General features: G+C 70.6%; 52 protein-coding genes (2 of these 52 only partly in view). 26 read left to right on the forward strand and 26 right to left on the reverse strand.

Annotated elements, in window-relative coordinates; genetic code table 11:
• The 4 genes from AC1RN5_RS01685 to AC1RN5_RS01700 form a co-directional block, all read left to right on the forward strand.
• Positions 1–1,882, forward strand: the 3' portion of a protein-coding gene (locus AC1RN5_RS01685; RefSeq protein ID WP_493039548.1) for an SEL1-like repeat protein. The gene continues 1,166 nt to the left of window position 1, outside the view; only the last 1,882 of its 3,048 coding nucleotides appear in the window; the start codon falls outside the window, past its left edge; the stop codon is at positions 1,880–1,882.
• A 77-nt stretch (positions 1,883–1,959) separates the two neighbouring features.
• Entirely contained in the window at positions 1,960–2,880 is a 921-nt protein-coding gene (locus AC1RN5_RS01690; RefSeq protein WP_493039549.1) for a sulfite exporter TauE/SafE family protein, read from the forward strand.
• Positions 2,880–3,662, forward strand: a complete 783-nt coding sequence (locus AC1RN5_RS01695; protein WP_493039550.1) for a TIGR02186 family protein — start codon at positions 2,880–2,882, stop codon at positions 3,660–3,662. The genes AC1RN5_RS01690 and AC1RN5_RS01695 overlap by 1 nt, the downstream gene beginning before the upstream one ends.
• Positions 3,663–3,668: 6 nt before the next feature.
• Positions 3,669–4,118 (forward strand): DUF3429 domain-containing protein, encoded by a 450-nt coding sequence (locus tag AC1RN5_RS01700; protein ID WP_493039551.1) that lies wholly within the window; start codon positions 3,669–3,671, stop codon positions 4,116–4,118.
• A gap of 4 nt (positions 4,119–4,122) precedes the next feature.
• Here AC1RN5_RS01700 and pdeM read toward each other — a convergent pair whose 3' ends face one another.
• The 7 genes from pdeM to AC1RN5_RS01735 all read right to left on the reverse strand — a co-directional run bounded on the left by pdeM (position 4,123) and on the right by AC1RN5_RS01735 (position 13,619).
• On the reverse strand, positions 4,123–4,854 hold the full coding sequence (gene pdeM / locus AC1RN5_RS01705) for a ligase-associated DNA damage response endonuclease PdeM (RefSeq protein WP_493039552.1): 732 nt from the start codon (positions 4,852–4,854) through the stop codon (positions 4,123–4,125).
• Positions 4,851–7,325: a ligase-associated DNA damage response DEXH box helicase gene (locus AC1RN5_RS01710; protein ID WP_493039553.1), complete on the reverse strand. Its 2,475-nt coding sequence runs from the start codon at positions 7,323–7,325 to the stop codon at positions 4,851–4,853. Before AC1RN5_RS01710 ends, pdeM begins: the two co-directional genes overlap by 4 nt.
• Positions 7,326–7,377: 52 nt before the next feature.
• The gene (locus AC1RN5_RS01715) at positions 7,378–8,148 is read right to left on the reverse strand and encodes a DUF3313 family protein (protein WP_493039554.1); all 771 of its coding nucleotides are present in this window, start codon (positions 8,146–8,148) and stop codon (positions 7,378–7,380) included.
• A gap of 94 nt (positions 8,149–8,242) precedes the next feature.
• The gene (locus AC1RN5_RS01720; RefSeq protein ID WP_493039555.1) at positions 8,243–9,178 is read right to left on the reverse strand and encodes a phytanoyl-CoA dioxygenase family protein; all 936 of its coding nucleotides are present in this window, start codon (positions 9,176–9,178) and stop codon (positions 8,243–8,245) included.
• On the reverse strand, positions 9,175–9,450 hold the full coding sequence (locus AC1RN5_RS01725) for a hypothetical protein (protein ID WP_493039556.1): 276 nt from the start codon (positions 9,448–9,450) through the stop codon (positions 9,175–9,177). The genes AC1RN5_RS01720 and AC1RN5_RS01725 overlap by 4 nt, the downstream gene beginning before the upstream one ends.
• Before the next feature lie 70 nt (positions 9,451–9,520).
• Complete coding sequence (locus AC1RN5_RS01730; protein ID WP_493039557.1) at positions 9,521–11,647, reverse strand: calcium-binding protein; 2,127 nt, start codon at positions 11,645–11,647, stop codon at positions 9,521–9,523.
• A gap of 208 nt (positions 11,648–11,855) precedes the next feature.
• Complete coding sequence (locus AC1RN5_RS01735; RefSeq protein WP_493041463.1) at positions 11,856–13,619, reverse strand: ATP-binding protein; 1,764 nt, start codon at positions 13,617–13,619, stop codon at positions 11,856–11,858.
• 395 nt (positions 13,620–14,014) lie between these two features.
• On the opposite strand from AC1RN5_RS01735, the gene AC1RN5_RS01740 reads away from it, so the two are divergent.
• The 3 genes from AC1RN5_RS01740 to AC1RN5_RS01750 all read left to right on the forward strand — a co-directional run bounded on the left by AC1RN5_RS01740 (position 14,015) and on the right by AC1RN5_RS01750 (position 19,724).
• Positions 14,015–16,468 (forward strand): DUF3857 domain-containing protein, encoded by a 2,454-nt coding sequence (locus tag AC1RN5_RS01740; protein ID WP_493039558.1) that lies wholly within the window; start codon positions 14,015–14,017, stop codon positions 16,466–16,468.
• Positions 16,469–16,548: 80 nt separating this feature from the next.
• Positions 16,549–19,344, forward strand: coding sequence for an ATP-dependent DNA helicase (locus AC1RN5_RS01745; protein ID WP_493039559.1), 2,796 nt, complete (start codon positions 16,549–16,551; stop codon positions 19,342–19,344).
• On the forward strand, positions 19,341–19,724 hold the full coding sequence (locus tag AC1RN5_RS01750) for a RidA family protein (RefSeq protein ID WP_493039560.1): 384 nt from the start codon (positions 19,341–19,343) through the stop codon (positions 19,722–19,724). Before AC1RN5_RS01745 ends, AC1RN5_RS01750 begins: the two co-directional genes overlap by 4 nt.
• A gap of 7 nt (positions 19,725–19,731) precedes the next feature.
• Here AC1RN5_RS01750 and AC1RN5_RS01755 read toward each other — a convergent pair whose 3' ends face one another.
• Positions 19,732–20,685 (reverse strand): Coq4 family protein, encoded by a 954-nt coding sequence (locus tag AC1RN5_RS01755; protein ID WP_493039561.1) that lies wholly within the window; start codon positions 20,683–20,685, stop codon positions 19,732–19,734.
• Positions 20,686–20,813: 128 nt separating this feature from the next.
• Here AC1RN5_RS01755 and AC1RN5_RS01760 point away from each other — a divergent pair, with 128 nt between their 5' ends.
• Positions 20,814–22,409, forward strand: a complete 1,596-nt coding sequence (locus tag AC1RN5_RS01760) for a pectate lyase (protein WP_493039562.1) — start codon at positions 20,814–20,816, stop codon at positions 22,407–22,409.
• On the opposite strand, the gene AC1RN5_RS01765 is transcribed toward AC1RN5_RS01760, so the two are convergent.
• Complete coding sequence (locus AC1RN5_RS01765) at positions 22,406–22,735, reverse strand: SMR family transporter (protein ID WP_421932905.1); 330 nt, start codon at positions 22,733–22,735, stop codon at positions 22,406–22,408. The two genes, AC1RN5_RS01760 and AC1RN5_RS01765, sit on opposite strands and share 4 nt — an antisense overlap.
• 141 nt (positions 22,736–22,876) lie before the next feature.
• Between AC1RN5_RS01765 and AC1RN5_RS01770 the strand changes: the two genes are divergently transcribed.
• Entirely contained in the window at positions 22,877–24,901 is a 2,025-nt protein-coding gene (locus AC1RN5_RS01770) for an elongation factor G (protein WP_493039563.1), read from the forward strand.
• On the opposite strand, the gene AC1RN5_RS01775 is transcribed toward AC1RN5_RS01770, so the two are convergent.
• The 5 genes from AC1RN5_RS01775 to AC1RN5_RS01795 are packed head-to-tail and all read right to left on the reverse strand — an operon-like array spanning position 24,882 to position 30,802.
• Positions 24,882–26,738, reverse strand: a complete 1,857-nt coding sequence (locus AC1RN5_RS01775; protein WP_493039564.1) for a serine hydrolase — start codon at positions 26,736–26,738, stop codon at positions 24,882–24,884. The two genes, AC1RN5_RS01770 and AC1RN5_RS01775, sit on opposite strands and share 20 nt — an antisense overlap.
• Positions 26,739–26,776: 38 nt before the next feature.
• On the reverse strand, positions 26,777–27,874 hold the full coding sequence (locus AC1RN5_RS01780) for a helix-turn-helix domain-containing protein (protein ID WP_493039565.1): 1,098 nt from the start codon (positions 27,872–27,874) through the stop codon (positions 26,777–26,779).
• Positions 27,875–27,909: 35 nt separating this feature from the next.
• A complete protein-coding gene (locus tag AC1RN5_RS01785) occupies positions 27,910–28,842 on the reverse strand; it encodes a prephenate/arogenate dehydrogenase family protein (protein ID WP_493039566.1) in 933 nt (310 codons plus the stop codon).
• Positions 28,842–29,963, reverse strand: a complete 1,122-nt coding sequence (hisC, locus tag AC1RN5_RS01790; protein WP_493039567.1) for a histidinol-phosphate transaminase — start codon at positions 29,961–29,963, stop codon at positions 28,842–28,844. Before hisC ends, AC1RN5_RS01785 begins: the two co-directional genes overlap by 1 nt.
• Before the next feature lie 32 nt (positions 29,964–29,995).
• Entirely contained in the window at positions 29,996–30,802 is an 807-nt protein-coding gene (locus tag AC1RN5_RS01795; RefSeq protein WP_493039568.1) for a chorismate mutase, read from the reverse strand.
• Positions 30,803–30,940: 138 nt separating this feature from the next.
• Here AC1RN5_RS01795 and AC1RN5_RS01800 point away from each other — a divergent pair, with 138 nt between their 5' ends.
• A complete protein-coding gene (locus AC1RN5_RS01800; RefSeq protein ID WP_493039569.1) occupies positions 30,941–31,582 on the forward strand; it encodes an HAD hydrolase-like protein in 642 nt (213 codons plus the stop codon).
• Here AC1RN5_RS01800 and AC1RN5_RS01805 read toward each other — a convergent pair.
• Together AC1RN5_RS01805 and AC1RN5_RS01810 are read right to left on the reverse strand one after the other, a co-directional pair.
• Entirely contained in the window at positions 31,579–33,240 is a 1,662-nt protein-coding gene (locus tag AC1RN5_RS01805; RefSeq protein WP_493039570.1) for a gamma-glutamyltransferase family protein, read from the reverse strand. The two genes, AC1RN5_RS01800 and AC1RN5_RS01805, sit on opposite strands and share 4 nt — an antisense overlap.
• Complete coding sequence (locus AC1RN5_RS01810; protein ID WP_493039571.1) at positions 33,240–34,268, reverse strand: DUF2125 domain-containing protein; 1,029 nt, start codon at positions 34,266–34,268, stop codon at positions 33,240–33,242. The genes AC1RN5_RS01805 and AC1RN5_RS01810 overlap by 1 nt, the downstream gene beginning before the upstream one ends.
• 34 nt (positions 34,269–34,302) lie before the next feature.
• Here AC1RN5_RS01810 and AC1RN5_RS01815 point away from each other — a divergent pair, with 34 nt between their 5' ends.
• Positions 34,303–34,842 carry a gamma-glutamylcyclotransferase gene (locus AC1RN5_RS01815; protein WP_493039572.1) on the forward strand — a complete coding sequence of 180 codons (540 nt, stop codon included), beginning with the start codon at positions 34,303–34,305 and terminating at the stop codon, positions 34,840–34,842.
• Here AC1RN5_RS01815 and AC1RN5_RS01820 read toward each other — a convergent pair.
• From AC1RN5_RS01820 to ftsE, 4 genes are read right to left on the reverse strand one after another with little or no spacing between them, the layout of a single operon-like run.
• Positions 34,790–35,542: a lysophospholipid acyltransferase family protein gene (locus AC1RN5_RS01820; protein ID WP_493039573.1), complete on the reverse strand. Its 753-nt coding sequence runs from the start codon at positions 35,540–35,542 to the stop codon at positions 34,790–34,792. The two genes, AC1RN5_RS01815 and AC1RN5_RS01820, sit on opposite strands and share 53 nt — an antisense overlap.
• Before the next feature lie 2 nt (positions 35,543–35,544).
• Positions 35,545–36,162: a YdcF family protein gene (locus AC1RN5_RS01825; protein ID WP_493039574.1), complete on the reverse strand. Its 618-nt coding sequence runs from the start codon at positions 36,160–36,162 to the stop codon at positions 35,545–35,547.
• Complete coding sequence (locus AC1RN5_RS01830; protein WP_493039575.1) at positions 36,159–37,049, reverse strand: cell division protein FtsX; 891 nt, start codon at positions 37,047–37,049, stop codon at positions 36,159–36,161. Before AC1RN5_RS01830 ends, AC1RN5_RS01825 begins: the two co-directional genes overlap by 4 nt.
• Positions 37,046–37,771, reverse strand: coding sequence for a cell division ATP-binding protein FtsE (ftsE, locus tag AC1RN5_RS01835; protein WP_421932891.1), 726 nt, complete (start codon positions 37,769–37,771; stop codon positions 37,046–37,048). The genes AC1RN5_RS01830 and ftsE overlap by 4 nt, the downstream gene beginning before the upstream one ends.
• A gap of 298 nt (positions 37,772–38,069) precedes the next feature.
• On the opposite strand from ftsE, the gene AC1RN5_RS01840 reads away from it, so the two are divergent.
• The 3 genes from AC1RN5_RS01840 to AC1RN5_RS01850 all read left to right on the forward strand — a co-directional run bounded on the left by AC1RN5_RS01840 (position 38,070) and on the right by AC1RN5_RS01850 (position 40,059).
• Complete coding sequence (locus AC1RN5_RS01840) at positions 38,070–38,963, forward strand: MJ0042-type zinc finger domain-containing protein (protein ID WP_493039576.1); 894 nt, start codon at positions 38,070–38,072, stop codon at positions 38,961–38,963.
• Positions 38,956–39,498: a phosphoribosyltransferase gene (locus AC1RN5_RS01845; protein ID WP_493039577.1), complete on the forward strand. Its 543-nt coding sequence runs from the start codon at positions 38,956–38,958 to the stop codon at positions 39,496–39,498. Before AC1RN5_RS01840 ends, AC1RN5_RS01845 begins: the two co-directional genes overlap by 8 nt.
• Before the next feature lie 126 nt (positions 39,499–39,624).
• A complete protein-coding gene (locus AC1RN5_RS01850; RefSeq protein WP_304700383.1) occupies positions 39,625–40,059 on the forward strand; it encodes a hypothetical protein in 435 nt (144 codons plus the stop codon).
• Between the two features lie 2 nt (positions 40,060–40,061).
• Here the strand turns inward: AC1RN5_RS01850 and lysA are convergent, their stop codons facing one another.
• Genes lysA through argH form a run of 3 tightly spaced genes read right to left on the reverse strand, consistent with a single transcriptional unit; the run spans position 40,062 to position 43,026 of the window.
• Entirely contained in the window at positions 40,062–41,330 is a 1,269-nt protein-coding gene (gene lysA / locus AC1RN5_RS01855; protein ID WP_493039578.1) for a diaminopimelate decarboxylase, read from the reverse strand.
• Positions 41,327–41,611, reverse strand: a complete 285-nt coding sequence (locus tag AC1RN5_RS01860; protein ID WP_493039579.1) for a hypothetical protein — start codon at positions 41,609–41,611, stop codon at positions 41,327–41,329. The genes lysA and AC1RN5_RS01860 overlap by 4 nt, the downstream gene beginning before the upstream one ends.
• A complete protein-coding gene (gene argH / locus AC1RN5_RS01865; protein ID WP_493039580.1) occupies positions 41,608–43,026 on the reverse strand; it encodes an argininosuccinate lyase in 1,419 nt (472 codons plus the stop codon). The genes AC1RN5_RS01860 and argH overlap by 4 nt, the downstream gene beginning before the upstream one ends.
• Between argH and AC1RN5_RS01870 the strand changes: the two genes are divergently transcribed.
• Together AC1RN5_RS01870 and AC1RN5_RS01875 are read left to right on the forward strand one after the other, a co-directional pair.
• Positions 43,027–43,650 (forward strand): TlpA family protein disulfide reductase, encoded by a 624-nt coding sequence (locus tag AC1RN5_RS01870; RefSeq protein ID WP_493039581.1) that lies wholly within the window; start codon positions 43,027–43,029, stop codon positions 43,648–43,650.
• A gap of 201 nt (positions 43,651–43,851) precedes the next feature.
• Positions 43,852–44,055 carry a cold-shock protein gene (locus AC1RN5_RS01875; RefSeq protein ID WP_304697500.1) on the forward strand — a complete coding sequence of 68 codons (204 nt, stop codon included), beginning with the start codon at positions 43,852–43,854 and terminating at the stop codon, positions 44,053–44,055.
• A gap of 132 nt (positions 44,056–44,187) precedes the next feature.
• Here the strand turns inward: AC1RN5_RS01875 and AC1RN5_RS01880 are convergent, their stop codons facing one another.
• The 3 genes from AC1RN5_RS01880 to AC1RN5_RS01890 form a co-directional block, all read right to left on the reverse strand.
• A complete protein-coding gene (locus AC1RN5_RS01880) occupies positions 44,188–44,610 on the reverse strand; it encodes a helix-turn-helix domain-containing protein (protein WP_493039582.1) in 423 nt (140 codons plus the stop codon).
• 605 nt (positions 44,611–45,215) lie between these two features.
• Positions 45,216–45,560: a c-type cytochrome gene (locus AC1RN5_RS01885; RefSeq protein ID WP_493039583.1), complete on the reverse strand. Its 345-nt coding sequence runs from the start codon at positions 45,558–45,560 to the stop codon at positions 45,216–45,218.
• On the reverse strand, positions 45,560–45,808 hold the full coding sequence (locus tag AC1RN5_RS01890) for a hypothetical protein (RefSeq protein ID WP_493039584.1): 249 nt from the start codon (positions 45,806–45,808) through the stop codon (positions 45,560–45,562). The genes AC1RN5_RS01885 and AC1RN5_RS01890 overlap by 1 nt, the downstream gene beginning before the upstream one ends.
• A 167-nt stretch (positions 45,809–45,975) precedes the next feature.
• On the opposite strand from AC1RN5_RS01890, the gene ccoN reads away from it, so the two are divergent.
• The 10 genes from ccoN to AC1RN5_RS01940 all read left to right on the forward strand — a co-directional run.
• Positions 45,976–47,634: a cytochrome-c oxidase, cbb3-type subunit I gene (gene ccoN / locus AC1RN5_RS01895; protein WP_493039585.1), complete on the forward strand. Its 1,659-nt coding sequence runs from the start codon at positions 45,976–45,978 to the stop codon at positions 47,632–47,634.
• A gap of 11 nt (positions 47,635–47,645) precedes the next feature.
• Positions 47,646–48,383 carry a cytochrome-c oxidase, cbb3-type subunit II gene (gene ccoO, locus AC1RN5_RS01900; protein ID WP_493039586.1) on the forward strand — a complete coding sequence of 246 codons (738 nt, stop codon included), beginning with the start codon at positions 47,646–47,648 and terminating at the stop codon, positions 48,381–48,383.
• Positions 48,380–48,559 carry a cbb3-type cytochrome c oxidase subunit 3 gene (locus AC1RN5_RS01905; protein WP_304697491.1) on the forward strand — a complete coding sequence of 60 codons (180 nt, stop codon included), beginning with the start codon at positions 48,380–48,382 and terminating at the stop codon, positions 48,557–48,559. The genes ccoO and AC1RN5_RS01905 overlap by 4 nt, the downstream gene beginning before the upstream one ends.
• A complete protein-coding gene (ccoP, locus tag AC1RN5_RS01910) occupies positions 48,546–49,412 on the forward strand; it encodes a cytochrome-c oxidase, cbb3-type subunit III (protein WP_493039587.1) in 867 nt (288 codons plus the stop codon). The genes AC1RN5_RS01905 and ccoP overlap by 14 nt, the downstream gene beginning before the upstream one ends.
• A gap of 11 nt (positions 49,413–49,423) precedes the next feature.
• On the forward strand, positions 49,424–50,932 hold the full coding sequence (ccoG, locus tag AC1RN5_RS01915) for a cytochrome c oxidase accessory protein CcoG (protein ID WP_493039588.1): 1,509 nt from the start codon (positions 49,424–49,426) through the stop codon (positions 50,930–50,932).
• A complete protein-coding gene (locus tag AC1RN5_RS01920; RefSeq protein ID WP_493039589.1) occupies positions 50,929–51,417 on the forward strand; it encodes a FixH family protein in 489 nt (162 codons plus the stop codon). The genes ccoG and AC1RN5_RS01920 overlap by 4 nt, the downstream gene beginning before the upstream one ends.
• The gene (locus AC1RN5_RS01925) at positions 51,408–53,579 is read left to right on the forward strand and encodes a heavy metal translocating P-type ATPase (RefSeq protein ID WP_493039590.1); all 2,172 of its coding nucleotides are present in this window, start codon (positions 51,408–51,410) and stop codon (positions 53,577–53,579) included. The genes AC1RN5_RS01920 and AC1RN5_RS01925 overlap by 10 nt, the downstream gene beginning before the upstream one ends.
• A complete protein-coding gene (gene ccoS / locus AC1RN5_RS01930) occupies positions 53,576–53,740 on the forward strand; it encodes a cbb3-type cytochrome oxidase assembly protein CcoS (protein ID WP_421932873.1) in 165 nt (54 codons plus the stop codon). Before AC1RN5_RS01925 ends, ccoS begins: the two co-directional genes overlap by 4 nt.
• A gap of 67 nt (positions 53,741–53,807) precedes the next feature.
• Positions 53,808–55,205: an oxygen-independent coproporphyrinogen III oxidase gene (gene hemN / locus AC1RN5_RS01935; RefSeq protein ID WP_493039591.1), complete on the forward strand. Its 1,398-nt coding sequence runs from the start codon at positions 53,808–53,810 to the stop codon at positions 55,203–55,205.
• Positions 55,205–55,249, forward strand: partial view of an NAD(P)H-dependent oxidoreductase gene (locus tag AC1RN5_RS01940; protein ID WP_493039592.1) — the beginning only. The gene runs 534 nt beyond the window's last position; only the first 45 of its 579 coding nucleotides appear in the window; it begins with the start codon at positions 55,205–55,207; its stop codon lies off the right edge, out of view. Before hemN ends, AC1RN5_RS01940 begins: the two co-directional genes overlap by 1 nt.

Here is a 55,249-nt window from a genome sequence, read left to right on the forward strand (position 1 = left end):
GGTGGCCCGGATCGCCCAGGCCATGGAGACCAAGCTGGGACGCACCGACAGCGTCCATGCCGAGGCGTTGGAACGCCTGGGCGCCGAGATCGGGCGCATCACCGAGAAGCTCTCCGAGCGCATCGCCAACTCCGAGCGCCGCTCGGCCCAGGCCATCGACGACGTCGGCGAACAGGTGGCCCGCGTCACCGAGCGCATGAACCAGCGTAGCGAGCGCGCCTCCGACGACCTGGTGGAGCGCATCCGCCAGAGCGAGGAACGCACCGCCCGTATGCTGGAGGAGGCGCGCGAGAAGATCGACGCGCGCCTGGGCGAGTCCCACCGCCGGCTGTCGGAACAGGTGGCCGCCGCCCCGATCGTGCGTGCGCCGGTGGTTCCGCCCGAGCCCCTGTCGCCCTTTGGCCCCGATCCCTTCCCGAGCTTCGGTCCCGCCGAACCTGCCGCCGATCCCCTGGCGCGCCAGGCCTTCGCTCCGCCGGAAACCGGTCCGGACGCCCCCACGGGCTTCCCCGGCCAACCCTTCCTGGGGGAGGCCGAGCGCCCCGCCTTCGACGCCGAGGACTTCGAGGCCGCCGACGGCTTCGCCCCCATCGGCGAGGAACTGGCCGAGGTCGAGGAGCCGGCCGAGATCTACGAGGAGCCCCTGGGCTCCAACACCGTGCCGGCGCCCGAGCCCGGCCGACCGCTCTCGACCCGGGAAGTGATCGAGCAGGCCCGCGCCGCCGCCCGCGCCTCGGTGCAGAATGACGGCAAGTCGAAGCGGGCCAAGCCCGTGAAGGAAAAGAAGGCCAAGGCCGAGAAGATCGCCAAGGAGCCGGGCACCTCGCTGTTCGCCAGCTTCGGCGCCCGGCCCAAGCGCCGCGCCGGATCCTCCCTGCAGACCGCCCTGATGGTGGTGGGGGGCGCGGCCTGCCTGAGCCTGGCCACCGCCAGCTTCATGCTGATGGACGGCAAGCCCGGCGGCGCCCCGCCCAAGCGGGTGGCCGACGCCCTGGCCTCCCTGAACGGCGGCCGCTCCGAAGAGATCATGGCGCCGGAGGCCGACACGACGCCCTTCGGCGACGGTCCGCGCGTGGCCATCGCGCTCTCGCCCCAGCCCATCGCGCCCGGAACCCCGCCGGCGGCCGACCTCGCCCAGCGCTTCGCCACCGCCGCGGCGGCCGTCGAGGCCAAGCAGCCGGGCGGCCTGGACCAGCTCAAGTCCGTGGCCAATCTCGGCCACGCGCCGGCGCAGTTCTACCTGGCCAAGCTCTACGAGAACGGCACGGGCGGGGTGAAGAAGGACCTCGTCGAGGCCCGCCGCTGGACCGAGCGGGCGGCCGAGGGCGGCGATCCCAAGGCGATGCACAACCTGGGCATCTCCTACATCTCCGGCGCCGGCGGCCCGAAGAACTCCACCACCGCGGCCCAGTGGTTCCGCCGCGCCGCCGACCTTGGCCTGGTGGACAGCCAGTACAATCTGGCCGCCCTCTACGAGCAGGGCCTCGGCGTCAGCCAGAACGCGGCGGAGTCCTACAAGTGGTACCTGATCGCCGCCCGCACCGGCGACGGCGAGGCCCGCTCCAGCGCCCAGCGGGTGGCCTCCGGCCTGACTCCCGACGCTCGCGCCGTGGCCGAGCGCGCCGCGGCGGCCTTCCGCGCCGCCCAGCCCAATCCCTCGGTGGCGCCGACCGCCACGGCCGCCGTCGGCGCGGCCTCGCCCACCGTGATCACCGCCCAGCGCGCCCTCTCGCGGCTCGGCTACTACCAGGGCCCCACCGACGGCAGCGCGTCTGGCGCCCTGAAGCTCGCGGTGGCCGCCTACCAACGCGACCAAGGCATGTCGCCCACCGGCCAGCTCGATCCGACGACGGTTTCCAGGCTTTCCGTCTTCACCCGGTAAGGGCCTAGCCGGACGGCTTCATCTTGAGGCCTGAATCCGGCTCTAATTCTTTAGTCTGGGCGCGATAAGGGGCGACCGTGGACCTCTACCTCCCCATCGCCGAAGTCTCGGTCAATGCGCCGCTCCTGGTGGCGCTGGGCGCGCTGGTGGGCTTCATCTCGGGCCTGTTCGGCATCGGCGGCGGCTTCCTGATGACGCCGGTCCTGGTGCTGATGGGCATTCCGCCGGCCGTGGCCGTGGCCAGCATGGCCAACCACGTGGCGGCCTCCTCCACCTCCAGCGTGATCTCCTACACCCGCAGGCGGGCGGTGGACTTCCGCATGGGCGGCATCCTGGCGGCCGGCGGCGCGGCGGGCTCTATCGTGGGCGTGGAGATCTTCCGCTGGCTGCGCCTGTTGGGCCAGGCCGACCTGGTGGTCTCGCTCTCCTACCTGATCTTCCTTGGCGTCATCGGCGGGCTGATGCTGGTGGAGTCGCTGCAGGCGATCCTACGCCGTCGCGGCGGCCACCCTGCCAAGCCGCGGGGCGACCGCCGGCCCCTCTGGCTCTATGGCCTGCCCCTGAAGATGCGCTTCCCGCGCTCGCGCCTCTATATCAGCGTCATCCCGCCGATCCTGCTGGGGGTCTTCGTGGGCATCCTCTCGGCGATCATGGGGGTGGGGGGCGGCTTCATCCTGGTGCCGGCCATGGTCTACATCCTGCGCATGCCGGCCGGGGTGGTGGTGGGCACCAGCCTGTTCCAGATCATCATCACCACCTCGCTGACTGGGGTGCTGCAGGCCGGACGCAACCAGACCGTCGACATCGTCCTGGCCACCCTGCTGCTGGTGGGGGGCGTCCTGGGCGCCCAGCTCGGCGCCAAGGCCTCCTCGCGGTTCCGGGCCGAGGAGCTTCGCGCCCTGCTGGCCCTGATCGTGCTGCTGGTGGGCCTGCGCATGGGGCTTGGCCTGTTCTTCACCCCCGACGAGCCCTTCGTCCTGATGTCGGGGATGGGATGATGCCGCTCGACATCCCGTCCCCCACGGCGCCCCAGCTCACCGCCTCGCCGGCGGCGGTCTCGGCGGCGCTCACCACCACCCAGGTGCGGGTGACCTCCGGCTTCCACGGCGCCCGCATCGTCCTCTATGGCGCGGTCTTCGACCCCACCACCAAGCCCAGCGACGTCGTGGTGATCGTGCGCGGCCCCGAGCAGGCGATCCGCATCGCGCGCAAGACCAAGGTGGCGGGGGTCTGGGTCAACAGCCGCCCGGTGGTGTTCCGGGGCGCGCCCGGCTTCTACATGACCGCCTCCACCCGACCCCTGGACCAGATCGCCGGCTTCGGGACCCTGCGGCGCCTCGGCGCCGGCATCGACCACCTGGCCATCAACGCCCCCTTCGAGGAGCATATCGAGACCCGCTACGGCGTCCGCGACGTGGTGGTGAGCCGGCTGGGGGGCGACTATCTGGACTGGCGGCGCGCCGTGGTGCGGCTGAAGGAGACGGCGGGCCTGTATGACGCCGACGACCGCGGCGTGACCTTCGTGGACAAGGGCCTGTTCAAGGCCGAGATCGACCTGCCCACCGACGCCCCGATCGGAACCTACCAGGCCGAGATCATCCTGTTCCAGGACGGCCAGCCGGTGTCGCGCAAGGTCCGTCCCCTGACGGTGGAGAAGGCCGGGGTTGAGCGCACCCTTTACCTCTTCGCCCATCGTAGCCCATGGTTATATGGCCTGGTCTCAATGGCCCTGGCGCTCGGCGCGGGCTGGGCCGCCTCGGTCACCTTCCGGAGGAACTGACGCCTGATGGACGCCGAGACCTCCGCGCCCAAGCCCATGTGGGCCATCGCCCTGGTCGGCCTGTCGGCCTTCCCGATCTCGGCGATCATCTACGCCTATGGTCCGGCGAGGTGGTCGGGGCACGCCCTGAACGTCCTGCTGGCCTGGTCGGCCATCATGCTCGGGTTCCTGGGGGGCATTCGCTGGGGGCTGGAGAGCAGCCTGGAGACTCCCCGCTGGCAGAGGCTGGCGGGCTCGATCATCTCGCCCATCGTGGGCTTCGGCCTGCTCGTCGCCCGCGGCGACCTCCCCACCGCCTGGATCATCACCGGCCTGATGGGCGCCTTCATCGTCCAGTGGCTGTTCGACCAGACCGCCCCCGACGTGCCGGCCCGCTATCCGCGGCTGATGACGGTGCTGACCCTGGGGGCCTCGGTGTCCCTGGCCATGGCCCTGGAACAGGCGATGAGGATGTAGGGGATCAATCCCCCACCACCGAGCGCCATCCCACCGCGTGGACCCGGCCCGATCCCAGGGCGCCGCACAGGGGATCGCGGGCGAAGAGGCCGGCGAAGGCCGGGTCACGGATGTTGAGACCGCCCGCATAGGCGCCGAAGGCCGGGACCACCAGCCGCTCGCCGTCGGTGACGAAACAGCGCCGCCGCACCGTGCCGCGCGAGGCGGTGACCTTGGCGCAGGGGTGAAGGTGGCCCGCCACCTCCCCGGGCTGCAGACCGCCCTGGGGCTCGTGCCGCAGCAGCAGGCCGGCGACGGTGAGCTCGTCGGCCACCTCGCCGGGCAGGGCGCGAGGGCCGTCGGCGTCGTGGTTGCCGATCACCCAGATGAGCCGGGTCAGGCCCGCGAGCGTCCGCAGCTGCTCGGCGTCGTCGGCCGCCAGGCGGTCCTCCGAAGCGCGGTCGTGGAAGGTGTCCCCCAGCAGCACCACCGCGGAGGCCTGCGTCGCCGCGATCTCGGCGCTCAGCCGCCGCAGGGTGTCGCGGGTGTCGTAGGGCGGCAGCATCTGGCCGCGCGCGGCGTAGGCGCTGCCCTTCTCCAGGTGCAGGTCGGCCACCACCAGCATGCGTTCGGCCTCGATCCAGAGGGCCCCGCTGGTGCGTAGGGTCACGGCGGCCCCCGAGAGCGTGGTGCGCAGGCCGCCGCAGGGGCTGGGGCCCCAGGCATAGACGTGGCGGGGCTGGGCGAGGGCGCTCACGCCAAGGCCTCGGCGATCAGGTCGCCCTCGGCCTCGGCCAGGATCATTTCGCCGGCTTGGCCTGGGGTCCGTTCCTTGCCGATCTCCAGCAGGATGGGGACTGAGAAGGGCGACAGGTGATCCAGGGCCGCATGGCGGATCTTGCCCTTGATGCGGGCCAGCAACTGCCCGAGGCGCGCCACGTCCACCAGGCCGGTGGCGGCGTCCTCCCGGGCGCAGCGCAGCAGCAGGTGGTCCGGCTGGTGGCGGCGCAGCACGTCGTAGATGAGGTCGGTGGAGAAGGTCACTTGCCGTCCGGACTTCTGCTGCTCGCCTGGGAATCGCCGCTCGATGAGCCCGGAGATGATCGCACAGCCCTTGAAGGCGCGCTTCATCATGAAGCTCTCCGACAACCAGGATTCCAGGTCGTCGCCCAGCATGTCCTCGGCGAACAGTTCGTCGAAATCGAGTCCGTCCAGGGGGTTCAGGGCCCACACCGCCACCGCATAGTCGTTGCAGACGAAGCCCAGGGGGGCGGCGCCGATCCGCTCCAGCCGCCGGGTCAGCAGCATGGCGAGCGTGGTGTGGGCCAGGCGCCCCTCGAAGGGGTAGCAGACGATGAAGTTGCGCTTCCCCCGCGGGAAGGTCTCCAGCAGCAGCTCCTCCTCCTTCACGATCAGCGAGCGGTCCTTCTGGATCTCCAGCCATTCGCGGACGTCACTGGGGAGGACCTTCCAGTGGGTCTCGTCGAACATCAGCTCGCGCACCCGCTTGGCCAGGAAGGTCGACAGCGCGAACTTCGAGCCGCCCCAGGAGGGCATCTTGGGATCCTTGCCCATGGCCGGGCGCACCAGGACGTCGAGGCCCGTCACGGCGACCAGGGACCAGACCTGACCGGCGAAGATGAAGGTGTCGCCGGGCTCCAGCATCTCCACATAGCCCTCCTCCACCTCGCCGATCTTGCGCCCGCCCTGCAGGCGCTTGCCCATGGCGATGCGCACGGCCAGCACCGCCGGCGAGAGGATGGCGCCGACGTTCATCCGGTGGCGCTGGGCGGTGGCCTGGTCGCGCACCCGCCAGCGGCCGTCCTGGCCCTTCACGATCCGGCGGAAGCGGTCATAGGTCTTGAGCGCGTAGCCGCCGGTGGAGACGAAATCGACCACCTGCTCGAAGTCTTCCCAGGCGAGATCGCGATAGGGCCCGGCGGTGACCAGCTCGTCATAGAGCGCCAGCAGGTCGAAGGGCTCGGAGCAGGCGCAGCCCATGACGTGCTGGGCGAGCACGTCCAGCGCGCCGGCGCGGGCCGCGTCCCCGTCGAAGCGGTTCTCGGCGATCGCCTCGCGGGCGGCCTGGCACTCCAGCATCTCGAAGCGGTTGGCGGGCACGAAGAGGGCGCGGCTGGGCTCGTCCAGCCGGTGGTTGGCCCGGCCGATCCGCTGCACCATGCGGCTCGCGCCCTTCGGCGAGGCGAGCTGGATCACCAGGTCGACGTCACCCCAGTCTATCCCCAGGTCCAGGGTCGAGGTGCAGACCACGGCCCGCAGCTCGCCCCGCGCCATGGCCGCCTCCACCTTGCGCCTCTGCTCGGCCGCCAGGCTGCCGTGGTGCAGGGCGATGGGCAGGTCGTCGTCGTTCAGCTTCCAGAGTTCCTGGAAGGCGAACTCGGCCTGGAAGCGCGTGTTGACGAAGACCAGCGCCGTGCGGGCCGACTTGATGGCCTCATAGACCTCCGGCATGGCGTGCTGGGCGGTGTGGCCAGCCCAGGGCACCCGGCCCTCGGCCAACAGCATGTCGACGATCGGCTGGGCGCCGCCGGGGCCGCGGACCAGGTCGACCTGGTTCTCCAGCTCCGGGGCCGCGCAGCCCAGCCAGCGGCGGATCACGTCGGGATCGTCCACCGTCGCCGACAGCCCCACCCGCCGCATCTTCGGCGCGAAGGTCTGCAGGCGGGCCAGGTCCAGCGCCAGCAGGTCGCCGCGCTTGGAGGCGTGGATGGCGTGGATCTCGTCGACGATGACGCAGGCCAGGTCCTCGAAATAGAGGCGCGCGCCCTCCCAGGCGCAGAACAGGGCCAGTTGCTCGGGGGTGGTCAGAAGGATGTCCGGCGGCTTGACCCGCTGGCGCTGCCGGCGCGCCTGGCCGGTGTCGCCGGTGCGGCTCTCGGCGACGATGGGCAGGCCCATCTGGAGGATCGGCGCCATCAGGTTGCGCTCGACGTCCACCGCCAGCGCTTTCAGAGGCGAGATGTAGAGGGTGTGGAGGCCGCGGGGCGTATTGACCGGCGGGCGTTCCGCCAGCTCGATCAGGCTGGGCAGGAAGCCGGCCAGGGTCTTGCCGCCGCCGGTGGGCGCGATCAGCAGGGCGTCGCGGCCGGCGCGGGCCTTGGCGATCATCTCCAGCTGGTGTTCGCGCGCGCTCCAGCCGCGGGCCGCAAACCAGTCCGCGAACCTCGGGGGCAGGAGGGGAGGGGCGGCGCCCGCGTCTTCGGCCATCCCTCGCCCTATAGCATGTTCCCGTTCCGTTTCACGCGCAAAGGCGCCGGGGTCAGGGCTTGGCGGGCGTCTCGGCCTTGGCGCCGCTCATCTGCGGCACGTAGAGGCCGGTGGCGAACTTGGCCGCCATGCCTTCCACCCGCATGCGCGATCCGTACTGGGCGCACGGATCGGGTTTGGCGATCTTGATCGGCTTGCGATCCTTGGCGGTCATGGCCTTGGCGGCGTCGTCGGCGAAGGGCTCGGCGAACTGCAGGGCGTCGCCGATGCGGCTCAGCGAGGGGTTGTCCGTGCCCACGGCCATGCCCTGCCGGGTCCAGGTGATGGCCGCCAGCTGCTTGCCATCCGGAGCGACCATCTCGGCCTCGACGCCGAGGCCGCCCAAGGTGCCCGGCGCGCGGACGCCGATGGGACCGGGAATGAAGAATCCGGCCGCCGCCGAGGCGGCGGAGCTGACCCGACCGGTGGGCCGCACCTGGCTGAGGATGGCGTGGACCTTCGCGTCGGCGGCGGCCTCGGGCGCGGCGATCTCGTAGCGCTCCGAGAGTTCGAAGCAGAGCTGGGCGTCGATCTCCCGCAGCAGGGTCGTGCGCTCGACGGGCGTCATCCAGGCCGCGGTGTTCTCGGCCACGAGGGTGGGGGACAGGGAAACCCGCTGGACCTTCCCCAGTCCAGCCTCGTCCTTGCGGTCCGACACGCTGGCCCGGACCGCGCCCGGCTTCACCGTCAGGCCGTCATAGGTCGACAGTAGGCCCGTCTGTTGGGTTGGCGTGCTGCAGGCGGCGAGGAGCCCGAGGAGGGGCAGGACCAGGATGTGTTTCATTTGAGGGATACGGGGCGCACAGACGGGCGGACGCGCAATGCCGATCATTGCCGCGTCCCCAATGCCCCAGACCGGCGCCCGTTCCCTCGCCGGCTCAGGCCCGGGCGGGGTTTTCCAGGCGGCCCAGCCAATGGTCGGCGTCGAAACCTGGGTCGCCGCTGAGATGGCGCCATAGCTTGATGCGGTTGACGAACTCCAGGCGGCCGGTGTCCTGCTCGAACCAGGGCTCCGGCGTCATCAGGATGGACTCCACAGTCTCCGGTTGGGGGGTCTTCACATAGAAGATCGGCCGCGCGGCGGGTTCGGCGGGCAGGGTCGTCATGTCCCACCGGCGCACCTGAGGTACGCTGGGGTTCATGCGGATCTTGAACATGGTCCGGGTGCGGTCGGCCAGGTTCACTCCGCCGCCGTGCCAGAGGCCGTTGTGCAGGAACAGCAGGGTCCCGGCCTCGCAAACCATGTGCTGCTGGCCGCGGATGTTCTGGTAGCGGCCCAGCGCCACCTCGCTGACCTTGCGCAGGTGGGTGCCGGGGATGAAGCGGGTCCCCCCCATCTCCCGGGTCACCTTGTGTGGATAGTACATGACCTGGAGGTCGAAGCCCTTGGTCGGGTCGATGGTGGAGTCCTGGTGTGTGTGCTGGGAGACGTTTTCGCCCCCGCCGGCCTCGTAATAGGCGGGCGGGAAGGTCACGTGCAGGAAGTGGTGATCGAAGACAGGATCGGGGCCGACCAGGCTCTGGATCGCCCCCTTCACCAAAGGCAGGTCCAGCAGGCGGCGGACCGCCGAGCCCTGCGGATAGGCGCCCGACAGGGAGGTCCCTGGAGCGACCTCCGGGATCTGGGCCCGGGCCAGCAGCTCGCCGAAGGCGCCCAGGACCTTGCGGCCCGGTTCCGGCGCCGCGGCCTCGCCCACCTCGGCCAGGAACTGGCGATTGATCTCCTCGGGGACGGCGGCGTCGAAGCGCAGGAAACCCCGGGCGGCGAAGCGCGCCATCTGCAGGGAGTCCAACAGGACCGATTGCTCGCTCATGCCGCGACCTCCACCAACTGCTCGAAGAAGAACTCGTACTTCAGGTAGGCCAGGTCGAATTCCTCGCCTCGGGCATGGGGCAGAATCTGGGCGGCCTGGAACAGACGCCAACCGTCCCGCAGGGCCTCGACCCCGGTGCGGTAGGGCGGGGTGTCGTTGTCGCCGGCCATGGGCCGGGTCGCGCCTGTGCCGTCATAGACCGCCCAGGCGACCACCGGCGCGTCGAGGGCCGAATTGGCCAAGTAGAGCACCAGCACCTTCTGGCGTGTCATGTTCCCCCCGCGGTCCCCATGCTGTCGACGGGGTTTTCGGGGGGATCATGATCCAGGGCGGGCGTCTCGACTAGATGAAGTCGGACGCGTCCAGGACGCCGGTGAGGCCGTTGAAGCGGATGGCGTTGGTGATCGTGTTCTGGCCGCCTCCGTCGACGAAGGCGTAGGTCCCGTCCTCCAGGCCGCCGGCGGATCCGGTCACGATCCTCACCACGATGTCCCGGGAGCCGCCGCTGATCAGGGCATTCGCCTCGGCCAGGGCCTGGGCGTAGGAGGCCACGCCGGCGGTGGAGAAGTTCGACACCGAGCCGGCGATCCCCAGGGCCAGGGTGTCGTCCGCGCCGGTGGCGGTGAAGCCGGTGATCAGGTCCAGCGATCCCGTCGCCCCGCCTGAGTCGCCGTTGGCGAAGACGAAGCGGTCGGCGCCTCCGGATCCGGCCGCCAGGGTGTCGGCGCCGGCCCCCCCCGTGATGGTGTCGTCGCCGCCGCCGCCCGTCAGGGAGTCGCCGCCCACGCCGCCGCTGATGATCCCGCCGGTGGCGCTGCTGCTGGTGAGGGTGTCGGCCCCGTCGTCCCCGGTGAGGGTGTTGGCGCCGGAGCCCGACAGGGCGACGGAGTCGTTCCCCAGACCGCCAGCGATGCTGTAGCCGCCGTCGGCGATGAGGGTGTCGTGGCCGTCGCCGCCGAGGATCGCGCCGCCGCCGCCGCCGGTGATGCGGTCGGCGCCGCCGCCGCCGTCGAGCAGGTTCACCCCCGCGCCGCCGTCGAGGGTGTCGTCCCCGTCCTCGCCCCGCAGGGTGTCGGCGCCCAGGCCCCCGGCCAGGCTGTCGTTTCCGATTCCGCCGCTGGCGGTGTTGAGGGTTCCGTCGCCCGTGGCGATCACATCGGCGCCGTCGCCGCCTAGCAGGGTGTCGTTTCCAGTCCCGGCCAGCAGGGTGTCGTCGCCGGAGTCGCCCGACAGGCTGTTGTTCCCGTCGCTCCCGTTCAGGGCGTCGGCGCCCTCGCCGCCCACCGCGGTGTCGGCGCCGTCGCCGCCCAGCAGCGAGTCGCTGCCGGCGCCCAGGTCGATCCGGTTGGCCCCGCCGCCGTCATCGACCACGTCGGCGCCGTCGCCGCCATAGATGGTGTCGTCGCCCGATCCCGACCACACCGAGTCGTTGCCCAGGTCGCCGAACAGCAGGTCGTTGCCGTCGGGGCCGCCGGTGTCGCTGTCGAGGGTGTCGGCGCCCTGGCCGCCCAGGACGGTGTCGTCCCCCGAGCCGACCAGCAGGTAGTCGTCGCCCAGGTTGCCATGCACGTAGTTGTCGCCGTCGCCGGCGTCGATGTCGTCCTGCCCCTGGCCGCCCAGCAGGGTGTCATTCCCTGTCCCGGCGTAGATCCCGTCGTCCCCCTGGTTGCCCTGCACGAAGTTCGTCCCGTCGCCGGCGTTCATCAGGTCGTCGCCGGTCCCGCCGAAGATGACGTCGTTCCCGCCCCCCAGATCCACCAGGTCGTCGCCCGAGCCGGCGTCCACCGAGGCGTCGCCGCAGCCGCAGTCGGTGATGAAGTCGTCGCCTGCGCCCCCCACCAGGGTGGCGGACCCCGACCCGGAGACCAGCATGTCGTTGCCCAGGTCACCGAAGATCAGGTCATTGCCGTCCCAGCCGTCGAGGGTGTCGTCGCCCTGGCCCCCCAGCAGGGTGTCGGCCCCGTCGCCCCCCAGGATGTCGTCGTTCCCCAGATTGCCGTGGGCGTAGTTGGCGCCGTCGCCGGTGGTGAGGGTGTCGTCCCCCTGCCCCCCGAGCAGGGTGTCGGAGCCGTCGCCGGCGGTGATGTCGTCGTGGCCCTGGTTGCCCTGGATGAGGTTGGCGCCGTCGCCCCCGTCCAGGATGTCGTCGCCGGCCCCGCCATAGATCGCATCGCCCAGCGGCGAGTTGACCGCCGACAGGTCGGTCCCGGCCGCCCCGCCGATCACCAGGCGGCTGTTGTCGGAGAAAACCGAGCCCAGGTAGTCGGTCGCCACCAGGCTGGGGTCGAGGGAGATGGTGCGGCCATTATAGCTGATGTCGATCCGGGCCGGACTGGCGCCCGCCGCCGCCACGTAGGAAATCGAGACCCGATTGGCGGTGGCGCCGACCGGAAAGAATAGGGAGTCAGCACTGGTGAAGGCCGCCTGCTGAGCTGCCGAGATCGTCTCGAAGTAATAGTTGGAAGGCATGAGTCTTTCCCATCCCGCTGTCTTGTGGGCGCCGGAAATCCACTTGAAACGCGGGCGTCTGTCGGCCCGACGTCTTGTCTTCTCCAACCTGAGGTGGCGGCTTGAGCCTGTATATCGATTTCAACTCACAGGGTTTATGGGCGCGCCGACGCCTCCTGATAGCTGAGACGCCGGAAGGCGCGCTCCGGAGACGCGCGCGGCGCGGGCCTCAGCTCGCCGCGGCGGCGGCTCTCTGGCGGCTGATGGCGTCCAGCAGGGTGTCGGCGTCGACGGGTTTGGCGACCACATCGTCCATGCCGGCGGCGCGGTAGGCCTCGGCTTCGTGGGCCAGCACGCTGGCGGTGACGGCGATGATCGGAGTGCGGGGGCGGTTACGGCCGGTCTCACCGGCGCGGATCGCGCGGGTGGCGTCCAGGCCGTCCATCCGCGGCATGCGGATGTCCATCAGGATCGCGTCCCAGTCGCCGCCTTCCCAGGCCGAGAGGGCTTCCACACCGTCGTGGGCGGTCGCCGAGGCCAGGCCTCCCTCCTCCAGCATGGTCTGCAGGACGAGCCGGTTGGTGGGATTGTCGTCCACCACCAGGATGCGCCCGCTGGCCGCGGGCTCCGGGGCGGGTGCTGGCGCGGCGGCAGGCTGGACCTCGCCGGTCACCGGCATGGGCAGCCGGACCGTGAAGCAGGATCCCTCGCCGAGCGTCGAGGCCAGCGAGATCTCCCCACCCATCAGCACGGCCAGTTCGCGGCAGATGGCCAGGCCCAGGCCCGTGCCGCCGGCCCGCCGCGTGTTGGAGCCGTCGGCCTGGACGAACCGCTCGAAGACCTGGGCCCGGTCGGCCGGCGCGATGCCCGGACCGGTGTCGCGGACCTGGACGACGACGGCGTCGTCGTCGGCGGTGATCGCCACCGCGATCTCCCCGGCCTCGGTGAACTTCAGGGCGTTGGAGATCAGGTTGGACACGATCTGCCGCAGCCGCACCTCGTCGCCCAGCCGATGGCCGGGGGCGGGGTCCGTCAGGGTCAGGTCGAAGGCCAGCCCCTTCTCCTGCGCGAGGACGGCGTACAGGCGCCGGACTCCGTCGGCGAACAGGTCCAGCCGGAACGGGGCCGGACTGATCGCCATGTTCCCGGCCTCGATCTTGGAGATGTCGAGCACGTCGTTGACCACCCCCAGCAGGGCGAGGGCCGAAGCCTGGACGATCGACAGCCGCTCGCGCTGCGCCGCGCTCAACTCACCGCGCTCCATCACCTGGGCCATCCCCAGCACGCCGTTCAGCGGGGTGCGAATCTCGTGGCTGATGGTGGCCAGGAACTCCGACTTGGCGCGGCTGCCGGCCTGGGCCTCCACCGCCAGCACCTTCAGGGCCTCGGTCCGCTCGGCGACCCGCTGCTCCAGGGACTGGTTGATCTGCTCGATCTCGTCGTTGCGCGCCCGAAGCTGGTCGACCAGGTCGAGGTTCTCGCGCCCGAGGGCGATGGAGCGCACCAGCAGGCCGTGATTGTTGCGGTGTCCGGCGATCATCACCCCCCAGAACACCAGGCCCAGGGCGGCCAGGACCGACTGGCCCTCCAGCAGCAGGCGACCACAGGCCGGAACCAGCATCAAGGTCACATAGGCGCGGCCGGTCAGCTTCAGCGGGGCCAGCACCCCGGTGGCGCCGGCCGCCAGGGCCGAGACCACGATCAGGATCACGAACCGGGTCTGGGCGGTCTCCGCCGGGAGTTGGGTCCAGGCCAGCAGGGCCCAGAGCCCGGCGCTGGTGAGCAGGCCCAGGGAATGGGCGATGGCCCAGGGACGCAGCCGCGCGCCGTCGGGCTCGGCTTCGCCGCTGAGCAGCCGCTTGAGGACCTGGTCGACCGCCACCCGCGCGACCGCCACCGAAAGCGTCACCGCCAGCCAGGTCAGGTACCAGTCCCGGGCGTCCTCGCGTCCCACGAAGGGCATGCTGAGCGCGGCGGCGATCTGGACGACCATGGTCGCCACGGCGTTCTTCTGCGCCGCGCGTAGCAGCGGAACCCAGACATCCGATCTCGACGGCCTATCGATCCGGCGCGATGAGCGTGAGGGGGCGTTCAATTTCTACGGTTCCAGATGAGCGTTCGAATCGTGGCCTAGCGCTAACGCGGTAAATAAACATACCGATCCAACTAGAAAATTTCGACCAATACTGTGTCCGACTCCGGGGCGATCAATCTTCGATTAGAGCAACTTGCCGTTGAGATGTAACCAATTTGAGTGCATCTGTCGGCTTTCTAATGTTCGTCTCGCGTTCGGGCGCTGGAGATTCCGGCGCCGGCACGCCGGTTCCGCGCCGTCAGGTTGCAAAGCCAAGCTTGGCGGCTATCGTCGAGCCCTGTCTGGGGGTTTCGATGTTCAAGTGTTTGCTGGGCTGCGCCCTGCTGTTCTGGGCGGGCGCCGCCGCCGCCGCCGAGAAGCTCCAGTTCGGGCCACCGGCCGTTTGGGTCAAGCCCGCAGCCGTCTCGCAATCGGTGGACAGCGAGGGTGAAGCGGCCCCCTTTCGGCGGCTGCTGGTGGATGTGCAGCTGAACTTCGGGCCCGAGGGCAACCAGACCTACACCGGCCTGGCGATGAAGATTCAAACCCCCCAGGGCCTTGGGGCGGCCGGCGTGGCCGTGATCTGGAAGCCGGACACCGAGGTGGTGACCATCCACGCGCTGCGGATCGTCCGGGGATCGCAGGTCATCGACGTGCTGGCCCGCGGCCAGACCTTCACCGTGCTGCGGCGGGAGACCAACCTCGAACGGGCGATGCTGGACGGAATGCTCACCGCGACCCTGCAGCCGGAGGGGCTCCGCGTCGGAGACGTCCTGGAGTTCGCCTACACCAAGAAGACCCTCGATCCTGTCCTGCAGGGGCATTCGGAGATGGTCCTCACCCAGCTCGCGGGCCAGAGAATCGATCGCCTGCGCCTGCGGGCGACCTGGCCGACCACCAAGCCGGTCCGCCTGCGCAAGACCGCCGACTGGACGGTCGGCGCCCTGAGCGACACCCCCGACGGCCAGGTCTTCGACGCTGAGTTCCTGGCCTTCGAGCGGCCGCCGCCGCCTCAGGGCGCGCCCCGGCGCTACGCCTATGGGCCCTCGGTGACCTTCAGCGACTATGCCACCTGGGCCGAGGTCTCCGCCCTGATGGCGCCGCTCTATCGAAAGGCGGCGACCCTCGCCCCGTCCTCGCCCATCCGGGCCGAGGCGGCCCGGATCCGCGCCGCCTACAGCGACCCGAAGGCCCAGGCCGCCGCCGCGCTCCGCCTTGTGCAGGACCGCATCCGTTACCTCTATCTGGGCATGGACCTGGGCGGCTATTTGCCCGCCGACGCCGACGTGACCTGGACGCGGGCCTTCGGCGACTGCAAGGCCAAGACGGCGGTCCTGCTGGCCCTGCTCCAGGAGCTGGACATCGACGCCCAGCCCGCCCTGGTGAGCACCGTCGCGGGCGACGGCATGGACCAGCGCCTACCCAACCTCGAGCTGTTCAACCACATCCTGATCCGGGCCCGCATCGGGGGCCGGACCTACTGGATGGACGGGACGCGGACGGGCGATCGGTCGCTGGACGAACTGGCGGTTCCGGCCTTCGGCTGGGCCCTGCCGGTTCTGGCCTCGGGAGGAACCCTGGAGCCCCTGGTGGTGAAGCCCCTGGACATCCCCTCTACCGAGGGGCTGGTGCGGATCGACGCCACGGCCGGGCTCGGAGCGCCGGCCCTGGTGCATATCGAGGCCAGGCTCCGCGGCGACGGCGCCATCACCATGCGCCAGGCCAGCGCCAGCGTTTCCCGAGCCGATATCGACAAGATCCTGCGCAAGTCCTTCGTCTCCCAGTTCCCCGGAATCGATATCGAGCGGGCCGACCTCACCTTCGACGAGGCCACGGGCGCTGTGGTCATGGCGGCCGACGGGACCCTACGCATGAGCTGGTCGTGGAACGGAGATGTCGGTCTGTTCGAGCACGAGATGGTCTATGGCCGACTGGGGGCCGTCGCCGACTACAAGCGCGATGCGGGGCCGCAGGCCGACGCGCCTTACGCCGTCACCCATCCGGTCTACGAGACCCTGGTGGAGACCATCCTGCTGCCACAGGGCGGCAAGGGTTTCGCCCTGAAGGGCGAGGATGTCGACACGACGATCGCCGGGGTGAACTATCGGCGCAAGGCGCGCCTGGAGAACGGGACGCTCACCTTCGACTCGGCCAGCCGGTCCCTGGCCTCGGAATTCCCCGCCGCCGAGGCTCCGGCCGCCAAGCAGGCGCTCCGTGAACTCTGGGACGGGGTGATGGTGCTGCAGGGGCCGAAGAACTACCGCGAGTCCGACGCCGAGATGGCCATCCGCCTGGCGCGGACGCCGCACACCGTCGATGGCTTCATCGATCGGGCCGAGGCGCGGTTCAGCAAGAAGCAGATCGACGCCGCCCTGGAGGACTATGACACGGCGGTGAAGATGGAGCCGGCCGACGCCTCGGTGCTCAATGGCCGCTGCTTCGCGCTGGGGCGGGCCGGCAAGCGTCTGGAGGAGGCCCTGGCCGACTGCAACACCTCCCTCGACCTGGAGCCGAAGGTGGCCAGCGTGCTGGACAGCCGCGGCTTCGCCTATTTCCGGCTCGGCCGGATGGACAAGGCGATCGCCGACCTGAGCCAGGCCCTCAAGATCGAGCCGGAGCTGGCGCCCTCCCTCTATGTGCGGGGGCTGGCCAAGCAGGAGACGGGCGATCGCAAGGGCGGGCAGCAGGATATCGCCGCGGCCCGCAAGCTCGATCCCGACGTGGTGGCGACCTACGCCGACTATGGGGTGGGGCCCGGCAAGCGCTGAGGCGGGAGAGGGCGCAGGCGGCCGCCGCCCTCTCTGGAATTCACGTTTCGTTCGCGGGTGAATTTCGCTAGGACTGGCGCGTGAACGCGCTCGCCCCGAGTCTCGCCCTGGCCCCCGCCCTCGTCGTCCTGCCCGGTCCCCGCGCCGCGGTGGCCGACGCCGCCGGCGCGCAGGCGCTGCGGGCCCCGGACGCCCGCGACCTCTTCGAACACGGCCCGGTGCTGGTGGCCCATGCCGGCATGACCGCCAAGCGGCTGGGGGTGCATACGCCGCCGCGCTCCCAGGGGCTGTTCGACGCCCTGGAGCTGTTCGCCTTCGTGCGGCCGGCGCGATTCTGCGCTCCGTCGGCGGCGGGCCTGGCTCTGGCTCTGGGCCTGCCCGAGCCCAAGGGCGCCATGGCCCAGGCCCAGGTGCTGCGGGAGGCCTGCCACGCCCTGCTGTCGGAACTGGCCCTGACCCCCGAACCTTCCCGCGAGGAGGCCCTGGCCATCGGCGAGACCCTGGCCCGCGCCGGCTGGGCCTGGGGGACCGCCGTGATCGGCGCCCTGCGCTCGGCCCCCGTGGGCAACGCCTTCCGCGGCTCGGGCCTGGATGTGTGGACCCGCGTTCCCGAGTGGGAGGAGCAGGCGCCGCCCGGCGAGGCCGGCTCGCGCCCCATCGCGCCAGAGGCCGCCGCCCAGCGCCTGGTGGACCTGCTACGGGAGGCGGGCCTGGATGAGGCGCGGCCGATGCAGGCGGAGTTCGCCGCCGAGACCGCCTTCGCCTTCCAGCCCCGCGAGAAGGAGGGCGAGCCGCGCATGATGCTGGCCGAGGCCGGCACTGGGGTCGGCAAGACCTTGGGCTATCTGGCGCCGGCCTCCCTGTGGGCCGAGGCCAATGGTCCGGCCGTGTGGATCTCCACCTATACGCGGGCCCTGCAGCGCCAGATCGAGCGCGAGAGCCACGCCATCTATCCCGACCCCAAGGTCCGGGCGAAGAAGGCCGTGGTTCGCAAGGGGCGGGAGAACTATCTCTGCCTGCTGAACTTCCAGGATCAGGCCAACACCGCCCAGCTCGGCGGGGCCGACCTCATCGGCCTGGCGCTGACCGCCCGGTGGGTGCGCGCCACCCGCGACGGCGACATGACCGGCGGCGACTTCCCCGCCTGGCTGCCGACCCTGTTCGCCATCCCGCCGGTGGGCCAGGCCAGCGCCGCCAACCTGGTGGACCGGCGCGGGGAATGCATCCACGCCGGCTGCGCCCACTACCGCGCCTGTTTCGTGGAGAAGGCGGTTCGCGGCTCGCGCCGCGCCGACATCGTCATCGCCAACCACGCCCTGGTCCTGACCCAGGCGGCCTTCGACGGCGCCCGGGCGGCGCGGGGCTCCAAGGCCGACGGCGAGACCACCCAGCTCAAGCGCATCGTCTTCGACGAGGGCCACCACCTGTTCGACGCCGCCGACGCGGCCTTCGCCGCGGCCCTGTCGGGCGCGGAGTCGGCCGAGCTGCGCCGCTGGATCCGGGGGCCCGAGGGCCGGGGCCGCCGGGGCCGGGGCCTGGAGGCCCGCCTGATGGAGGTGCTGGGGGACCGGGACGACGCCAAGCGCGCCCTGGTGGACGCCACCCGCGCCGCCGCCGCCCTGCCCGGAGAGGGCTGGTCGGGCCGCGTGGCCTCGCCCAATGGCGAGGTCAATCCGATGGGGCCCATCGAGCACTTCGTGGTGGCCATCATCGAGCAGCTCCGGGCGCGGGCCGCGCCGTCCGAAGTGGGCATGGAGTGCGCCGCCCGTCCCGCCCTGGACCTGGTGCGCGAGACCGCGCGGGCCGCCGCCTCGGCCCTGGCCGCCATCGAGGCGCCCCTCCTGGCCCTGGCCCGTCACCTGGAGGACGTGCTGGACGACGAGGCCGCCACCCTGCCGCCCGGCGACCGGGCCCGGATCGAAGGGGCGCTGCGCGGCCTGGACCGTCGCGCCCGCATGACCCTGCCGGCCTGGCGCTCCATGCTGAGGGCCATCGACGAGGATTCCGAGGACGATCCCGACTTCGTCGACTGGTTCGACGCCACCTTCCTCTATGGCCGGGTGGTGGACGCCGCCTGCCGCCGCCACTGGGTCGATCCCACCGAGCCGCTGACCAATACCGTCATCGCCCCGGCCCACGGGGTGCTGGTGACGAGCGCCACCCTGGCCGACTCCAGCCTGGCCGATCCCTTCGCCCTGGCCGAGATGCGCACCGGCGCCGCGCGCCTGCCCGACCGGCCCAAGACCCTGCGCCTGGCCTCGCCCTTCGACTACGAGACCAACGCCCGGGCCTTCGTGGTGACCGACGTCGGCCGCGACGACCCGCGCCAGGTGGCCGCCGCCATGCGCGAACTGTTCCTGGCCGCCGGGGGCGGGGGCGTGGGTCTGTTCACCGCCATCCGCCGCCTGCGTGCGGTGCACGAGCGGATCGCTGCGCCGCTCTCCGACCAGGGCCTGGCCCTCTACGCCCAGCACGTCGATCCCCTGGAGGTCGGCGCCCTGGTGGACATCTTCCGGGCGGAGCACGACAGCTGCCTGCTGGGCACCGACGCGGTCCGCGACGGGGTGGACGTGCCGGGCCGCTCCCTGCGGCTGCTGGTCTTCGACCGGGTGCCCTGGCCGCGCCCCGACATTTTGCATAAGGCCCGCCGGGTCCGGTTCGGCGGCAAGGCCTATGACGACAGCGTGGCGCGCAACCGCATCAGCCAGGCCTTCGGCCGCCTGATCCGCCGGGCCGACGACAAGGGGGTCTTCGTCATGCTGGACGCCGCGGCCCCGACCCGCCTGTTCTCCGGCCTGCCGGAGGGGGTGAAGATCGAGCGCGTCGGCCTGGTGGAGGCCATCGAGGCCACGACGGAATTCCTGGGGACCCCATGAGGCGACAGGTCAGTTCGGGATCGCCCCTGGAGCCGGAGATCGGCTTTTCCCGGGCGGTGCGGGTGGGGAATGTCATCGCCGTGGCCGGCACGGCGCCGATCTCTGCGGCCGGCGGAACCCACGGGGTCGGCGACGTCTATGAACAGACCCGGCGCTGCCTGGAGATCATCGTCGCGGCCCTGGAGGGCGCCGGGGCGGGACCGCAGCATGTGATCCGCACTCGGGTCATGCTCACCGACATCACCACCTGGCGCGAGGCCGCCCGGGCCCATGGCGAAGTGTTCGGCGCGGCCCGGCCCGCCTGCACCTTCGTCCAGGTGTCCGGCTTCATCGATCCCGACTGGCTGGTGGAGCTGGAGGCGGACGCGGTGGTCGACTAGCGCAGGTCTAGGCCGCCCGCAGCTGCTCGAACAGGTCGGCGGGGTAGGGGGAGGCGTAGAGGGTGACGCCCGTGGCCGCGCGGATCGCCTCGGACGGCTGGTCCCACAGCGCTTCCCAGTCCAGGCCGATCAGGGGCGGGCACTGGCGGCCGTGGGTCCAGGCGGTCAGGATCACGTCCAGGAACAGGGGCAGGGTCTCGGGCTGGTTCAGGGCCATCTTGCTGGTGACCACCGCCAGGAACATCGCCGAATAGTGGTGGCCGAACTGGGCCATCTGGAAGGCGGAGATCGCCACCTCGTGCAGGATGGTGGTCTGGTAGCCGGCCAGGATGTGCCACAGGTCGTGGCACTGCAGGATGCGGGCGTTGAGATAGTCCAGCGGCGCCGGCAGGTCGGCCAGGCCCAGGGCCTCGCGGTCCAGAACCTCCAGGTCAAAGCCGTTGTCGACGATCAGGTCGTGGAACTCCGCCCCCAGCGAGCCCTTCGGGCAGCGGGTCAGGGCCTCCAGGGAGAACTTGGACGGATAGCCGGCGGCGGCGGCCTCCTTGACCCCGGGATAGAGCCGGGCGGTCTCGGCGACCCGGGTCCGGAAGGGGGGCGTCATCAGGCCGGCCAGGGCCGCGGTGCGTTCGGTGATGTCCCCGGCCGAACGCCCGGCCTCGGGATCGTCGACCAGGTCCCAGAAGGGGCCCCAGAACGTGGGGTCGATCGCGGCGGGTCTCCCATGGGCCTCGATCATCGGCCCGCGCGGGGCGACGCCGAGCCAGCCCTCGGTGGCGCCGTCATAGATCACCGCCAGCCGCTCGGGGGCGGCGACGGCGGCGTGGACGAAGAGGGCGGCCAGCTCGCCGTGGCCCGCGCCGCCACCGCGGAGGGCCGCGGCCAGGCGACGAGCGTCGTCCCCGTCACCGCCCTGGGCGACCTGGGCTTCAAAGCGCGCGCGCGCCGGCTGATCGGCCATGTGTTCTTCCCGGTGACGTCTCTGGGAACCAGCCTATCATTCCGGCGGGAAAATCAAGGCCGGCGTCGGAGCTTGCGCGGACTGACACCGGTGTCATCATGGGCGCGATATCGCCAGGGAGGCTCCAGATGCACGCGACCCGCCGGGTCATCCTCGCCGCCCTCGCCGGCGCCTTCGCCCGCCCCGGGGCCGCCGCGGCGGAGGCCGGCCGCGCCGAGATCCTGACGGCCATGAGGCGGGCCACCGCCTTCATGACCGACAAGGCCGCGGTCCATGGGGGCTATGTCTGGTCCTACCTGCCGGACTTCTCCCGGCGCTGGGGGGAGCTGGAGGCCAGCCCCACCCAGGTCTGGGTGCAGCCGCCGGGGACCGGGACGGTGGGCCACCTGTTCCTCGACGCCTATCACGCCACGGGGGACGAGACCTATTACCGGGCCGCCACCCAGGCCGCCGAGTGCCTGATGGCCGGCCAGCTGCCCACCGGCGGCTGGAACTATCTGATCGACTTCGGCGGCGAGGCGGCCAAGGCGAAATGGTACGAGACCATCGGCGCCAACGCCTGGCGGATGGAGGAATTCCAGCATGACTGGGGCAACGCCACCTTCGATGACGCCGGCTCGTCCGAGGCCATGCAGCTTCTGCTGCGGATGTACCTCGAAAAGCGGGAGGCGAAGTTCAAGCCGGCCCTGGACCGGGCGCTGGAGTTCGTTCTGAACAGCCAATACCCCAACGGCGGCTGGCCGCAGCGCTGGCCCGCGGGCCGGCCCTTCACCAAGCACGGCGCCGACTATACCGGCTACATCACCTTCAACGACGATGTGGCCGGCGAGAACATCAAGTTCCTGGTCATGGTGGCCCAGACCCTGGGCGACCCGCGCGTGGGCCCGGCCATCCGCCGCGCCATGGACGTCTTCGTCATCACCCAGCAACCCGCGCCCCAGGCCGGCTGGGGGCTGCAGCATAGGGTGGACGACTTGAAGCCGGCGGCGGCCCGCAGCTACGAGCCCCGGGCGCTCGCCACCCACACCACGGCGGCCAACGCCGCCCAGCTGATGAACTTCTACGAACTCACCGGCGATCCGAATTACCTGGCCCGCGTCCCCGAGGCCCTGGACTGGCTGGCCAGGGTCGCCCTGGCTCAGCCGAGAAACGGCAAGACCCATCCGACCTTCATCGAGATCGGGACCGACCGGCCGCTCTACGTCCACCGCCGCGGGTCCAATGTGGTCAACGGCCAGTACTATGTGGACTACAGTCCCGAGAAGACCCTGGCCCATTACGGCGCCTTTCGGACCGTGCCGCTGGAGGCTCTGCGCGCCCGCTATGCGGCTTTGCAGGCCACGCCGCCGGACAAGGTGGCCCAGGGCTCGCCCCTGAGCCACAAGGGACCCCTGCCGCGCTTCTTCGCCAACCAGGACTTCTCCACCTCCGACCTGAACGGCGGCGGGTCGCTCGCGCCCCTGAAGGCCAGCCCAGAGGCCGCCGCCAGGCTGGTGTCGGAGCTGAACGCCGAGGGCTGGTGGCCGACCCCGCTGGTGGCCACCAGCCATCCCTATTCGGGGCCCGGTCCCGCCACCCCGACCCCGGGGGACTATTCCCAGACCCATGTGGGGGACGCCTGGGACACCTCGCCCTATCCGACCGAGGCCCCGGTGACGGGGATCTCGACCTCGGCCTTCATCAAGAATATGGGGGTGCTGATCAGCGTGGTGGACGGCGGCTAGACCACGGCCTTGGAGTAGAGGTTGATCACCAGCACCCCGGCCAGGATCATCCCCATGCCCAGCACGGCGGGCAGGTCGAGCTTCTGCTTGAACAACAGCCAGGCCAGCAGGGTGATCAGCACGATGCCGATCCCCGACCAGATGGCGTAGCCGATCCCCACCGGCACGGTGCGCATGGAGTGGGACAGGCAGAAGAACGCCACGCCGTAGCCCGTCACGGTGATGAGGGAGGGGATCAGGCGCGAAAAACCGTCCGACGCCTTCAGGGCGGTGGTGGCGATCACCTCGGCGAGGATGGCGATGCCGAGCCAAGCGTAACCGTTCAAGGGCGTCATCCTTCAAGAGTCCGTGCGAATCGGCGCGACCCCACCCTAGCGCTTGCCTCGCGCCGCGCGCGGGTGAAGCATGGGCTCCGCGGCGGTCACGCCCGTTGGAGGCGCGTACGCCAACCTGCGGAGGATCCGATCATGGCTCATGGCCATAGCGGCTCGGTGCGCGCCATCGCCCTCGTCGGGGCGGCCGGAACCGGCAAGACGACGCTCCTGGAAGCCATGTTGTTCGCCAGCGGGACCCTCCCGCGCCAGGGCGAGGTGGGCGCCACCAGCGTCGGCGACGCTAGCCCGGAAGCCCGACAGCGAGGCCAGTCGGTGGAGCTGAACGTCGCCGGCTTCACCTTCATGGGCGACCGCTACGCCGTGATCGACGCGCCGGGCTCCACGGAATTCTGCGCCGCCGGCGATCTGGCCCTGCCCGCCGTCGACCTTGCGGTCATTGTCGCCGACCCCCAGCCGGGCCGCGCGGCCCTGCTGGCGCCGGTCTTCAAGGAGCTGGAACGGCTCGGGGTCCCCCGGGCCGTTTTCGTCAACAAGATCGACCAGGCGCGCGGGACCCTCGACGAGGTGCTGGCGGCCCTGGCGCCGGTGAGCGCCGCGCCCCTGGTGGCCCGGCAGATCCCCCTGGTGGAGGGCGAGCACGTCACCGGCTTCGTGGACCTGGCCTTGGAGCGGGCCTTTGTCTACCGGCCCGGCCAGGCCTCGGAGCGCATCGACCTGCCCGCCGACATCGCTGGGGTCGAGGCCCAGGCGCGCTTCCACATGCTGGAGCAGCTGGCCGACTATGACGACGCCTTGATGGAGCAGCTGCTCTCGGACCTGACCCCCAGCCAGGACGAGGTGTTCGCCGACCTGATGGCGGAGATGAGGGAGGGCCAGATCGTGCCGGTCTTCTTCGGCTCGGCTCTGAACGGCTGGGGGGTGCGCCGCCTGCTCAAGGCCCTGCGCCACGAGACCCCGGAGGTGGACCGGGCCGCCGAGCGCCTGGGCCTCACCGGTCCCTGCGCCTACGCCTTCAAGACCTCCTACGCCGGCCAGGCGGGCAAGCTGACCTATGCCCGGGTCATGGGGGGCGAGCTGCGCGACGGGGAGGAGCTGACCGCCCCCGACGGCCAGCACGCCCGGGCCGGCGGCCTGCTGGCGCTCTCCGGCTCGGCCACGCGGAAGATCGATCGCGCCGCCCCCGGCGAGGTGGCCGCCATCGCCAAGATCGAGGCCGCCCATCCGGGCGAGGTGATCTCCATGGACGGCAAGCCGCGCCGGCCCAGGCTGACGCCCCCGGAGGCTCCGGCGCTCTACGCCCTCTCCGTCGCCGCCAAGGATCGCAAGGACGATGTGCGCCTGTCCTCGGCCCTGGCGCGGCTGGCGGAGGAGGACCCCTCCCTGCATGTGGTCCAGGATCCCGAGACCCAGGAGACCCTGCTCACCGGCCAGGGGGAGGCCCATCTGCAGGTGACCCTGGAGCGCCTGCGCCGCCGCTTCGGCCTGGAGGTCGCCGCGGCCCGGCCTAAGATCTCCTATCGGGAGTCCATCCGCAAAGGCGTCACCCAGCGCGGCCGGCACAAGAAACAGACCGGCGGCCACGGCCAGTTCGGCGACGTGGTGCTGGAGATCAGGCCCGGCCCGCGCGGCTCGGGCCTGACCTTCAGCCAGAGGATCACCGGCGGGGTGGTGCCCAAGCAGTGGATTCCCGCTGTGGAGCAGGGGGTGCGCGACGCCCTGGAGCGCGGCCCCCTCGGCTTCCCCGTCGCCGATGTGGAGGTGGTGCTGATCGACGGCTCCCACCACAGTGTCGACTCCTCGGAAATGGCCTTCCGCGCCGCCGGCCGCCTGGCCATGAGCGAGGCCCTGCCGCAGTGCGCGCCCTATCTGCTGGAGCCGGTGGAGAGGCTGATCATCCACGCCCCGGCCGCCAGCACTTCGAAGATCACCCAGGCGGTCTCCGCCCGACGGGGCCAGATCATGGGCTTCCAGCCGCGCGAGGGCTGGGCCGGCTGGGACGAGATCGAGGTGGGCCTGCCACGCTCCGAGCGTCTGGACCTGATCGCCGAGCTGCGCGGCCTGACCCAGGGGCTGGGGACCTTCACCGCGCAGTTCGACCACATGGCCGAACTCACCGGCCGCGCCGCCGAGGAGATCGTCAGGAAGACGGCGGCCTGACCGCGGCGATGGCCTCGGCCACCAGGCGCGCGACGCCCTCGACGTCGTTGCCGGGCGCCGGCGTGATCCCCAGCCGCACGACCACCAGGCGCGCGGAGGGCGCGATCACCACATATTGCCCGTCATGGCCGCGGGCGAAGTAGGCGTCGGCCGGCATCCCCAGATCGATCCGCCGCCGCGCGCCGGCGCCCGCGCCCCGGTTGGTCCAGAAGCCCGCGCCATAGCCCACCCGCTCCGCGCCCGGGGTCGGCCGCGCGGAATAGTCGGCCCAGCCCGCCGGCAGGATCCGCTCGCCGTCCACGACGCCGTCGTCCAGATAGAGCTGGCCCAACCGAGCCCAGTCCCGGGCGCTGGCCCACAGGTGGGTGGCGCCGAGCGGCGTGCCGGTGGCGTCCAGCTCCAGGGTCGGATGCTCCATCCCGATCCGATCAAACAGCTCGCGCCGGGCGAAGGCCAGCATGGCCGCCTCGGTCCCGCCGGCCTGGTCGCGGATGATCCGCGAGGTGAGGGTCGGGCTGGCGTCGGCATAGGTCCAGCTCGTCCCCGGCGCGGCGGCCAGGGGACGGGCCTGGGCGAACCCCGCCATGTCCCGCTCGGCGAACAGCATCCGGGCCGAGGGGTCGAAGGCGCTCTTCAGGCTTGAGTTGAGCGAGTCCCCAAGGGCCAGGCCGCTGGTCATCCGCAGCAGGTTGTCGACGGTGATCGCGCGGCGGCTGTCGCCTTGCCAGGCGGCCACCGGCGCCGGCCCGTCCACCGAGAGCCTGCCCTGCCGGACCAGGACGCCCACCAGCGCATTGGTCACCGACTTGGCGGCCGACCAGCCGGTGATCGCGGTGTCGGGGCCATAGCCCGGAGCATAGCGTTCGCCGACGATCTGGCCATCGTGCAGGATCACCACCGCCTTGGTCCGCCGCCACGGCTCGGCGGACTCGACGAAGGCCCGGTCGATGGCCGCCTCGGTCCCGCCGGCCTGGTCGCGGATGATCCGCGAGGTGAGGGTCGGGCTGGCGTCGGCATAGGTCCAGCTCGTCCCCGGCGCGGCGGCCAGGGGACGGGCCTGGGCGAACCCCGCCATGTCCCGCTCGGCGAACAGCATCCGGGCCGAGGGGTCGAAGGCGCTCTTCAGGCTTGAGTTGAGCGAGTCCCCAAGGGCCAGGCCGCTGGTCATCCGCAGCAGGTTGTCGACGGTGATCGCGCGGCGGCTGTCGCCTTGCCAGGCGGCCACCGGCGCCGGCCCGTCCACCGAGAGCCTGCCCTGCCGGACCAGGACGCCCACCAGCGCATTGGTCACCGACTTGGCGGCCGACCAGCCGGTGATCGCGGTGTCGGGGCCATAGCCCGGAGCATAGCGTTCGCCGACGATCTGGCCATCGTGCAGGATCACCACCGCCTTGGTCCGCCGCCACGGCTCGGCGGACTCGACGAAGGCCCGGTCGATGGCCGCCTCGATGGCCGCCGACGCCGGCGCCTTGGCCAGGGGGCGCGGTTTCGAGGCCGGGATCGGTTCGGGTGCGGCAGGGGGCGGCGCGCCATGCAGCACCAAGCAGCCCGAGGGGCCGCGATAGACCGCCCGGGTCGGGGCCAGACCCGCAAGGCTCGCGCTCACCGACCGGCTTTCGCGATCCACCTTGGTCCGCATCAGCCAGCGGGCCGGCCCCAGTTCCGGGTCCACGGCCTCGCGGCGGAACGCCTGCGGATCGATCCTGGAGACGAAGGCGGCCGAGCAGATCTGGTGGCTGGCCAGGCCGGTGGCGACATGGGCCGCCCCGCTGAGCGCGCCGCAGCCGGCGAGGGGCAGGGTGGCCGCGATCAGCAGCCAGGAAGGAAGGGATGTCATGCGAGGGCTCCAGGGAAGGTGGCCCCCTGTCTTGTCCCTCAGGCGCCGCCGTGCTCGCCGGGTTTGAACTCCGGCTGGCCGATTCCGGAATCGGCGGACGCGCGCCGGAAATCCGTCGGGGTCATGCCGGTCTCGGCGCGGAAGGCGCGATTGAACGGCCCCAGGGAATTGAACCCGGCGTCCAGCGCGATGGTCAGGACCGGCACGGCGTCCTGGGCCCGGTCGGCCAGAGCCGCCTTGGCCTCGGCGATGCGGTAGCTGTTGAGGTAGGCGTTGAAGTTGCGCTGTCCCAGGCCCGAATTGATCAGGCGCCGCAGCCGGTATTCCGGCGTCCCCAGCCGCTCGGCCAGCTTTCCAATGGTCAGGCCCTCCTGGCGATAGGCGCGCTCGACGCGCATGGCCTGGTCGAGGGCGGCGGCCAGGCCCTGGTCGGCCGGCTCGATGGGCCGCGGGGGCGCGGCGACGCTCGTCGGCGACAGCCATTCCGCGCCCGCCACCCGCAGCAGGGCGGCGGCGACGCCCAGGGCGATGAGCGCCAAGGCCAGGGCGCGGATCAGGCTGCCGGCGTCGGGAAGGGTCGCGCGAGGTCCCAACAGGTCGGCCAGGGCGTTCAGCGCGATGAACCCGGCTGCGGCCCCGATGACGAAGGGGCGTGCGCGGCGCCTCGGCTCCACCAGGTCGGCGGGCCAGGAGGCCAGGGTCTGACCCGCCGCCAGCAGGCCAAGCCCCAGGGATTCGAACACCAGGAACCCGCGCACCGCGATGGCGATCGTAGTCATCTCGGGCCCTAGGACCAGGGCTTCGTAGAGTCCCACGGCGACGATACCCGCCCAGGCCAGGGCATGCCAAAGGCGCGGCCGGAAGCCGTCCTCGAACATCGCCCGCGAAAACAGCCAGAAGGTCAGGTTGCCGCCCGCCATCAGGGCCAGGATGGGCACGGTCAGCAGCCCCAGGCGGCCGTGGAGTTCAAGGGTCGTGGCGAGGGTGAAGGCCGTGGCGCTCAGGGCGAACAGGGCCCCGAACCGCGCCGCCGTGACCTGCCGGTGGTCGCGCATAAGCAGACCGGCCACCAGGATCAGCAGGCCGCAGGCCGCGCCCCGCAGCATGAGGTCCAGTGTGGGCAGGAACTCCGGCATGCGCCCCCCGGCGAACGGCCCCTAGAGGTTACGACCTAGTGCTTGCCGCGGTCGCGGCCGAAGTTGGGTTCGGCGCTCTCCTGGCCGGCGGCGATGATGCCGCGGCGGATTTCGCGGGTGCGGGTGAAGAGCTCGAACAGCTTGTCGCTCTCGCCCCAGCGGATCTGGCGCGACAGGGCCTGCAGATCCTCGGTGAAGCGGCCGAGGATCTCCAGCACCGCCTCCTTGTTGGCCACGAAGACGTCGCGCCACATGGTGGGGTCCGACGCGGCGATGCGGGTGAAGTCGCGGAAGCCGCCGGCGGAGTATTTCATCACCTCGGCCTGGGTGACCTCCTCCATGTCGGCGGCGGTGCCGACGATGTTGTAGGCGATCAGGTGGGGCAGGTGGCTGGTGACGGCCAGGACCAGGTCGTGGTGCTTGTCGTCCATCTGTTCGACATTGGCGCCCAGGGCCCGCCAGAACTCCGAGAGCTGGCTGACGGCTTCGAGATAGGCCTCGTCCTGCCGCGGCTGGGGGGTGAGGATCACCCAGCGGCTCTGGAACAGCTCGGCGAAGCCGGCGTCGGGGCCGGAATGCTCGGTGCCGGCGATGGGGTGGCCGGGCACGATGAAGACATTGTCGGGCAGGGCCGCGGTCAGGGCGGCGGCGACCGAGCCCTTCACCGAGCCCACGTCGGTGACGATGGCGCCGGGCTTCATGGCCGGGGCGGCGGCCTTGGCGGCCTCGCCCATGGCCAGGACGGGAACGGCGAAGACCACCAGGTCGGCGCCGGCGACGGCCTCGGCGATGTCGCCTGTGACCTTGTCGGCATAGCCCAGCTCGACGATGCGGGCGCGGTGGGCTTCGCTCAGGTCGGCGACGATGACCTCGCCCACGACGCCGGCCTCGCGGGCCGCCAGGATCACGGAAGAGCCGATCAGGCCGCAGCCGATCACGGCCATGCGCGGGAAGAGGACCTCGGCCATCAGGACTTCACGAAGGCGGCGAGCGCCTCGACGACGGCGCGGTTGTGCTCTTCCAGGCCGATGGTGATCCGCAGGTGGTCGGGCAGGCCGTAGCCGCCGACGCCCCGCACGATAATCCCCTTCGACGCCAGGAAAGCTTCAGCCTCCTTGGCGGTCTTGCCGGGGGTCTTCGGGAAGCCCACCAGCACGAAGTTGGCCGCCGACGGCACAGGTTCGAGACCCAGGCCGCCCAGTTGCTGGATCAGGTAGGGCCGCCACTGTTCCACGAGGGCCAGGGAGCGGGCCTGGAAGTCGTCGTCGCCCAGGGCGGCGACGCCGGCGAGCTGGGCCGGGATGTTGACGTTGAAGGGCAGGCGGATGCGGTCGAGCGCGTCGGCGATCGGCGCGGGCATATAGGCCCAGCCCACCCGCAGGGCGGCCAGGCCGTGCAGCTTGGAGAAGGTCCGCGTCACCACGACGTTCTCGAATTCGCGCACCATGGACATGCCGTCCTCGAAGCTGGGGTCGGCGACGAATTCGGCATAGGCGCCGTCGAGCACCAGGATGACGCTGGCGGGCAGGCCGGCGTGCAGGCGGCGCACCTCCTCGCCGGTGATCCAGGTGCCGGTGGGGTTGCCGGGATTGGCCACGAAGACCAGGCGCGTGCGGGCGTCCACCTGCTCCAGCAGGGCGTCCACGTCGATGCGGTGGTTGATCTCCTTGGCGAACTTCACCTGGGCCCCGCAGGCCCGCGCCCCGATGGCGTAGGCGCCGAAGCCGAACTCGCCCTGGACGATGTTGTCGCCGGGTTCGAGGAAGGCCTGGTTCAGCAGCTGAAAGATCTCGTCGGAGCCACAGCCGAAGATCAGCTGCTCCGGCGCCAGGTCATACTTTTCGGCGATGGCGGTCCGCAGGATCGTGGTGCGGCCGTCGGGATACATGTGCAGCTGATCGACGGCGCCGGCGAAGGCCCGTTTGGCGTCGGGGCTGCAGCCCAGGATGTTCTCGTTGGCCGACAGCTTCAGCGGATGGGCGATCCCCTCGACCTTGGACTTGCCGGGCACATAGCAGGCGATGTCGAGGATGCCGGGCTTCGGCGTGGGGCGCGGGGCGGCGGCGCGGTCGAGGACGGTGTCGGACATGGGACGCTTCAAGCGGGGATGAGGCCCGCCTCTTACACGTCCAGGGGCGCCGGCGCAGCCCCGATAACCCCGGAAAGGCGCCCGGGCGCCCGGGCCAGGCGTTCGTCGCCGGCCTGGTAGAAGCCCATCAGGGCGAAAAGCTTCAGGCCGCCGGCCTCGGCGATCAGGTCGCCGGCCACGCCATCGCGACCCAGGGCCTCCTCGATGGCGGCGGCCGAGCCGGGCGCGTCGGTGACCCAGAAGGTGCGGTCGTCCCCGGTGGGCTCAACCTCGACCTCGGCGACGGCCAGCGCGCTCATCGGCCCCCAGGCGGCCAGGCAGGGGAGGGCGGCGAACACCTGCAGCTTGGGGTCGGCCAGCAGCCGGCCCCACCAGGGGGTGTCGGCGGCCAGGGTCAGGACGCCCACCCCGCCCAGGGTCTTTGCGGCGGCCAGCGCCTCCTCGGCCTTGGGGGTGGCCCGCAGGGGCGGGGCGGCGCCGAAGCGGTGGCGGGCGAGTTCCACGGATCGGGCGGCGTCCTTGCCGCCCCAGACGGTGATGTGGAAAGGCCCCTGGCGCGAGAGGCTGTCGCCGATCAGCTCGCGCCAGATGCGGACGACGAGGCTGGGCCTCGCCGCCGAACGCTCCTTGGCGAGAAGTCGACGCAGAAGGGCGGTTTCGCGGCCGGGGCGCAGGGCGAACTTGTCGCCGTCGCCGGCGGCCTGCTTGGCGGCGGCCACATCCTTGGCCAGGCCGGCGCGCTCGTCGATCAGGGCCAGCAGGGCCGCGTCGATCTCGTCCAGGCGCGCGCGCACGGCGTCCAGCGACGGCGCGGCGGGCTTGGGATCGGCGTCGGCCATTTTGTCCCCCGAAAACGAAGGTTCGGCGCTTAAGTCATCGCGGGACCCCGCGCAATAGGGGCGTCCGCCGCAATAAAGTTGCACGGGAAACCGGTTGCCCACTTTGCGAGGTCGACGCCGCGCCTCTACGGTCCGGTCATGGCCCCGACCCTGCTGCTCGATCTGGACGGCACCCTGACCGATTCCGCGCCTGGCATTCTCGCCGGTGTCCGCGCCGCCCTGACCGCCATGGGGCGCGAGCCGCCCCCGGATATCGACCTGCGCGCCCTGATCGGCCCGCCGGTTCGGGTCTCCTTCCGCCGCCTGTTGGGCCCGGACGCCGACGTTGAGGAAGGCGTGCGCCTGTACCGCGCCTATGTGGCCGAGCGCGGCCTGAAGGAGGCGGTGGTCTATCCTGGCGTCGTCGAGGCGCTCGGCGAGCTTCGCGAGGTCTATGCGGGCCGCTTGTTCATCTGCACCGCCAAGTCCCAACCCTTCGCGGAGGCGACAGCCGATCATTTCGGCCTGCGGCCCTATCTGGCGGGGATCTATGGCGCGGGCGTCGACGGAACCTTCGAGGACAAGTCTGACCTGATCGCGCACATGCTGACCGTCGAGGGTATCGACCCGGCCACCGCGACCATGGTCGGTGATCGCAGCCACGACATGATCGCGGCCCGTACGAACGGTCTGAAGGGGATCGGCGCGCTCTGGGGCTATGGCTCGGAGGCGGAACTCCTGGAGGCCGGCGCCCACGCCCTGTGCGCCGCGCCGCGCGACCTGCCCGCCGCCCTGGCCTAGAAGCCCAGCGCCATGCCCTCGGCCCGAGGGTCCGAGCCCCCGGCCAGGACGCCGGTGACCGGATCACGGGCGATCACCTGGGCCGCGCCGCCGCCGCCCCAGGGGGAGAAGCGACGCAGGGTGTGGCCGCGGGCCTCCAGTCCGGCCAGGACCGCGTCGCCGGCCCGGGTCTCGATCTGCAGTTCGTAGGGATTGGGCAGGGTGGAGGGATCGGTCCCCGGCCAGACGGTCCAGCGCGGAACCTCGGTGGCCGCCTGGACGTCGAGGCCGCCGTCGATCAGGGCCACCAGGGTCTGCAGGTTCCATTGCGGCTGACCGTCGCCGCCCGGCGTGCCGCCGACGACCACCGGCGCGCCGCTGGCGTCGGCCACCGAAAAGCAGTTCAGCGTGTTCATGGTCTTCTTGCCGGGGGCGAAGATGTTGGGGTGGCCATCCTCCAGGGAGAAGCCGCGCCCAGCCCGGTTGTTCAGCACGATCCCGGTGTCGCCGGCCACAACGCCGCTGCCGAAGTTCGAGGAGACCGACTGGATCAGCGAGACCATCATCCCGGCCCCGTCGGCGACGCAGAAATAGGTGGTGTCGCCCTCCGCCATCTCCCCGGCCGGGACGGTGGGATTGGCGCGTTCGGGATCGATGGCTGCGAAGCGCCTCTCCGCCCAGGCCTTGGAAAGCAGGGTCTCCAGGTGCGGGTTTCCGAAGGCCGGGTCCAGGGCGAAGCCCAGGCGGTCGGCATAGGCCAGCTTGATGGCCTCGGCCAACAGGTGGATGGCCGCGGCGTCGCTGCGGGCCAGGGTCGCGCCATCCATCCGTTCGGCGATGTTCAGAGCCTCCAGCAGGATCATCCCCTGGCTGGGCAGGCCGGTCTGGAAGACGGTGCGGCCGCGATAGGTGGTGGAGATCGGCGGCGCCAGCACGGTCTCATGGCGGGCTAGGTCGTCGGCCGACAAGGCGCCGCCCTGGGCGGCCATGAAGGCGCCGATGCGCTGGGCGATGTCGCCGGAATAGAAGGCCTGCGTCCCCTGGGCGGCGATGGCCCTCAGGGTGCGGGCGAGGTCGGGCTGGCGCAGGATGGATCCGGCCTGGGGGACTTCGCCGCCGGGCAGGAAGACCGCCGCCGAGGAGGGATACTGGCGCAGCAGCTCTTCGGAGGTGGCGAGGAAGTGGGCGCCGATGGGGGTGAGGGGAAAGCCCTCGGCATAGCGGATGGCGGGCTCGGCCAGCTCCGCGAGCGGCCGGCTTCCGAACCGCGCCAGCAGGGCTCCGAAGGCGTGGACCATGCCCGGCGTTCCCACCGAGAGCGGCCCCCGGAAGGGCATCTTCACCCCGGTGGGGCTGGGATCGCCGTGGCGGCGCATCTGCTCCAGGGTGGCCGCTCGCGGGGCGACGCCGCTGCCCAGCACCGCCAGGGGCGCCTGGCCCGGCGGATGGACGATGGCGAACAGGTCGCCCCCCAGGCCGCACATCTCGGGCATGACCACGGCGGCGGTCAGGCCGCCCGCCACCGCCGCGTCCACCGCATTGCCGCCGCGCCGCAGCACGTCCAGGGCCGTGGCGACGGTCAGCGGGTGGGCGGCGGCCACCATGCCCCCGCGCCCCAGGCTCGGCCCCGTGCGGCGGCGGGAGAAGGCGGCGGGGGCGGCGGAGGGCTGTCCGAGCATCAGTAGATCCGGGGCGAGGGTCCGATCGCCACCGGCCCCAGCGTGGTGCGGCCGGCTTCGAAGGTCAGGGTGGCGCGTGCGGTGGAGGCGCTGTCCTCCCGCGCGGCCGCGACGGCCGCGGCGGCGAGCGCCGTCTCCGGCGGGATCGAGCCGTTGGCGGCCATGGCGGCCAGGGCCTGGGGCGCCTGGCGCAGGGTGACGTCCATGGAGCCCACCAGCCGCCCATCATAGCCCACGCCGAGCTGGCCCGTCTGCGACCCGATCAGGGCGTCGCCGGCGGTGACCCCGGCCTGGCGCACCTGGATCAGGCCGCCGCCGTTGCTCCAGGCCCGGACGGCGGTCGGCCAGGTCTGGCCCTTGAAGCCGCTCATCTTGGTGAGCACGGAGTCCCAGACGATGGAGACCGGCTTGTCCCCGGCCAGGCGGGCGAACAGGCCGCTGAGCTGGGCCTTGCCGTTGTCGAGCTTGAACATCACCGCCCCCTGGTCGTCGGGACCGGGGCGCAGGTGCAGCTCCACCTTGTCGGCGGCCGAGAGCCCGAAGGGCTGGGCGCCGGCGCCGGGTGCGAAGGTCAGCTTGCGGCCCTCGAAGGAGAAGCTGGGGGGACGCTTGCCGAGGTCCCCCAGGCTGGCGCGCAGCAGCTCGCCGCGCACCTCCACCGGCCCGCCGATGGGACGGGTCAGGGTCAGGCCGTCCGGCGCGGCCATGATCCAGTGACCGAGGGAATAGAGGAAGGCCTCGCCCTCCAGCTTGGGGACGGCGAGGGCCCAGCCCGAAGGGTCGCGCACGCGGGCCTCGGTCAGCACCACGTCGAGGCGGAAGGGATAGCCCCCCAGCACCCGATCCTTCCAGGAGACCTCGTAGCCGGCGGCGCGCAGCTGGTCGGCGGCGGCGTCCATGCGGGTCGCGGCCTGGCTCCGCACCTGGAACCAGAGCGCCGTCCACAGCGCGATCCCGATCAGCAGCAGGACGAAGGGCGCGTAGAGCCAGAACCGTCGCGGTTTGCGGGCGGGTTCCGGATCGGGCACAGGGGAAGCTTCGGGGGTCTTGGAACGGCGGGCCATGTCTGTTGAGCGTTGGGTTTTCGGTTACGGATCGTTGATGTGGCGACCTGGCTTTGACTATGTCGAGCGCCAGGGCGCCACCCTACATGGCCGCCGCCGCGCCTTCTGCATCTATTCCGTCCACCACCGGGGCACCTATGAACGCCCGGGCCTGGTGCTCGGTCTCGCCCCGGGCGGCGCGGTGCGCGGGGCGGCCTATCGGGTGGCCGAAAAGGACTGGGAGTCCGTCTACGCCTATCTGCGGGAACGCGAGCAGCCCACGGAGACCTATGTCGAAAGCTCGGCCTTCGTCCGCCTGGCCGACGGCCGGCGGGTGGAGACCCTGGTCTTCCTCTCCGACATCGGCCATCCGCAGTGGGCCGGCGCTCTGAGTCTGGAGCGCCAGGCCGAGCTAATCTGCGGGGCCACGGGCCTGTCGGGACGCAATGTCGACTATCTGCGCGACCTGGTGGACCACCTGCGAGAGGAGGGGGTCCACGACGCGGTCATGTCGCGGTTGCTGGGGCTGGTCGAGCAATGTGAGCGGGATCTTCGTTGACCAGCCGGTTGGTGGCGGTCTCGATGCGATCCTGCAGGGTGCGCATGAACTCCGCCCGCTTCAGTCCGGCCGGGATCGGCTCCAGGTACTCGAAGACGATGGTTCCCGGGATGCGCTGGAAGCCGTGGCGCGGCCAGTGGACTCCGGCGTTGGTGGCCATCGGATAGACGGGCAGGTCCAGCTCGCGATACAGGGCCGCGATGCCGGGCTTGTAGTCCCCGGGCACGCCGGGCTCGACCCGCGTGCCCTCCGGGAAGATCACCAGCTGGCGGGGGATCTTGAAGCGGTCTTTGGCGTCCTTCACCAACTTGCGCAGGGCCGTGGCCTGGCCGGCGCGGTCGACCTCGATCATGGTCGCCTTCTGGGCGAACCAGCCGAAGAACGGGATCCACATCAGCTCCTTCTTGGTGACGAAGCAGGCGTCCGGCAGCAGGGAGAACTGGGCGAAGACGTCGAACATGCACTGGTGCTTGGGCGCCACCAGGGCCGGGGTGGTGGGGATGAACTGCCGGCCGCGCACCTCGACCTTGATGTCGGCCACCACCTTCAGCAGCCAGATGATCCCCCGGCTCCACAGGTGGAACACCGCGATCGTCCAGCTGCGCGGCGCGAGCAGCAGCGGGGGCAGCAGCAGGACCGCGACGAAGGCCGACCAGGCATAGAAGGTCACGACGAAGAGGATGGAGCGCAGGTTCTGCAAGGTCAGGCCTTCTTGTCTTGGACCGGGGCCTCTTTGGGCCCCAGGCTCCGCACCGCCTCGCGGCCGAGGATCGCCAGATACTTGGAATATTCCACGATCATCAAGCGGGCGCCGCCGGTGGTGCGCCACCAGCGCTTGGAGTCCACCACCTTGGTGGCCACCGGATAGGGGCGCAGGTCGATGTCGGGCATGGTGGCCCGCAGCTCCAGCATGGCGCGGGGCATGTGGTAGTCGGCGGTGACCACGATGAGGCTGTGATAGCGCAGCTTGTGGGCCCAGTCGGCGGTCTCCCGGGCGTTGCCCACCGTGTCGGCGGCGGTGAAGTCCAGATCGACGCAGCAGTCATATAGCCGGCGAACCGCCTTGCTCACCGTGCGGATGTCCTCGCGGCTGGCCTCGGGATTGACCCCGGAAACCAGCATCCGGGCGGCCTTGCCGTCCTCCAGCAGGCTGACGCCGGCGGCCAGGCGCTCATTGGAGCCCGCCCCGGTCAGGGCCACGACGCCGTCCGCCCGCGCCGGCTCGGGCGGCGGGGTCGAGGTCTCGATCCGCGCGGTGAAGGCGAGCAGCCCCGCCGTCCAGATCGCGGTCAGAACCAGCAGGGCGACCAGGCTTCTCATGTCATCTTCGCGATCAGGGCCTGGGCGGTGAGGCGCGCGGCCACCGCCGCCACCAGGCCCGCGGCCACGGGGCAGGGCAGGACGGCCAGCAGGTCGGTCCAGGCGATGGGCAGCACAGGGGTCAAGCCTTGGCCCCCTCCCATGAGGCGCAGTATCGCCCCCATGATCGCCGCCCCGCCCGCGCCGAACAAGCCCGCGACGGCGGCCATGCGGGCGAACCGCACCTGGAACAGCCGGGCGATGAAATTGTCCTCGGCGCCGGCCAGGTGCAGCACCTCCACCACCTCGTGGCGGGCGGTGAGACCCGCGCGGGTGGCGAAGGCCACGACGGCCCCGGCGGCGGCGGCGATCAGGGCGAAGACTCCGATCCCGATCCAGCGGGCGAAGCCGGCGGCGTGCTGGATGTCCTTGAGCCAGACCGAGTGGTCGTCCACCACGGCGTCGAGGCCCTGGGCCTTGAGGGCCTTGTCCAGGGCCTGGGCCGTGGCCGGCGCCTTGCGGTCCAGCTCCACGGCCACCAGCCGGGGCACCGGCAGGTCGTCCAGGTCGGCGGCGTCGCCGAGCCAGGGGGCCACCAGGGCCTCGGCCTTCTCCTTTTCCAGGGCGCGGACCTCGCCGACCCCGGGCACCCCGGAGAGCGCTTCGGCGGCGCGGGCGGCGGCGCTGTCGGGGGTCTCGGCGCCCTTGGGCCGCACGATCACCGTGGCCTGGCCGGTGAGCTGGTCGCTCCAGCCCCGGGCGGCCCGGTCGGTGGCGAGCACGGTGAGCGCCGTCAGGCAGGCCAGGAAACAGAGGGTCGCCACCACGAAGGTCAGGGACCCGTCCCGGGCGTCGGCCTCGGGCAGGAAGGGAGCGGGCTTCCAGCGGCCCGGATCGAAGTCGGTCATGCCGCGCCCCCGACGGGTCCGAGGGCCGTCAGCCGTCCATCCTCCAGGTGCAGCACCGGCTTGCCCGAGCGGGCCACCAGGTCCTGGTCGTGGGTGGCGATCAGCACCGTGGTGCCCAGGCGGTTGAGCTCCACGAACAGCCGCAGGATGCGCAGGCCCATCTCGTGGTCGACGTTCCCGGTGGGCTCGTCGGCCAGCAGGATGTCGGGGCGGTTGACCACGGCGCGCGCGATGGCCAGGCGCTGCTTCTCGCCGCCGGCCAGGGTCGCGGGCATGGCGTGCATGCGGCTGCGCAGCCCCACCCAGGCCAGCAGTTCGGCCACGTCCTGCCGGTAGCTGTCGGGCTTGCGGCCGGCGATCCGGAGGGGCAGGGCGGCGTTGTCGAAGGCGGTCATGTGGTCCAGCAGCCGGAACTCCTGGAACACCACCCCGATCCGCCGGCGGAGCATCGGCTGTTCCTTCACGGGGATGGCCGACACGTCCTGGCCGAACAGGTGCATCAGGCCCTTGGAGGGCTTGGCGGCGAGGTAGATCAGCTTCAGCAGCGAGCTCTTGCCCGCGCCGGAGGCTCCGGTGAGGAAGTGGAACGACCCCGGGGCCAGGGAAAAGCTTAGGTCCTTGAGCGTTTCCGGGCCCCGGCCATAGCGCATCGACACATCGTCGAAGGCCAGGATGGCCCGGTCGGCGTCGAGCGCGCCCTGCGCATGCGGCTGTCTGGACATCGGCCTTCCCGGCTACCCTAAGCTCGAACGATGCGCCAGCGGAACCGCCGCCGGGGCCGGCGCCTCGCGCCCCCACTCGCCCACGGCGCGAATCTGGCACGGACGATCGGTCGCCCCCAGGAATTGCGGGGGCGCAAGTCCCAAATTCCAGGAATCGCGATAAGACTGCGCGTTGGAGTCGCAGTCCGGTCCGGGGGCCGGAGGGGATTTGATCGCCGATACGACAAATGATACCGGGGCGGCCTCAAGAAGGCCGTTCGAAACCAATAACTTGGGCTAAGAGACCAATTCAGCCTTCATGATCCTCACCTGTCCAGAGTGCACGACCAGCTACTTCGTGGACGACCGCAAGGTCGCCCCGGAGGGCCGCACGGTGAAGTGCGCCTCCTGCGGTCACAAGTGGACGGCCTATCCCGAGGCGGCCCTGGAGCTGGACCTGTCGGAGGAGGAGGGCGCCATCGCCCGCGAGGCGCCCGAGCCCGAGCTCGAGGCGCCGGCGGCGCTCAGCGACCTGCCGGGCGCCGAACTGCCCAAGGTGATCCGCGCCAAGGTGGAGACCAGCCGCAAGGTGCGCGAGGCGGCCGCCCACGGCATCGTCTGGGCCGGCATGGCCGCGACGCTCGCCGTCGTGGTGGGCCTGGCCGTCGTGTTCCGCGTCGACGTGGTCAAGATCATGCCGGGCTCGGCCAGGGCCTATGCTCTGGCCGGCCTGCCGGTGAACACGCTGGGCCTGGTGATCGAGGGGCCCCGCGCCGAGCCGGCCCTGCAGGACGGCCACGCGGCGCTGTCGATCTCGGGCATGATCCGCAATGTCGAGGATCACCCGATCGTCACCCCGCCCCTGAAGATCGAGCTGCTGAACAAGGCCGGCAAGGCCATCGTCACCAAAATCGCCCGCCCCGCCGATCCGGTGGTGCCGCCGGGCGAGACCCGCCACTTCGCGCTGGCCATCCTCGACCCGCCCACCACGGCCCACGACCTGCAGATCTCCTTCGCGCCGGACACCGAGACCTCCAAGGGCAAGAAGACCCACGCCAAGGCGCCGATCCCCGCGCCCTCCCACGCCCCGTCCCTGCGCGGCGCCTCGGAGGCGCCGGAACCCGAGACCCAAACGCCAGGCCTCGCCCCCTCGCCGGTGGAGGCCAAGCCGCTGTCCTCCGACAGTCCCTACGCCCTGGAGCCCCATGGCTGATCCCAGTGTCGGGGGCCGCGTCCCCACCGTCCTGCTGAGCGAGGCCGAGGTCGCGGCCCGGGTCGAGGCCCTGGCCGCCCAGATCGCCCCCCGCATCGACGACGACACCGTGGCCGTCTGTCTGCTCACCGGGGGGCTGTGGTTCGCCTCGGACCTGACCCGGGCCCTGTCGCGCCAGGGCCGTCACGTCCGCTTCGACGCCCTGTGGCTGGCCTCCTATGGCGACGAGCGCGCCAGCCTGGGCCGCTGCGAGGTCCGCGCCGACCTGCAGCGCCCCCTGTCGGGCCGCACCGCCCTGATCATTGACGACGTCATCGACACCGGCCTGTCCCTGTCGGAGGCCAGCCGTCTGGTCCGCGACGCGGGCGCCGCCCAGGCCTTCACCTGCGTCTTCGCCTCCAAGCCCTGGCCCACGCCGCGGGCCATCGTCCCGGACTTCGTCGCCTGGGAGGCGCCGGCGCGGTATCTCGTCGGCTACGGCATGGACGCAGCTGGGGCCCTGCGGGGGTTGCCGTACATCGGGGCCCTGGACTGACGGTCATGGGCCCTGCCCAGGCATGTCGCCTGCATGACTAGGCGCCGCCCGAAAACGGAGGCGAGGAGCGTGTCGGAAGGAAAGAGAAAAGTCCAAGGACTGATATTTGACCAGACACGAGTAACGTTGGCGGTCGTGTTCATCGCGTCGCTATGGGCATTCGTCACGTCGCTTTTTATTATTGGCGCGCAATCGGAAAGACCTACCAGTCCGATTGGTTGGTTCTATCTCTCCGTCGCAATTCCCTTTGGGATCTATGCCCTTTTGGGCAGCGGCACGATGCTCATAGCTTTCGCTAGGTCCACCACCTTCTACGTCGCCCGTGACAAGCTATTCTTCGTGGGATGGGCAAATTGGTCTTGGAAGCTCAGCGACCTAGTCTCCGTTGAAGGTCGGGGCGTTGGGAGATCCAAGGCCTTGGTCTTCAAGCTTAAGGACGGTCGGGAGAAGCCGCTCTCCATCATCCTCTTGCGCGACGACGCGGCACGTGTGGCCGACGCTGTGCGCGAACTCATTCAGCCTTCGGTCTCTGAAGCCACAGCCACTTCGCACGGCGCCTGAAGTCAGAGCCAGTCGGGCATCCGTTCCCTGGCGAGCATGTCCTCATAGGTCGGGCGCGGGCGGATCACCGCGAACTTGTCGCCGTTCACCAGGACCTCGGGCACCAGCAGGCGGCTGTTGTACTCGCTCGACATCACCGCCCCGTAGGCGCCGGCGCTCATGAAGGCCACCAGGTCGCCAGCCTCCAGGCGGGGCAGGTCGCGGTCGCGGGTGAAGGTGTCGCCGGTCTCGCAGATCGGACCGACCACGTCATAGGTGACAGGGTCGCCGGCCCGGATCTTCACCGGGCGGATGTCGTGATAGGCGTCGTACATGGCCGGCCGGATCAGGTCGTTCATGGCCGCGTCCAGCACCACGAACTTCCGTCCCTCGGGCCGTTCGTGGATGTGTTGCACCCTCGACAGCAGGATCCCGGCGTTGGCGCAGATCATCCGGCCGGGCTCGAAGGCGAACTGGACGTCCAGGCCGTGCATGGTGCGCGCGATCATCGCGGCGTACTCGGCCGGCGAGGCCGGCGTGGGCATGTTGAAATAGGGCACGCCGAGGCCGCCGCCCAGGTCCAGGCGCTCGACGGCCAGGCCCTCGCCGCGCAGGCGCTCGACGAGGCCGCGCATCTTGACGAAGGCTTCCTCCAGCGGGGCCAGGTGGGTGATCTGGCTGCCGATGTGGCAGGTGACGCCGACGGGCTTGAGGCCGGCGTTGTTGGAGGCCTGGGCGTAGAGCCGCTCGGCCTCGGAGAAGGAGACCCCGAACTTGTTGTCGGACTTGCCGGTGGAGATCTTGGCGTGGCCGCCGGCCGAGACGTCGGGGTTCACCCGGATGGCGATCACGGCCCGGGTCCCCATCGACTGGGCGACCTGGGAGGCCATGTGCATCTCGGGCTCGGACTCGACATTAATCTCGCCGACCCCGTGCTTGAGGGCGAAGGCGATCTCCGCCTCGGTCTTGCCGACGCCGGAGAAGACGATGCGCTCGGGGGGCACGCCGGCGGCCAGCGCGCGGCGGATCTCCCCCTCGGAGACCGTGTCGGCCCCGGCGCCCATCCGGGCCAGGGTGCGCAGCACCGCGACGTTGGAATTGGCCTTCACGGCGAAGGCGATCAGCGGGTCGCCCAGGCCCTCATTGACCAGGGCGTCGCGCAGCACCGTGTAGTGCCGCTCCAGGGTGGCCGTGGAATAGACATAGACCGGCGTGCCGACCGCCTCGGCGATGGCGGTCAGGCTGACGTCCTCGCAGGCGAGCTCGCCGCCCGTGACCTCGAAGTGGTTCATCGCGGGCGGGCGTAGGGGTCGTTGAGGGCGCCCTGAGGTCCGCTGGCCATGGGATTGTTGGTGCTCTCGATGGGAACCGAGCGCGAGGGCGAAGGGTCGGAATTGGTGTCGCGCGGATCGATGGTGCGGATCGAGCGGGTGGGCTCGGCGCCGGCGTCGGCGTTCGAGCGGGCGTGGCCGATGGGGCCGGGACGTTCCAGTTCGCCCATCTTGCCGCAGGCCGACAGGCCGGCGGCGGCGAGCGCGAGGGCTGCGATCATCACGAGGGGGCGAAGGGTCATTTCAGCATATCCTTCCAACGCGCGATCTGAGCGCGAACCTGGTCCGGCGCGGCGCCGCCGTAGCTTTTGCGGCTTCCGACCGAAGCGCGCGGTGTCAGAACGTCATAGACCTCGGCCGTGATCCCCTGGGACAGGGCCTGGAGCTCCTTGAGCGGCAGGTCGGAGAGGTCGCAGCCGAGCGCCTCGGCCCGCTTCACCGCCGTGCCGGTGACATGGTGGGCGTCGCGGAAGGGCATGTCGAGGGTCCGCACCAGCCAGTCGGCCAGGTCGGTGGCGGTGGAGAAGCCTGCGCCGGCCGCCGCCGCCATCCGGGCCGAGACCGGCTCCATGTCGGCCACCATCCCGGCCATGGCCGCCAGCGACAGCTCCAGGGCGTCGAAGGCCTCGAAGGTGGGGACCTTGTCCTCCTGCATGTCCTTGGAATAGGCCAGCGGCAGGCCCTTCATCACCACGGCCAGCTGGGTGAAGGAGCCGAGCAGGCGGCCCACCTTGGCGCGCACCAGTTCGGCGGCGTCGGGGTTCTTCTTCTGCGGCATGATCGAGGAGCCGGTGGTGAAGGCGTCGGTCAGCTTGATGAAGCCGAACTGCGGCGTCATCCAGACCACGATCTCCTCGGCCAGGCGCGACAGGTGGATGGCCGCCATGGTGGCCGCCGCCAGGGCCTCGAGCGCGAAGTCGCGGTCCGAGACGCTGTCCAGGGAATTGGCGGTGGGCCGGTCGAAGCCCAGGGCGCGGGCGGTGGCGTCGCGGTCGATGGGGAAGGGGGAGCCGGCCAGGGCCGCGGCGCCCAGCGGGCACTCGTTCATGCGGCGTCGGGCGTCGGAGAAGCGGCCGGCGTCACGGCCGAACATCTCCACATAGGCCATCAGGTGGTGGCCGAAGGTGACGGGCTGGGCCGGCTGCAGGTGGGTGAAGCCCGGCATCAGGGTCTCGGCGTGGGCCTCGGCCTTGGCGATCAGGGCGTGCTGAAGGGCGCGCAACTGGGCGACGGTGCGGTCGCAGGCGTCGCGCACCCACAGGCGGAAGTCGACCGCCACCTGGTCGTTGCGCGAGCGCGCGGTGTGCAGCCGGCCGGCCACCGGACCGATCAGCTCCCGCAGCCGGGCCTCCACGTTCATGTGGATGTCCTCGAACTCGTCGCGGAACGGGAAGGTCCCGGCGGCGATCTCGGCCTCGATGGCCTGCAGGCCGCCCTGGATGGCCTGCTCGTCGGCGCTTGTAATGACGCCCTGCTTGCGCAACATCGCCGCGTGCGCGCGGGACCCCGCCAGGTCCTGCGGCGCCAGGCGCTTGTCGAACCCGATGGAGACGTTGATCGCCTGCATCAGTTCGGCCGGTTTGGCGCTGAACCTTCCGCCCCACATGGCCTGGCCAGATGCGGGCTTGTCAGAACCGTGAGTGGAGTCGTCGGACATATGAGCCAAGCACCCGAGGAGACGGCGAAGCCCAAATCGGGCCTCCTGAAAGGCGCGCTCTGGGGCGTCGCCCTGCTGGGCGTCGCGGCGGTTGTCTACATCATGGCGCAGGCATCCATAAACCCCCGCCAGACAACCAGTCTGAAGACTCTGGCCAAGGGCGAGATGGCCAAGCTGGTCTTCCCGGCCGAGGCCGGCCCCGCGCCGGCCACCAGCTTCCAGGGCGCGAACGGCGAGACACTCCGCCTGGCGGACTTCAAGGGCAAGGTGGTGGTGGTCAATATGTGGGCCACCTGGTGCGGTCCCTGCGTGATCGAGATGCCCACCCTGGCCAAGCTGGCGGCCGAATATCAGGGGCAGCCGGTGGCCGTCGTGGCGGTGAGCGTCGATGGCGACCGGGACGCCGACAAGGCCCGCGCCTTCATCGGCCAGCACGCGCCCCTGGTCTTCTACCGGGACCCGAAGCTGAAGCTGCCCTACGATTTCAAGCCCGCCGCCACAGGCATGCCCACAACCGTCATCTTCGGCAAGGACGGGGTCGAACGCGCCCGCCTGTCGGGCGGCGCCGACTGGTCGGGACCCGACGCCAAGGCGGTGATCGACAAGGTGCTGGCCGAAAGCTGACCGCCATTTTGGGTTGACCGTTTCGCCGGGGCGTTGAACAAATTCCCCCGCAATCGCTGATTTGGGCCTGCAGACGTTCTTCCCCCCGCCCTCGGCGGACCCGAACAAAGCGCCGTTCCCAGACCACCAGGATTGTCACCCGGGCGAACTCGCGCAGGCCTGATCGTCCACCTGAAACGGCTTGTCAGGGAGCGACACGACATGGCCACCGGTTCGGTCAAGTGGTTCAACACCACCAAGGGCTACGGCTTCATCCAACCTGACGACGGCGGCAAGGACGTCTTCGTCCACATCTCCGCGGTCGAACGCGCGGGCCTGCGCGCCCTCAACGAGGGGCAGAAGGTGAGCTACCAGGAGAAGGAAGAGCGCGGGAAGATCGCCGCGGTCGACCTGAAGGCGGAGTAGGGCTCGGGGCCCGGTCCGGGGAACGTCGACGGAGGCCCTCTCCCGGCGGAGGCGCCGTCCGTTGCCGGTTGGACGAAGCCGCGGCCGGATCGGCCGCGTCGCCGTCCCCGCTTCCCCCTCGGCCTGCCGCGGCTAGGCCATTTCCTTTTGCTTGCTGCGCAGGGCGCCTTCCGGGCCCGCCAGGGCGCGCATGAAGCTCACCAGCGAGGCGCGCGCGTCCTGGGGCAGCTTCTCGAAGGCGGCCAGGAGCTCGAGGGCCCCGGGCGTCCGCATGCGCGAAAGCAGGTCCAGGTCGCCCACGGCGTCATGGCCAGGGGTGTCCAGCACGTCCATCAGGTCGACGACCCGGCAGCGCAGGGCGCGCGCGATCTGCACCAGGCGGGAGAAGGAGATGCGGTTGGCGCCGTTCTCGTACTTCTGAATCTGCTGGAAGCTGACGCCGCATTGTTCAGCGAGAGCTTCCTGCGACATCCCGATGGTGCGTCTGCGGATGCGCACCGCCGCGCCGAGCGCGACGTCCATCGGATCGGGGGTCTTGTTGGATAGCTCCGCCACGGTGTTTTTCTCCTGGGCCTTTCGGCGCGCACGATCGGGGGAAACCAGCGCGTCACTGCAAGATTCGGTGAGTAAAGGCGAATATTACAACTTTGCAAAGCGACATGACGGTCGCACCCCGACATTGTGCCGGTCAGAGCGGACAAAGGCGTGAAAAACCCCGCGTTCTCAGTGTCGAAACTTGAAAATCAGTCCTCACGGCCGCCCATTTGCGGTCTCATGGCTGTCACATGACGCGCATTACGCCCCTCGATCCCGGCGCCACCGGTGTCCTGCATTTGGGCCTATACTCATATTGGGTAGAAATCGCTCAGCGAACTTGAGTTTTGGATTTCACCAGATCGGGTAGTGCAACCGACGCGAGTTCTCAAAACTGAGCGCGAGCGAGCCGCGCCGTGTCGCGGCGGCGCATCGCCCGGTGAATACCGCACGGCGACTTTTCGACCCGCCGAAAGGCGCGAGTATCGCGCCCGGGCGCCCGGCGGAGTGGAAATCGGCCTGCTCAGGCCAGCGGATTCTGCGCCGGACCTTGAGCCGGTCGGGCGATCGGGCGGCGCGGCGGAGGCGGGGCGGGTCGTTCCGCTGCGAGCGAAACGCGGTGGCGCCTAGGGGCGCTCGAGGCTGTTCAGATAGGCCGCCACGTCGCTGGCCTCGTCCGAATGGATGGCGAAGGGCGCCATGTCGTAGTGGCCGGTCTCGCTGATCTCGGTCAGCCGGCGCTGCAGGGTCAGGGGAACGAAGCGGCCGGCCAGCAGGCGGAACGGCGGCGCCTTGCGGCGCGGGCTCGCCCCCGTGGCGCCGACGGTGTGGCACGCCGCGCAGTTGCGCTCGGCGAAGACGCGGCCGCGGGCTTGCGCGGCGGCGACCGGATCGGCGGCGGCCTGGGCCGCGCCCGCCGCGGCGATGGCCAGGACGGCGGCGAAGGTCGCTGTGGCGAAGATGCGGGCCATCAGCGGGCCCGGGGCGCCTTGGCCGCGACCCGCGCCAGGCGCTGCTCGGCGGCGCCCCAGAGGCTCAGGGCGGCCAGGGCCAGCAGGGGGGCGGCGTAGCAGGCCCAGCAGTGAGCGTCCCCGGCCTGGTCGAGGCCGCAGATCACGCCGCGCTGCGAGGTGGTCCAGATGTGAGCGAGCGCCACGCCGGCGGTTCCCGCGGCGGCGGCGGCCAGGGCCGCGACGGCGGCGAACAGGGCGGACTGCATCGGGTCCGCTGATTGAATACGAGGCATCGGGTTCCTGCTCCACTGCCGGATATCCGGCCTGGACAGTGGTGCCCCGCGACCTCTTGGATGGCGTTGATCTACGTCAAGGCCTTACCCCACGATACCCGGCATCCCCCGACCACATTCGCTAAGCGGGTTGGGGATTCATGACACAGGTTTCGATCCGGCAGGACGACGGCGCGCCATTGGACGCTGTTCTGCTCTATATATTCACAGGCGTCGGGGCCTTCGGGGCCCTGCTCGCCGCGGCGTTCACCCAGGATCCGCTGTTCCGGTTCCACGCCTTCATCTTCCTGGCGGCCTTCGTCCTGGGCGCGGCGGCCATGACGGCCGGGGTGGCCTACGGGAAGTTCAAGCCTGATCCAGGCCGCTATTCCGACGGCGTGATCCGCGCCGGGGTGATCGCCACCATGTTCTGGGCGGTGGTCGCCATGCTGGTGGGGGTGGTCATCGCCGCCCAGCTGTCCTGGCCCAACATCTTCTACTTCCCCGAGGCGGGCTGGCTGAACTTCGGCCGCCTGCGCCCCCTGCACACCTCCGGCGTGATCTTCGCCTTCGGCGGCAACGCCCTGATCGCCACCTCCTTCTGGGTGGTGCAGCGGACCTGCCGCGCGCGGCTGGCCGGCGGCGTCGCCCCCTGGTTCGTCTTCTGGGGCTATCAGCTATTCATCGTCCTGGCGGCCACCGGCTACCTGGCGGGCATCACCCAGTCCAAGGAATACGCCGAGCCCGAGTGGTACGTCGACCTGTGGCTGACCGTGGTCTGGGTCGCCTATCTGCTGGTCTTCCTGGGCACCATCTGGAAGCGGAAGGAACCCCACATCTACGTGGCCAACTGGTTCTATCTCGCCTTCATCATCACCATCGCCATCCTGCACATCGTCAACAACATGGCCCTGCCCGTGGGCCTGCTGAACCATCGCAGCTACTCGGTCTATGCCGGGGTCCAGGACGCCCTGGTGCAGTGGTGGTACGGCCACAACGCAGTCGGCTTCTTCCTGACCGCCGGCTTCCTGGGGATGATGTACTACTTCGTGCCCAAGCGGGCCGAGCGGCCGGTCTATTCGTACCGCCTGTCCATCGTCCACTTCTGGTCGCTGATCTTCATCTACATCTGGGCGGGCCCGCACCACCTGCACTACACGGCCCTGCCGCAGTGGACCCAGACCCTGGGCGCCACCTTCTCCATCATGCTCTGGATGCCCTCCTGGGGCGGCATGATCAACGGCCTGATGACGCTCTCGGGCGCCTGGGACAAGCTGCGCACCGACCCGGTCATTCGGATGATGGTGGTGGCCCTGGCCTTCTACGGCATGTCCACCTTCGAAGGCCCGCTGATGAGCCTGCGGGAGGTCAACGCGCTCTCCCACTACACCGACTGGACCATCGGCCACGTGCACTCCGGCGCGCTCGGCTGGGTCGGCTTCATCAGCTTCGGCGCCGTCTACTGCATGGTTCCGTGGCTGTGGAAGAAGGACAAGCTCTACTCCAACCAACTGGTGGAGTGGCACTTCTGGATCGCGACGACGGGCATCCTGCTCTACATCGCCGCGATGTGGGTCTCCGGCATCATGGAGGGCCTGATGTGGCGCGAGTACACGCCGCAAGGCTTCCTGGCCAACAGCTTCGTCGAGACTGTCGCGGCCAAGCATATCGAGAACATCATCCGGACTCTTGGAGGTCTCATGTACCTCTCGGGCGCCGTGATCATGTCCTACAACCTGTGGCGGACGGTTCGGATGCCGGGTCATGAGGCCCTGCCTCAAGGCGCCAGCTCGCTCCCCGCCTTCGTCGCGGCTGAGTAGGGGGCCAGACCATGTGGAAGAAACACGCCAACTTCGAGCGTCATTCGCTCTGGATGATCATCGGCATCGTCATCGTCGTCTCCATCGGCGGCCTGGTGGAGATCTCGCCGCTCTTCTACCTCGAGAGCACGATCGAGAAGGTGGACGGGGTTCGCCCCTACACCCCCCTCGAACTCGAGGGCCGGGACATCTACGTCCGGGAGGGCTGCTATGTCTGCCACTCGCAGATGATCCGCCCCCTGCGCGACGAGGTCGAACGCTACGGTCACTACAGCCTCGCCGCCGAGAGCATGTACGACCACCCGTTCCAGTGGGGGTCCAAGCGCACCGGGCCTGACCTGGCCCGAGTCGGGGGCAAGTACTCCGACGGCTGGCACCGTGACCACCTGACCGATCCCCGGTCGGTGGTGCCGGAATCGGTGATGCCGCCCTACGCCTTCCTGCGTGACAAGGATCTCGACTATCGCGACATCCAGGACAAGCTGGCCGCGATGACCAAGGTCGGGGTGCCCTACACCCAGGATCAGATCGACCACGCCACGGACGATCTGGAGGCCCAGGCCGATCCCTTCGACTCCCGCGCCACGGCCCTGAAGAAGCGTTACGGCGCCAAGATCGCCCAGCGCGACTTCGACGGCGATCCCGGCCGGCTGACCGAGATGGACGCCCTGATCGCCTATCTCCAGATGCTGGGCGGCCTGGTGGACTTCCGGACCTATCACGCGGAAAGCCCGGAGAATCAGCGATGAGCGACCTCTCTTACGAGGCGCTCGCGCGCTTCGCCCAGCAGGGCGGCACCCTCTACTTTGGGCTGCTGTTCTTCGCCGGCTTGATCTACGCCCTCTGGCCACGTCACGCCGAAGATTTCAAACGCCTCGCGGCTCTGCCGCTGGAGGACAGTGAGGACGACCATGTCCCATCGTGAAACCGACGAACATTCCGGCGTCGAAACCACCGGCCACGAGTGGGACGGCATTCGGGAACTCGACAATCCGCTGCCCCGCTGGTGGCTGTACATCTTCTACGGCTGCATCGTCATCGCGGCGATCTACTGGGTGCTGATGCCCTCCTGGCCGGGCGTCAACAGCTACGCCAAGGGGGTCCTGCACCAGTCCGACCGCGTCGAGGTGGCCAAGCAGCTGGCCGAACTGCAGCACCTGCGCGGCGCCGAGGGGGCCATGCTCCGGACCGCCTCGCTGGAGACCATCGAGAAGGATCCCAAGCTCCAGGCCTACGCCCTGGCGGTGGGCCAGTCGGTGTTCGGCGACAACTGCGCCACCTGTCACGGCGTGGGCGGCACCGGCGCCAAGGGTTACGCCAACCTGCGCGATGACGTCTGGCTCTGGGGTGGCACCCTGGAGGACATCCAGCACACCATCCAGGTGGGGATCCGCTCGGATAACCCGCACGCACGCCAGTCGCAGATGCCGGCCTTCGGTCGGGATCAGATGCTGCAGCCGGCCCAGGTCGACGACCTGACCGAGTTCGTGGTCGCCCTCTCGCGGCGGCCGGCCAATGTGGCCGCCATCAAGCGCGCCGCGCCGGTCTTCATCGAGCAGTGCTCCATCTGCCACGGACCCCAGGGCAAGGGCGACATCACCAAGGGCGCCCCTGACCTGACCGACGCCGACTGGCTCTACGGGCCCGAACGCGCCGACATCCACAACCAGATCTGGAACGGCCAGGGTGGTGTCATGCCCACCTGGGAGGCCCGCTTCAGCCCCGAAACCATCAAGGCCCTGGCGGTCTACATCCACGCCAACGCCGGCGGCCAGTAGAGCGTACCCCCATGACCGTCGTCATCGATCGGACCAAGCCCACGCCGCCCCCGACCGGAGAGGGGTCCGGCCCCGTCTCCGCGGCGGCCAAGGCGCGGGCCAAGGGTTTCACCCTGGGCCTCTACAAGCCCCGGACCCCGATCTATCCCAAGCTGGTCCATGGCCAGTGGCGACGGATCAAGTGGATCCTGCTGATCGTCATGCTGACGATCTACTACGTCACCCCCTGGATCCGGTGGGAGCGCCCCGGCGCCCTTCCGGACCAGGCGGTGCTCGTCGACTTCGCCGGCGGTCGGTTCTACTTCTTCGGCATCCAGCTCTGGCCGCAGGAGGTCTATTTCATCACCGGCCTGCTGGTGATCTCGGCGCTCGCCCTGTTCCTGGTGACCGCCATGTTCGGTCGCCTCTGGTGCGGCTACGCCTGCCCGCAGACGGTGTGGACCGACCTCTTCATCTATGTGGAGCGGGCCTTCGAGGGCGACCGCAACGCCCGCATGAAGCTGGACGCCGATCCGTGGTCCTTCAACAAGGCCTGGCGCAAGATCGGCAAGCACGCCGTGTGGCTGGCCATCGGCTTCGGCACCGGCGGGGCGTGGATCTTCTACTTCCATGACGCGCCCACCCTGATCCGCCACTTCTGGATCGGCCAGGCGCCGGCCACCGCCTACATCTTCTGCGCCCTGCTCACGGTGACGACCTACGCCTTCGCGGGCTTCATGCGCGAGCAGGTCTGCACCTATCTCTGCCCCTGGCCCCGCATCCAGGGGGCGATGCTGGACGAGCATTCCCTGCAGGTCACCTACCGGCGCGACCGCGGCGAGACCCGCGGCCCCCACAAGAAGGGCGCGACCTGGGAGGGCCGCGGCGACTGCATCGACTGCAACGCCTGCGTGGTGGTCTGCCCCGCCGGCATCGACATCCGCGACGGCTCCCAGCTGGAGTGCATCAACTGCGGCCTGTGCATCGACGCCTGCGATGAGATCATGGAGAAGGTCGGCCGGCCCAAGGGGTTGATCGCCTACGACACCGACGCCGCCGTGGCCGCCCGCGTGGTCCGCCAGACCCCCGTCTATCGCCTGCTGCGCCCGCGGACCGCCTACTACGCCGTGGCGCTCACCCTGGTCAGCGCCCTGATGATCTGGGGCATGACCCACCGCAGCGCCCTGGACGTCCACGTCCTGCGCGACCGCAATCCGATGTTCGTGCGCCTGCATGACGGGGCCATCCGCGACGGGTACACCCTGAAGATCGCCAACCGCGGCTTCTATCCGAAGGATGTGGCGATCGCCTTCACCGGACCGCCGGGCGCCCGCCTGCGCACCCCCGGCGCGGCCACCGACGGCGAGGCCCTGCGGGTCCGCGTCGAGCCCAACGAGGTCCGCGCCGTGCGGGTCTTCGTCACCGTCCCGGCCGCCGCCATCGACGCCCCCAACATGCCCGCCGCCTTCGCCCTGCGGGCCGATGGGGACGCCATGACCGTCAAGACCAACTTCCTCTCGGGAGCCGCGAACGCGCGATGAGCCAGACCGCATCCCCCACCGGATTCCAGCTGCGTGGCCTCCACGTCCTGGCCATCATCGTCGGCTTCTTCCTCGTCGTGATCGCCGTGGACACCGGCTTCACCGTCATGGCCATCCGCACCTTCCCCGGAGAGGTCTCTGTGACCCCCTACGAGGACGGCGTCGCCTACAATAAGAAGCTCGCCCAGCTGGCGGCCCAGGATCGCCTCGGCTGGCGCGCCACCGCCCAGTCCGGCGCTGGTGGCGGCGTCACGGTGTCCTTCCGCGACCGCGCGGGGGCCCCGGTCACCGGGCTCGCCGTCCACGCCAAGCTGGAGCGCCCGGCCACCGAGTCCGGCCGCAAGACCGCCAAGTTCGCCGAGACCGCGCCCGGGACCTATGTCGCCCGCGTCGCCGGCCTCACCGGCGCCTGGGACCTGAGCCTGGTGGCCAGCAACCGCGCCGGCGCCCGCTTCGAGGCCGAGCGGAGGCTGACATGGCGGTGACCTACGACGCGGCGCCCGACTATTCGGCCTTCCTGAAGTCCGACAAGGACGGCGGCGCGACCCTGGACCTGCTGGTGAAGGGCGCGCGCTGCGCCGCCTGTCTGTCGAAGATCGAGACGGCGGTGGCCGCCATGCCCGGCGTCGAGCGCGCCCGCCTGAACCTCACCTCCGGCAAGTTCACCGTCACCTTCGCCGATCGCACCGGCGACCCCGCCCGGGTGATGAGCGTCCTGGAGCGGCTGGGCTATCCCTCCGCCCCCTACGATCCCGGCCTGGCCGCGGCCGCCCACGACAAGGAGGGCCGCCGCCTGGCCCTGGCGCTCGGCGTCGCCGCCTTCGGCGCCGGCAACGCCATGATGTTCTCGGTGCCCCTGTGGGCCGGCCTGTTCGGCCAGGAACTGGGGGACTCCACCCGCACCATGATGCAGATCCTCAGCGGTCTGATCGGCGCCCCCTGCGCCCTCTATGCCGGCATGCCCTTCTTCGAGTCCGCCTGGCGGTCCCTGAAGGTCGGCCGCGCCAACATGGACGTGCCGATCTCCCTGGGGGTCCTGCTGACCCTGGGGATCAGCTTCGTCGAGACCTTCCTGCACGGCCGCGACACCTATTTCGACGCCGCCGTCTCCCTGCTCTTCCTGCTGCTGATCGGCCGCTGGATGGATCACAAGCTGCGCAGCCGCGCCCGCAGCGCCGCCGCCGACCTGCTGGCCATGCAGGCGCCCAGCGCCACCGTCCTCGACGCCGCCGGCGCCCAGCACCGCAAGCCCCTCAGCGAGGTCGCCGTCGGCGATCTGATCCTGGTGCGGCCCGGCGAGCGCATCCCGGTCGACGCCCATGTGGAGTCCGGCCGCTCCGAGCTCGACAACGCCCTGCTGACCGGGGAGACGCGCCCCATCGCCGTGCGACCCGGCCAGGTCTGCCGCGCCGGGGGCCTCAATCTGTGGGGGACGCTCACCCTCCAGGCCCTGGCCCGCTCCGACGACTCCGCCGTGGCCGCCATCGCCCGGCTGGTGGACGCCGGCGCCCAGTCGAAGTCCCTCTATGTCCGCCTGGCCGACCGCGCCGCGGCCATCTATGTGCCCGTGGTCCACACCGCCGCGGCCCTGACCTTCGTCCTGGGCTGGGGCCTCGGCCTGGGTCCGCGCGAGGCCCTGTTGCGGGCCGTCGCGGTCCTGATCATCACCTGCCCCTGCGCGCTCGGCCTGGCCGTGCCGGCCGTGCAGATCACCGCCTCGGCGCGGCTGTTCCGCAAGGGGGTGCTGGTGAAGTCCGGCGCCGCCCTGGAGCGGCTGGCCGAGATCACCCACGTGGTGTTCGACAAGACCGGGGTCCTGACCCTGGGACGGCCGACTCTGGTGGACCCGGTCCCCGCCGCCATCGCCCTGGCCGCGCCCCTGGCGCGGGCCTCGGCCCATCCCCTGGCCCGCGCGCTCGCCGCCGAGGACCCGGGCGAGACCCTGGCCCAGGACGTGGTGGAGACCCCCGGCCAGGGCGTCGAGGGCGTGATCGGCGGCCGCCGCGCGCGCCTGGGCCGCGCCGCCTTCGTCGGCGTCGCCGAGCCCTCGGCCAACGAGAGCGAGTTCTGGTTCGCCTTCGAAGGCGAGACCAAGATCCGCTTCACCTTCCATGACGCCATCCGCCCCGACGCCCGGGCGGCCATCGAGGACCTGAAGGCCCGCGGCCTGACGGTGGAGATCCTCTCCGGCGACCACGCCGGTCCGGTGGCGGCCGTGGCCCACGAACTGGGCGTCGAACAGTGGCGCGCCGGCCTGACCCCCTTCGAGAAGTCCGAGGCCGTCGAGGCCCTGTCCCTGGCGGGCCAGAAGGTGCTGATGGTGGGCGACGGCCTCAACGACGCCGCGGCGCTCTCCAAGGCCCACGCCGCCATGGCGCCGGGCACGGCCCTGGACGCCAGCCAGAACGCCGCCGACCTGGTGTTCTCCGGCGAGGCCCTGGGGGCGGTGGTCACCGCCTTCGACGTCGCCCGCACGGCGCGCCGGCGGGCCTTGGAGAACTTCGGCTTCTCGGCCCTCTACAACCTGATCGCGGCGCCGGCGGCGATGCTGGGCCTGATCAATCCGTTCCTGGCGGCCCTGGCCATGTCGGGCTCCTCCTTGGCGGTCACGCTGAACGCCCTGCGCATGAACCGGGCCGGCCGATGAACATCTTCTTCCTGCTGGCCCCCTTCTCGGTCCTGCTGGCCCTCATCGGCCTGGGCGCCTTCTGGTGGACGGTCCGCAACGGCCAGTACGAGGACCCCGACGGCGACGCCGCCCGAATCCTCATCGACGACCCCGAGGACGCGCCGCTGCCGCGGGTTTGATCCAGGTCAGGGCGCGGGAAGGCCATTGAGTCTCAATGGCGCGAACACCGTTCCGGAGACCGCCGCCTTGTCGACCCCGCCCTCTGTCCTGCACGCTCCCAAGCCGGTCACCCTGGCGATGGACGAACTGATCGCCAAGTACGACGGTCGCGCCCCGCGCTATACGAGCTATCCCACCGCGGTCCAGTTCTCCCCCGAGGTCGACGCGGCCACCTACCGCCGCTGGCTCGCCGAGCTGCCGGCCACCGATCCGGTGTCGCTCTATCTGCACATCCCCTTCTGCGCCCAGCTCTGCTGGTACTGCGGCTGCAACACCCGGGCGGTGAACCGCCACGAGCCGGTGCGCGACTACGTCAATCACCTGATCACCGAGATGGACCTGCTGGAGCAGGCCCTGCCGCACCGCCTGGCGGCCAACGCCATCCACCTGGGCGGCGGCACCCCCAACATGCTGTCGCCGGAGGAGATGACCGCCATCTTCGGCCGGCTGCGCCAGATCTTCGACCTGACCGCCGACGCCGAGGTGGCCGCCGAGCTCGACCCGGGGGTCCTGACCCGCGACTGGGTGCAGGCCGCGGCCTCCCACGGCCTGTCGCGGGCGAGTCTGGGGGTGCAGAACCTGACGCCCGCCGTCCAGACCGCCGTGAACCGCGAGGTCAGCTTCGAACAGATCGCCGCCTGCGTCGGCTGGCTGCGGGAGGCTGGGGTCGGCTCCATCAACCTGGACCTGATGTACGGCCTGCCCAAGCAGACCACGGTCAACACCCTCAGCACGGTGGACAAGATCCTCACCCTGCGGCCCGAGCGCCTGGCCCTGTTCGGCTACGCCCACGTGCCCTGGATGAAGACCCACCAGCAGCTCATCGACGAGGCCGCCCTGCCGGGCGCCGCCGAGCGCCTGGACCAGAGCGAGGCGGCCGCCGAGCACCTGATGGCGGCGGGCTATGTCCGCATCGGCCTGGACCACTTCGCCCTGCCCACCGACGACCTGGCCCGCGCCCAGACCGAGCGCCGCCTGCGCCGCAACTTCCAGGGCTACACCACCGACAGCGCCCAGACCCTGCTGGGCCTCGGCGCCTCGGCCATCGGCAGCCTGCCCCAGGGTCTGGTGCAGAACGTGGCCCAGGAACTGGGCTGGCGCGCGGCGATCGCCGCCGGCGACCTCCCCATCGCCCGCGGTGTTCCGGTCACGCCGGAGGATCGGTTCCGCGGCGAGATCATCGAGCGGCTGATGTGCGACCTGCAGGTGGACCTCGGTGCGGTCTGCGCCCGTCACGGGCGCGTCCTGGCCGACCTCAAGGACGAACTCGCCGAGCTGACCGATTTCGCCGACGACGGCATGGTGGTGATGCAGGGCGACCGCCTGATTGTCACCGACCTTGGCCGCCTGGTGGTGAGGACCGTCTGCGCGGTCTTCGACACCTATTTCGCCCCTGAAGCCGGGCGCCACGCCAAGGCGCTTTGATGGCCCGCAAGATCGTCGTCATCAACGGTCACCCCGATCCCGCC

Source organism: Phenylobacterium sp. GW821-FHT12F10 (assembly GCF_058806695.1).

Coding starts and splice junctions, on each gene's coding strand:
- AC1RN5_RS01730 (WP_493039557.1), bottom strand. CDS start 11,647: ATGCCTTCCAACTATTACTTCGAGACGATCTCGGCAGCTCAGCAGGCG.
- AC1RN5_RS01805 (WP_493039570.1), bottom strand. CDS start 33,240: ATGCTCGGACAGCCCTCCGCCGCCCCCGCCGCCTTCTCCCGCCGCCGC.
- AC1RN5_RS01870 (WP_493039581.1), top strand. CDS start 43,027: ATGAGCCAAGCACCCGAGGAGACGGCGAAGCCCAAATCGGGCCTCCTG.
- AC1RN5_RS01840 (WP_493039576.1), top strand. CDS start 38,070: ATGATCCTCACCTGTCCAGAGTGCACGACCAGCTACTTCGTGGACGAC.
- argH (WP_493039580.1), bottom strand. CDS start 43,026: ATGTCCGACGACTCCACTCACGGTTCTGACAAGCCCGCATCTGGCCAG.
- AC1RN5_RS01735 (WP_493041463.1), bottom strand. CDS start 13,619: ATGGTCGTCCAGATCGCCGCCGCGCTCAGCATGCCCTTCGTGGGACGC.
- AC1RN5_RS01830 (WP_493039575.1), bottom strand. CDS start 37,049: ATGACCGACTTCGATCCGGGCCGCTGGAAGCCCGCTCCCTTCCTGCCC.
- ccoP (WP_493039587.1), top strand. CDS start 48,546: ATGTCCCATCGTGAAACCGACGAACATTCCGGCGTCGAAACCACCGGC.
- ccoO (WP_493039586.1), top strand. CDS start 47,646: ATGTGGAAGAAACACGCCAACTTCGAGCGTCATTCGCTCTGGATGATC.
- AC1RN5_RS01695 (WP_493039550.1), top strand. CDS start 2,880: ATGCCGCTCGACATCCCGTCCCCCACGGCGCCCCAGCTCACCGCCTCG.
- hisC (WP_493039567.1), bottom strand. CDS start 29,963: ATGTCCGACACCGTCCTCGACCGCGCCGCCGCCCCGCGCCCCACGCCG.
- AC1RN5_RS01875 (WP_304697500.1), top strand. CDS start 43,852: ATGGCCACCGGTTCGGTCAAGTGGTTCAACACCACCAAGGGCTACGGC.
- AC1RN5_RS01715 (WP_493039554.1), bottom strand. CDS start 8,148: ATGAAACACATCCTGGTCCTGCCCCTCCTCGGGCTCCTCGCCGCCTGC.
- ftsE (WP_421932891.1), bottom strand. CDS start 37,771: ATGTCCAGACAGCCGCATGCGCAGGGCGCGCTCGACGCCGACCGGGCC.
- AC1RN5_RS01760 (WP_493039562.1), top strand. CDS start 20,814: ATGCACGCGACCCGCCGGGTCATCCTCGCCGCCCTCGCCGGCGCCTTC.
- AC1RN5_RS01905 (WP_304697491.1), top strand. CDS start 48,380: ATGAGCGACCTCTCTTACGAGGCGCTCGCGCGCTTCGCCCAGCAGGGC.
- AC1RN5_RS01720 (WP_493039555.1), bottom strand. CDS start 9,178: ATGAGCGAGCAATCGGTCCTGTTGGACTCCCTGCAGATGGCGCGCTTC.
- AC1RN5_RS01920 (WP_493039589.1), top strand. CDS start 50,929: ATGAGCCAGACCGCATCCCCCACCGGATTCCAGCTGCGTGGCCTCCAC.
- ccoG (WP_493039588.1), top strand. CDS start 49,424: ATGACCGTCGTCATCGATCGGACCAAGCCCACGCCGCCCCCGACCGGA.
- AC1RN5_RS01800 (WP_493039569.1), top strand. CDS start 30,941: ATGGCCCCGACCCTGCTGCTCGATCTGGACGGCACCCTGACCGATTCC.
- AC1RN5_RS01725 (WP_493039556.1), bottom strand. CDS start 9,450: ATGACACGCCAGAAGGTGCTGGTGCTCTACTTGGCCAATTCGGCCCTC.
- AC1RN5_RS01890 (WP_493039584.1), bottom strand. CDS start 45,808: ATGCAGTCCGCCCTGTTCGCCGCCGTCGCGGCCCTGGCCGCCGCCGCC.
- AC1RN5_RS01710 (WP_493039553.1), bottom strand. CDS start 7,325: ATGGCCGAAGACGCGGGCGCCGCCCCTCCCCTCCTGCCCCCGAGGTTC.
- ccoS (WP_421932873.1), top strand. CDS start 53,576: ATGAACATCTTCTTCCTGCTGGCCCCCTTCTCGGTCCTGCTGGCCCTC.
- AC1RN5_RS01815 (WP_493039572.1), top strand. CDS start 34,303: ATGTCTGTTGAGCGTTGGGTTTTCGGTTACGGATCGTTGATGTGGCGA.
- AC1RN5_RS01755 (WP_493039561.1), bottom strand. CDS start 20,685: ATGGCCGATCAGCCGGCGCGCGCGCGCTTTGAAGCCCAGGTCGCCCAG.
- AC1RN5_RS01750 (WP_493039560.1), top strand. CDS start 19,341: ATGAGGCGACAGGTCAGTTCGGGATCGCCCCTGGAGCCGGAGATCGGC.
- AC1RN5_RS01795 (WP_493039568.1), bottom strand. CDS start 30,802: ATGGCCGACGCCGATCCCAAGCCCGCCGCGCCGTCGCTGGACGCCGTG.
- AC1RN5_RS01775 (WP_493039564.1), bottom strand. CDS start 26,738: ATGACATCCCTTCCTTCCTGGCTGCTGATCGCGGCCACCCTGCCCCTC.
- AC1RN5_RS01780 (WP_493039565.1), bottom strand. CDS start 27,874: ATGCCGGAGTTCCTGCCCACACTGGACCTCATGCTGCGGGGCGCGGCC.
- AC1RN5_RS01885 (WP_493039583.1), bottom strand. CDS start 45,560: ATGGCCCGCATCTTCGCCACAGCGACCTTCGCCGCCGTCCTGGCCATC.
- AC1RN5_RS01925 (WP_493039590.1), top strand. CDS start 51,408: ATGGCGGTGACCTACGACGCGGCGCCCGACTATTCGGCCTTCCTGAAG.
- AC1RN5_RS01740 (WP_493039558.1), top strand. CDS start 14,015: ATGTTCAAGTGTTTGCTGGGCTGCGCCCTGCTGTTCTGGGCGGGCGCC.
- AC1RN5_RS01770 (WP_493039563.1), top strand. CDS start 22,877: ATGGCTCATGGCCATAGCGGCTCGGTGCGCGCCATCGCCCTCGTCGGG.
- AC1RN5_RS01845 (WP_493039577.1), top strand. CDS start 38,956: ATGGCTGATCCCAGTGTCGGGGGCCGCGTCCCCACCGTCCTGCTGAGC.
- ccoN (WP_493039585.1), top strand. CDS start 45,976: ATGACACAGGTTTCGATCCGGCAGGACGACGGCGCGCCATTGGACGCT.
- AC1RN5_RS01700 (WP_493039551.1), top strand. CDS start 3,669: ATGGACGCCGAGACCTCCGCGCCCAAGCCCATGTGGGCCATCGCCCTG.
- lysA (WP_493039578.1), bottom strand. CDS start 41,330: ATGAACCACTTCGAGGTCACGGGCGGCGAGCTCGCCTGCGAGGACGTC.
- AC1RN5_RS01785 (WP_493039566.1), bottom strand. CDS start 28,842: ATGGCCGAGGTCCTCTTCCCGCGCATGGCCGTGATCGGCTGCGGCCTG.
- AC1RN5_RS01860 (WP_493039579.1), bottom strand. CDS start 41,611: ATGACCCTTCGCCCCCTCGTGATGATCGCAGCCCTCGCGCTCGCCGCC.
- AC1RN5_RS01825 (WP_493039574.1), bottom strand. CDS start 36,162: ATGAGAAGCCTGGTCGCCCTGCTGGTTCTGACCGCGATCTGGACGGCG.